Origin of the sequence: Methylobacterium sp. 22177, from assembly GCF_052045615.1 — a bacterium.
Lineage (GTDB): Bacteria > Pseudomonadota > Alphaproteobacteria > Rhizobiales > Beijerinckiaceae > Methylobacterium > Methylobacterium radiotolerans.
The window spans coordinates 1-53,275 of record NZ_JBQEPK010000039.1 but is presented as its reverse complement, the minus strand read 5'-3'; the positions used below and the strand labels follow the sequence as shown (position 1 = coordinate 53,275).

Below are 53,275 nucleotides of genomic sequence, written 5' to 3'. Positions count from 1 at the left end.
TCATGCACCGGCACAGGGTGATCGCCAGATGCGCGAAGTCCCGGCACACGCCGACGCGCTGCGTGTAGCCGTCGAAGGCGGTCCGGGTCGCGTCGGCCTGCTGGTAGTCGAAGCGCAGGCGGGTATGGGCGAAATCGACGATCGCCTGGACCCGTGCCCAGCCCTCCGGGGTGCCGCCGAACAGGGACCACGCGGTCTGCGAGAGCTTGTCGGTGTCGCAGTAGCGCGAGCCGAGCAGGTACGGCATGACGTCGTCGGGCAGATCCTGCACCGCCATCTGGCGGGCGCCGGGGGCCTGATCGTCCGGCAGGCCGCTGTCGGCGATCGTGAAATCGGCCGCCATGGTGATCCGGCCGCCCGGCGCGACGATGCGCGTGCAGACGTTGCCGAAGGCGTCGATGTGCTGCGCCGCCGCGACCGGCGGATCGAAGGTGATCACCTCCGGCGTCAGGAGGTCACCCCGGCGCTCCGGGCGCACGTTCAGGAGCAGGATCATCGGCGTGGGGCCGAACGTGTCGAAGGCGATCGAGAAGCCGGTGCGGATGTGCATCGTCGGAGACCGTGAGGATGGTCGCTGTCCGGCCTAGCCGGCAGACGGGTCGTTACAGTACAGGGCCCTACAAACCGCGAGCCGAGGTCAGGTTCCGTCAGCGAGGTCAGTTCAAGACAGTTTGATCTGCCTGAATATTTGGCAAGGGCCGAGCGGCGGTCGCCTCGGGGCCTCGGGGGCAGCCATGCGGCAGGCCGAGGGCGGGGCTGCGGTCAAGCGGGGCCGTCCGTCACTGCGCCATGTTGCAACGCACACGGCGCCCTCTTATCCCAGGCCGCTCGATTCCAGGGTCGGCCCGTTCCGCCGGGCACGGCCTGCTGCCAGACGATCGACGCCCATGACGCCCGACAAGCTTTCCCTGCCGAAGGACAAGATCCGAGTCCTGCTGCTCGAGGGCATCAACGACAGCGCCGTCGCGCTGATGCGGGCGGCCGGCTACACCAACCTGACGCGGCTGCCGAAGGCGCTGGACCGGGAGGCCCTGCACGAGGCGCTCCAGGGCGTTCACATGGTGGGCATCCGCTCGCGCACGCAGCTCGACGCGGCCGCCTTCGAGGCGGCGGACCGGCTCCTGGCCGTGGGCTGCTTCTCGGTCGGCACCAACCAGGTCGATCTGGAAGCGGCGCGTCACCGGGGCATCCCGGTCTTCAACGCCCCCTTCTCGAACACCCGGTCGGTGGCGGAGCTGACGATCGGCGAGATCGTGATGCTGCTGCGCCGGATCGTTCCGCGCTCGGTGGGGGCCCACGCGGGCCGCTGGGACAAGTCGGCGGCGGGCTCGCTGGAGGTGCGCGGCAAGACGCTGGGCATCGTCGGCTACGGCAATATCGGCACGCAGCTCTCGACCCTGGCCGAGGCCATGGGCATGCGGGTGCTGTTCTACGATCACACCGACAAGCTGCGCCACGGCAACACCGAGCCGGTCGAGACGCTGCACGACCTGCTGGCCCAGAGCGACGTCGTCTCGCTGCACGTGCCGGAGACCGACGCCACCGCCAACATGATCGGCGCGGCCGAGATCCGGGCGATGAAGGCCGGCGCCTTCCTGATCAACAACGCCCGGGGCACCGTGGTCGATCTCGAGGCGCTGGCCGCGGCCCTGCGCGACGGCCATCTCAAGGGCGCGGCCGTCGACGTCTTCCCGGTGGAGCCCGGCTCGAACGCCGAACCCTTCGTGAGCCCGCTCCAGGGGCTCGAGAACGTGATCCTCACCCCGCATATCGGCGGGTCCACCGAGGAGGCGCAGGAGCGGATCGGCTCCGAGGTGGCGCGTAAGCTCGTGGACTACTCCGATATCGGCTCGACCGTCGGCGCCGTGAACTTCCCGCAGGTGCAGCTCCCGGCCCGCCCGACCGGGACGCGGTTCATCCACGTCCAGCGCAACCTGCCCGGCATGCTCGGGCGGCTCAACGACGTGTTCTCCCGCGGCCACGTCAACATCGCCGCGCAGTTCTACCAGACCGACGGCGAGGTCGGTTACGTGGTGCTCGAGACCGACGCCACCGACGCGGATGCCGAGGCGCTGCTCACCGAGATCCGCGCCATCCCGGGCACGATCCGCGCCCGCCTCCTGTACGAGCGCCGCTGACCGCGAGGCGCGCGCGGGAATTTCCGCGCCGCGCGTGAACGCGGCGGGTCTTGCCGCGTTCGTCTTGCGCGGCCAAGCTGGCCGCTGTTCAAGTCATGCACGGCACATCGACGGCCTCGACCGATCGAGCGCCCGGCCGGCGGAGGAATTGCGGTGACGAAGCGTGTAGCGTGCGCATGGGCCGGCCTCTTGCTCGGCATCGCCGGGTCGGTCTCGGCCGTCTCCGGCGCGTCGGCGGATTGCCTGCGCCGGGTCTACAACCGGTCGAACCTCGTCCTCGTCGCCCGTCAGGACGGCGGGCCGCCCGCTACCCTGCTGCCCGGCCAGTCGCTCCCGGTGCGGCTCGCGCGGCCGGGCCAGATCGATATCGCGGCCTATTGCGGTGTGCCGGCCGCGGGCGGGACCCCGGTCACCCAGCGGACCTTCGATTACGAGGCGGTGCTCGACCGCTGCTTCGTCCGGTTCGGGGGCGACCTGTTCGTGCCGCAGCTCGGGCGCGGCTTCATCGGCCTCCAGGAGACGGCGCCCTTCACGGTGAACAACCCGCGCCAGGGCGACATCATCCTCGGGCCCGCGGCCGGAGCGTCGTGCCCGCTGCCGGCCGCGGCTCCCGTGCTGAGCCGCCGGGGTTGAGTCTCAGAGATAGTGCCGGAAGACGACGCCGCCGTCGTCGGAGGCGCCCGGTTGCGGGGGCGAGACCGGCCCGATGAACGGGCTCGCGAGGCGCAGGGCGACGAGGCCGAGGGCCGCGAGCGCCGGGGCGATCAGGCGGAACGGGCGAGCGAGCATGGACGCCTCCGTCGCGCCGCCGATCCCGCCTGCGTCGTGCAGAGAGACAGGGTGCGCATGTGAAGCATCGCACCTTACGGCCGAGCTGAACGTGCCGAAGCGCACACGGGTAACGTTAAGGTCCCTCCCGGCCGGCCGGTTCGCGGGCCCTGCCGGGGACGACGTGACGGTCGGGCGCTTGCGTCCACCGCCTCGCTGGCAAGTCCGCCGATGCCCTCCTATGCTGCCCTTGTCGGGGGCTGCCTGGGGTCGCGCTGCACGGGCCGCGATGGCGCTTCCCGGGTAGGACCGACTGCGTGAACGAGGACGCGCGTATGCTGACCCAGACAGGCAACTCGATTCTCCGAGGCGATCTCGGCGTCGAGGAGACCACCGAGTCCGACAACATCGTCCGCTGGGACGGCGAGCGGCTCTACGTGGAGCAGGACGTCTACCACAACGGGCAACTGGTTCACCGCAAGTACCGTCGAACCGTCACCGAGCCTGTCGCCCGCGCGCTCTGGGCGATCATCAACCGCGCCAAGCAGTGAGGCGCCGGGCGGGCGCGTCACGCACGCGCCCGCCCGATCCGACGTTCCGCCCTACCGGGCCGCGCCGGCGAGGAGCGTCGTGGACCTGTCCGGCCGGGTGACGCGACTCGGAGACGTGAGCTGCGCGGCGGCGGGCGCCGCCTGTATCGGGCGCGTGGTAGCGCGTTCAGTCCCGGAAGCCGGACCTCGCGTCCCGAATGCCGTCCGTCCTCGACGAAGCCGGAGCGGCGCGGTCTTGCTGAGCTTGACCGGGATCGGTGAGCCCGCGTCGCGCCCGAAATCTGCGTCCATGCGCGTTCAGACTGCCCTCCGGTCCATGCTGGCAAAACTACTCCTCGATCGCTGGTCGATCGTCGTGTTCAACGCGCTGATCGCGCTGCCGCTGACGCTGGCTCTCGTCGAGGTCGCGTCGCTGCTCTGGGGCACGGGCTTCCGGACCCACGCGACGATCCACGAGGCCGGCCACCTGATCGAGGGGATGGGGGTCATCCTGATCGGCTGGGGCGTGGTGCTGGAGGAGCGCCACGGCGTGAGCCACCTCCTCGGCGGCCTGCCGAGCGAGGATCCGGAGCACGAGGCGGCGATCGACGCCCTCTGCCACCACGGCGGCCTCGCCCTGCTGGTCCTGGGGCTGGTCGCCGAGATCCTCGTGCAATGCGTCGAGGTGCCGGACCACATCATCAACACCGACCGGATCGAGCGGGTGGTCCTGACCGGCGGGGCCGTCTTCCTCGCCTTCGGCCTCGCGACGCTGGTGCGGCTCTCGGCCGGTCTCGCGACGTTCCGCGGGCCCGCGCCCGCGAGCGCCGGCGCGTCCCTGCCCGAGGCGCACCCGCGCTGAGGCCCGGTCCGCGCCGCGCGTTCCCGGCAGAGGCCGACCCGTGCGCGCCTAGGCGGCGACGGCCGCGGTCGGCGCGACGAGGGTGAGGTGGGCCGGCCGAAGCACCTCGAGACGGTCATGGGCGTTGTCGAACGCGGCCCGGATCGTCGTGCCCGCGTCCTCGACGGCGACCAGCACCGCCAGCTTCTGGGCGGTGGCCCGATCGGCGAGGCCGCGCGCGGCCGAGACGAGCGACTGCTCCAGATTCAGGAATTCCGTCTCCGCATCCTTGCCCGCCTCCCGCGCGACGGACGCGAGGCGGTCCAGCACGGCTTCCAGGGCGTGGCGCAGGACAAGTGTCCGCACGCGCTCCTGCAGGAGCGCCCTCTCGTCGATCTTCATCGGAATCGGTCCGGGTTCGGGAACACGGCCAAGCTCTCATACTTCGCGGCCGTGTGCAGCCACCTTTTTGCAACAGCGCAATACTGTCTCGCGACCGTGGCGCTCTGCCCGTTCACCGTCTCGCCGCCGCGATCCGGCTCAGTTGTTCTACAATCACGTGCCGAGTATTTGGGCGTTTCGAGAATCGAATGCGCTATCTCGACAGATTCAGGGCACAGAAAACCCCCGCGTGGAGGCCAGCATCGCCGCCCGAATACCTCTGATTCGCCGGGGACGATGCTGGCGGCCGCACGGCCTCGCGGTCACCGCCCGGCACGAGTCGGCGCCAGCCGGGAGGCGCTCCGCGGGTCAGTACGGCGTGCCGCGCCGGCGCCGGTCCCGCAGGGCCTCGGCGTGCCATTCCAGCTCGTCGAGGAAGCGGCCGGCCGCCGCCGCGAGCCAGGGCTCGGCGGGGACGCCCTGCGCGTCGACGACCTTCTGGAGCCGGGGAATCGGCAGGAGCGAGGGGATACTCGACATGCCCATCTCGGCGAGCATGGCCCGCAGCGGCATCGCGGCCCGGACGCCGCCGAACTGGCCGGCCGAGTAGCAGCAGATGGCCGAGGGCCGCCAGAAATACTCCTCGAGGAAGTGATCGAGGGTGTTGGACAGCGCCGGCGGCACACCGTGGTTGTACTCGGCCGTGACGACCAGGAAGGCGTCGGCGCGGCGGAAGAGGTCGGCGCAGCGCTGCAGGGGTTCCGGGGCCGTCCCGGCCGGGTATTCCTTGAACATCCGGTCGAGGAGCGGGAGCGCCAGTTCGGCCGGATCGACCAGCGGGGCGGCGTGGCCGCGCGCCGCGAGCTGCGCGATCAGGAAGCGCGCGGCGCGGATGCCGATGCGGTCGGCCCGGACGCTGCCGAGGATCACGGGGATGGTCAGGGCCATGGCGCTCTCCGGTTGTCCCGATCATGCCAGAGCCGGCCGCGCCGCTCCAGACGCGGGTCGAACCCGGGGGCGTCAGGCCTTGGTGCTGCTGGTGAGCGCGGCCGCGATGCCGAGCGGTCCGCCGGCCGCGTAGGCGGTGACCGCCTTCGTCAGCTGCTGCAGGAAGGATTGCAGGTCGCTGCCGCTGTCCGTCGCCGTGGCCGTCGCGGGATCGGCGGACGCGGTCGTGGACGTGCTCGCGGAGGTGCTCGCGGAGGTGCTCGCGAAGGTGCTTGCGGACGAGGCCGCGGACGCGTCCGCGGCGCCGCCGCTCTGGGCGGCCGCCCCGCCCTGCTCGGCATCCGACACCGAGCGATGGCCGTGGTGGCCGCGATGGTGCTGGACGGGGCGCGCGCCGGCCGCGGCCTGGCCGGCCTCGGTGCCGGTGGTCGACGCGTCGTCGGCGTTGGCCGCGGCTTCCGCGGGCGCGGTGACGCCGTTCTGCAGCCCCATCTGGCTGAAGTCGGATTGCAGCTGGAGGAGCGACGCCATCAGGTCGTTCGACAGGGTCGGCGTCGATGCCGTCCCGGTCGACGGGGCGGCGCTGTCCGCGGTCGCCGCCTGCGTGCCGGTCCCCTGGCCCGCCGTCGCGGCGGTCCCGGCGTCGAGGCGGGCCGCGTTCGCCGCGCGCGCCTGCCTCAGGGCGCCGACGAGATCCCGCTGGAGTGAACTGCCCGAAACCGTATTCACCGACATGGTACGTCTCCGCGACCGCCCTCACTGCGGGCAGGCACGGGCCGTTCCAGAATTTCCCCAATGTTTTCAGCGGCGCGTCCGGGCCACTGGCCGGCAGGATCGGCCGGGCGGCAGAATCTGCCGCTCCTAGCCGGCCGACACGGACCGCATCAGCACGAGCCCGGTCGCGTGCCCGTTGCCGAAGGCCGCGAGGAGCGCGACCACGGCCAGCAACGCGCTCAGGAGGAACAGGGCTCCCAGCCCCTCCGCCACGGCCTCGGTGCGGGTCCCGGCCTTCTGGATGACGATCCAGCCGAGGGTGAACAGGGACGCCATCGCGAGCGGAAAGCCGAGACCGGACGGCATCACCGATCGCGTCCCGACAGGGGCCGGGCGCCCACCGCGTCGCAGGAGAGAGGGGTCCGCATCGACGGGGCGGGGACGAGGCCGCCCTCGTAGCGCGTCCGCACCGTGTAGGCCGCGTGCCAGACCGGCCCGATCCGCATGATCCTCCGAGCCGCGGACCCCCGCCCCGGCCGCCGCGACAGCGCGGCGATCAGGGCGGGGACGGCGTAGTCGGTGACGGCGTGCACGTGGATCGGGATCATGTCCGGCACGGCCTCGGCAGCGGGTCAGGCGGATCTCGGCCCGGTGCTCGCGTCGCCGAGATGGCGCAGGTTCTCGGGCGGCGTCTCGGCCTCCGTCGCCTCCACGGAGTCGACGCTGCCGCCGCTCACCGCGTCGACGCGGTGCTGACCCGACGCGGTGCGGACGACCTCGGCCTGCCAGCCCGGATCGGACTGGCGCTCGTGCATGAGTTCCGCCGGGCGCGCCAGATCCCGGGCCTCGTCCTGACCCAGATCCTGGCCGTTCCGGTCGGCCGTCGCGCTGAAGCTGCGCAGGCTCGCGCGGTCGGACGGGTTCGCATCGGTCGGGTTGCGGGCCATGGCGGTTCTCCTGAGCTGTGACGGGATGGGTCAGAGGATCGGCTTGCCGCCGGTCACCGCCACGGTGGCGCCGGAGACGTAGCTCGACTCCGGTCCGGCCAGCATGACGTAGACGGGGGCGAGCTCGCAGGGCTGGCCGGGGCGCTTCATCGGCACCTGCGACCCGAAGGAGCGGACCTTCTCCTCCGGCATGGTGGAGGGGATGAGCGGCGTCCAGACCGGCCCCGGGGCCACGCAGTTCACCCGGATGTCGCGCTCCGCCAGCATCTGGGCGAGGCCGCCGGTGAAGTTCTGGATCGCGCCCTTGGTGGTGGCGTAGGCGAGCAGTTGCGGGCTGGGCGCGTCGGCGTTCACCGAGGTGGTGTTGATGATCGAGCTGCCGCTCCTCATGTGCGGGAGAGCGGCCTTCACCAGGTAGAACATGGCGTGGATGTTGGTCGCGAAGGTGACCTCCCACTCCTCGTCGGAGATCTCCTCCGGGTTCGCGAAGGTCTTCTGGTGCGCGGCGTTGTTGACGAGCACGTCGACCTGCCCGAACGCGGCCACCGCCTTGTCGACGATGGCGCGGCAATGCTTCGGGTCCTTGATGTCCCCCGGCACCGCCACGGCCGTGCGGCCCGCCGATTCCACGAGGCGGCAGGTCTCCCGGGCGTCGTCGTGCTCGTCGTAGTAGCTGACCAGCACGTCCGCCCCCTCGCGGGCGAAGGCGAGCGCCACCGCCCGGCCGATGCCGCTGTCCGCGCCGGTGATGATCGCCTTGCGGCCGGACAGCCGCCCCGAGCCGCGATAGTGCGACTCGCCGTAATCCGGTCGCGGATCCATGTCGGCGTCGCGGGCCGGCGGGGTGAGCTGGCGCTGCCGGTCGAAGGGCGGCTTCGGGAAGTCGGTCATGTGGCGCTCCTTGGGCGGCGGCTGAGGTGGTCGCGCTGCGGGGATTCCCAGGCGGGGCGTCGAACGGGAGCTGCGCCTCGGCGCCCGGATCGACCGCGGACATGTCTGCGCCCGGCCGCCGGATGCCGCGGAGGTCGAGCGTGGCCGGGACCGGGGTCTCGGCAGGAATTGTCCCCCGTGTCGACAACCCGACCCGGCCGGCATTGTTTCGCGGGATTCGCGAGCCGCCGCGCAGTGTCGAGGTCGTTGCGCGCACGGTCACAGTAATGGCGCCGATCATGGCGCTCGCTCGCCTCCGTGATCGGGGCGGATGAATGTATAGTTTCGCTCGAACGGTGCCGCGTTCGCGGATCAGCTACCAAGCGTGACCGGGAAAGCCTGGTCCGGAACGATGCGGACCTTGTCGGGTTGGCCCCGTATTCGGCCAACACGGGGTTACCATGACGACCAAGCCACCGCCTGTTCCGCCGGCCAACCGGTCCGACAAGGGGCCCGGCAGCGCCACCGAAGCGCCGCTCACCCAGGGCCGTGCCGGATCCCAGACCAAGGATCCGGACAAGGTCGGCCAAGCCGGAAATTCCAAGGTGAACACCACCAACCAGGGCTACCAGCAGGACCGCTGACGGTCCGAGCCGCGCGGGCGCCGCGAGCCGCCGTGCCCGACGAGAGTGTTGATCTGCACCGGAGGATGATCATGGCGAATGCCAGTCGGCACAAGGTCGGCCCAGGCGCCCAGGGCAAGGGAAGCGGAACCGGGGCCATGTCGGAGCTGCCCGAAGGCGTGCTGCCGGAGAACATGGTGCTCAGCAACCGCGACAAGTCCCGGCACAGCGACGAGCGAGGCCTGGACAGCAAGAACGTCCAGACCGAGCAGTACCAGGATCACGCCGGCAATCGGCAGGTGGTCGCCGAGCTGGACGCCGACGCCGACGGCAACACGAGCGGCCTGGCGAACCCGAAGACGGACGAGTCCGGGGCGCAGAGCAGCCTGAAGCGTCAGCAGCACTCGTAGGCGCCCAGTCCACGATCGGGGAGGCGCGGCGCGAGATCCGCGTCTCCCGAGGCCGCACCGCGCGGAACCCCCGCGCGCCCATACCGGCGCGCCGCGTCCGACGTTCGCGCGGGCAGCATTCGACCTGCGGCGCCGGCCACCCCATCCCGGAAAGGCGCGATGTCGCGAGTGAGAGGTCTGGCCACAGCGCTGCTCGGTTTGGCCGCCGGTCGCGCTCAGGCGCAGGCCGTGAATCCGACGCCGGGAACCGAGGCGGCGCAATCCAACGGGCTGCTCGGGATGCCGGCCCTGCTGCTGATCGGCGTCATCATCGCCTTCGCGGTTCTGTACGCGCTGCGCGCCCGCCGGCGCTGAGTGACGGAGCGCCGCCTCGCGGGATTGTGGGACCGTGCGCGCCGCCTCCAGCTCACCCGCGGACACCGCACCGGAGCCGAATGCGGTTCACGGGGCCTTGCCGTCGGCCGACCTGAGCGTGCTCGCGGTACAGCGACGCCGCGCGACGAGGTGACGGTCGCCGAAGTGGCGGCCTCTCTGAACTGTCGCAGGACAAAAGGAAGCGGGATTGGCCGTCTCCTGCGCGACGTTCATTCGGATAGATACGACACAGCCTGAGTAGCGACCATGACCACAACAGTCACAGCGGTGGCATCGGCAATCCTTGCCGGCGCCCTTCTCGGGATGCCGACCGGAGCCAGCGCGCAGGCGGGCAGCTTCGCCAATCACGGATTCGGCAACCACAATTTCGGAGCCGCGGCCGTCGCGGGCGGCAGTGGTTTCAGCAATCACAGCTTCGGCAATCGCGGCTTCGGAGCCGGTCCCACAGGCGGCGGCTTCGCCAACCGGGGTTTCGGCAATCACGCGCTCGGGTCGGGAGCGGCTGCCGCCGGCTTCGCCAATCACGGCTTCGGCAACCACAATTTCGGTCGGCCCTCTGTCGGCGGCGGGCTCTCCAACCCGGGCTTCGGGCACGGGCTCGGGGCCCATCGCGGCTACGGTCATCATCGCCATGACGGCTACAACCGCGGCTTCTACGGGAGGCCCTACGGCTACGGCTACGGCTACGGCTACGGCCGGCGCGGGTATGGCCTCGGCGGTTTGGGCCTGGGGCTCGCTGTGGGCGGTCTGTACGGCGGCTACGGCTATCCGGGATACGGCTACGACGCCGGGTACTACGGCGGCTACGCGCCCGTCACTTACGGCTACGCCGACACCGAGACCGACCGCGCCGTCGACGATGACCGCGCCTGCGCGCGCCGGTTCCGGTCCTACGACCCGCAGAGCGGGACCTATCTCGGCCGGGACGGGCGCCGCCATCGCTGCCGGTAAGGCTCGGCCGTCCTGAGGCGACTGAATCGGCCATGGAACAGTCCCGTCACGCTGCGGCGTCGGCGGGACTGGAGGTGGCCTCGGCGCGATCGGCCGGATCAGACACGCGGCACGACGTAGCGCCGGCGCTACGACATCGTCTCGGCCTCGTCGTCGCCGCCGGTCGCCCCGACCGTGGGCCCCGGCCGATACGCGTCGAGGGTCGCGTAGGCATCCGTGCCGGTGATCCCCAGCCGTTCCATGTCGGTCAGGAGCGCCAGGATGTCGGCGTCGACCGGCTCGCCGGCTTCCTTGCGCTCGATCAGGGTGTTGACCAGCTCCTGGTCGCTGATCGACGTCGCGCTGGGTTCGTTCGGATCGGTGAAGGCCATGACCGGTCTCTCGCAGGGTGGATCCGGGATCTAGGTCGCGCCCGGCGCCCGGCCACACGCGTCTGAGGGTGGGGCTGCGGGGCGGCGGCGCCGCCGATGTCTGTGCGGCCGAACGCGCTGGCAAGGAGATGCCGCACCCGTCACATCGTCGGACGCGACGCCGGGCTTGGCTCACGGTGCAAGACCTCGTGCTGCCAAGTGGGGTGGCGCGCGTCCAATCCGACGTGCTGGCCGACATACAGGGTCGCCAGCAATCCGAGCAGCAGAAGCAGGCCGATGGTCACGGCGTCCGGATGCCTGCGCGCGCCGTGGATGCTGAGGCAGCCCAGCGTGAAGACGGCCGCGAGGACCATGGGTCCGAGCATGTCGCCCGACATCGGGATCACCGTCGTGGCTGTCGTCGTCGCTCAGCGCGCCGCCGCCTCCGAGCGGCGAGGCTGCCCGACAGAGACGTTCGAGCGGGCCCGAAGCATCCCGAACTCCATCGATACCATCGCGCGTCGGAGCCGGCGGCGACGGGCGAGGAACGATCCGCGACGCCGCCTCGACGGGCGCCGTCCTGCGGCCGCCGCAATCGGCCCGGCCGCCGGCCTCTCTGCCTCGCGCCAGTCGAGCACAGCGCGCCGCGCGTATTGCCGAATGCCGGAACGGCAACGCTGTTCCCGGCCTCAGAGCCCGCCGCGGGCCGGGATGCCGAAAACTGAGTCAGATCAAGATGTTGGTAAGTGGATGGCTCCCCGAGCAGGACTCGAACCTGCGACAAGGCGATTAACAGTCGCCTGCTCTACCAACTGAGCTATCGGGGATCACGAGGGGGTCTCTACACACCGGGATCGCGGGGCGCAAGGGCCTCGTTGCAGGATCCGCGTTCAAACCGACGCGCGGCGCCCTGCGCCACGGGGCAGACGCCCTCCCCGGGGCGTTCGCGAGGCCCCGACTGTGACTGATCGGCAACATTCGGGTCAACCCCATGCGTCGCTCCCGCCCGAGTCCGGCTGCGATCGCCTCGTTCGCGGGCGACGGAAGTCATCCGTCTGTCGTGACACGCTCCTACGCGAGCCACCTCGCCGGCGCGCCGGTGTGAAGACCCTGACACCCATGCTGACCCATCGCTGCCTCGACCCGCAGGACCCCTACGCCGAGCGCGAGGTGCGCGTCGCCTTCGAGTGGGCCGCCGATCATCCCTGCCTGATCGCGGCCCTGGACGAGCACGAGGCCGATATCCTGCCCGACCTCGTCGAGGCGCAGCGCGACGATCTCCGTCGCGAGATCGCCGCCGCCTTTCTGCTGCCGGAGCCGCGCATCCCCGGCCGGGCCGAGATCCGGTTGCCCTGATCGCCGAGCGGATGCGTCGCCGACGCTCGGGGCGCGGCGCTCCGGTGCGGTCCGGGCGAATTCAACCTCGCGCCCGTCCCAGAGCCGACTGTTGGCGCGCGCGAGACCGCACTGACAGTCCCGCGCGGCACGAGATCTGGATCGGCGCTGCGTATTGGTCCCGTATATCGTCCGAATAGTCCGGTATTTTGTCGGCCATCTATGCGCGTTCGCGCAGTGTAAAAGGGTCGAATTTGCCGGCTATATTCATTTTTCCGAAAAGATTGGCTCGGATATAGCTGCGGCAGCGCGATCCTCCGGTCACAGCGGCCCTCCTGCCATGCGTATCTCACTCGGCCTGAAGCTCTCTGCGGTGATCGGGCTGCTCGCCCTTGTGGCGAGCGGCATCGCGGCCTTCGCGATTCGCCAATCGAACTGGGAGCAGGAGCGCGCGGCCGCCACGGACCGGATCTGGAACGCCGGCCTGCAGGCCGGCGCTCTGGGCCAGGCGATCGAGCACGCGGTGGTGCAGGCCACGGCCCTCTACACCGCGGACGACACGACCGAGGCGCGCACCCGCCTGTCGGCGCTCCACGACGCCCTCGCCACGGTGGAGCAGGTGCGGGGGCCTTTCCTGGAGGCCATGGAGGATCAACTTCCCGCCGACCGTCGGCGCCGGTTCGACCTCTTCGTCAAGGAATTCATCGCCTACCAGACCGATACCGCCGAACTCGGCCTCACGGTCTCGCCGAAGGCCGCCCTGATCCAGGCGACCGACGAGGCGACCGTGAAGAACCGCGAGCGCATGGTGGCCGAGATCGGCATTCTCGGGCGGGAGGTGCTGAGCCGCCTGAACGCCCGTCGCGCCGCGGACGCGGCCGACCGCCGCCGGTCGCGGATCACCCTGGTGGTCGTGCCGGCCGTCGCGCTGGCGCTCGGCCTGCTCGCGGCGATCTGGATCATCCTGACTCAGGTGCGGCGGCCGCTGCATCGGCTCAAGGACGGCATGACGGCGCTCGCCGCCAACGATCTCGACCGCGCGATCCCGTTCACGCATCGCCGCGACGAGATCGGCGAGATGGCCGCCGCCATCGCGGCGTTCCGCACGGCGCTGATCGAGAAGCGCGACCTCGACGCGGAGGCGCAGGCGCGCCGCGACCGCGACCGCAGCCGGGCCGAGGCCCTGGCCGCGGCGACGCGCGCCTTCGAGGCCGAGACGCATCGCGCCGTCACCGATCTCGCCGACTCGGCCGAGGCGATGCAGGCGGCGGCCGACACCCTCTCGGGCAATGCGGGCGCGATGGCCGCCGAGGCGGCCGTCGTGGCCGGAGCGTCGGAACAGAGCGCGGGCCTCGTCGACAGCATCGCCAGCGCCGCCGAGGAACTCTCGGCCTCGGCGCGGGAGATCGAGGCGCGGGTCCGGCACACGAGCGCGATCGCCACCTCCGCACTCTCCGACACGCAGGGGCTCAAGGAGACGGTGATGAGTCTCTCGCAGGCGGCCGAGGAGATCGGCGCCGTGGTCACGCTGATTCGCGAGGTCGCCGAGCAGACGAACCTTCTCGCGCTCAACGCGACGATCGAGGCGGCCCGCGCGGGGGCTGCCGGGCGGGGCTTCGCGGTGGTCGCCGCGGAGGTGAAGGCGCTGGCCGGCCAGACGGCGCTCGCCACGGACCGCATCACCGGGCAGGTCGGGTCGATCCAGGGGGCCGCCGGGCGCACGGTCGGCGCCATCGGCACGATCGGCGAGACGATCGCCCGGATGAGCCTGATCGCGTCCGAGGTGGCCGACGCCACCGACCAGCAGGGCCGCGCCAGCCAGGAGATCGCCCGGGCGATCTCCGGCGCGGCCGCGGAGGCCCGGCATGTCTCGGAGAGCGTGGCCGGCGTTCAGGCCGCGGCCGCGTCCAACGAGGCGCAGGCCGGCCAGGTGCGCGGCAGTGCCGCCCGGGTCAATGCCGGGACGCACAGCCTGCAGCGGGCGATCGAGACCTTCATGGTGGAGGTCCACGGCGCCTGAGGGGCGCCGCATCGGCGCGGCGCGGCCGGTTCAGTCTGTCGGGGAAGGATGGAGGCCTCGCCCGGAATCGAACCGGGGTGCAAGGATTTGCAGTCCTCTGCGTAACCACTCCGCCACGAGGCCTTCCCGAACGGCGCTGCCGTCCCGTCCGGAGCTTGGCGGACAGCTCCGGGTGCGCGTCTCTAGCAGAGGTCGGCGGTCGCAGGCAACGGCTCCGAGGCCCCGATTGTGCGGACCGCGTCAGCTCTGCCAGACCCGGGGCATCGGCAGGGCCCGGTAGCCCGCGAGGAAGCGGGCGACGAGCCCGCGCAGGGGTCCGACCGCGTCCCCCAGCGCGCGGACCGCCAGATGGCCGTTCCAGGCGCTCGCCGCCGCCGTCGTTCCGGGCGAGGCGGCCTCGGCCAGACGGGCCCGCGCCTCCTCGAGGCGCGCCTCCGCGCCGGGCGAGACGTCGAGGATCGTCGCGCAGGCGCGGGCGCCGCCGCCGATGGCCGGGCGGGCGAGGTGGTCGCTGATCGGCCCCTCCAGCAGGACGCTGTCGGCGTAGGCGAGCCGCCCACCTCGGCGGATCCGCCAGGAATCCGCGAACAGACCGTCGACGATCCGCTCGCCCCGGGCGGCGCGGCCGAACGCGACGACCTCCGCGGCGATCAGCGCGGCGCCGTCGGCGAGGTCGGCCTCGAAGCGCCGCCGCACCCGGGCCCGATCGAACAGGATCGTCTCCTGCGGCAGCCAGGCGAGGCCGGCCCCCTCCCCGAGGGTCAGGGTGTTGGCGATGCGGCTCACGGGGCCGTCCGAGCGGTAGATCTTCTCGGCCGCCGTGGTGGTCAGCACCAGGTCGGCCCCCGGTTCCAGGGCGAGGTCGATGGCGAAGCTGTCGCCGCAGGCCACGCCGCCCGCCGTGTTGACGAGGACCGCCTCCAGCGCGCCGGTCCCCCGCGGGAAGCGCAGACGCAACGGCCCGGCTTCCGCGAGATCCAGGATGCGCGTCCCGCCGCCCGGACGGGCCGGCCCGACGCGCAGCCGGACGCGCCCGTCGGAGCGCTGGCGCGCGGGCGCGGCCCCGAGCCTCTCGGGCGAGGGGGCGGGAGCGAGGGGGCCGTGCATCAGGCGCGTCCGGCCGGCTCTGGGGCCACGGCCTCGATCGGCCCGGTCGGCCGGTCGAGGATGCGCCGGCCGAACAGGCTCGCCACCAGCTCGACCAAGACCCGGGCGCTGCGGCCGCGCTCGTCCAGGAAGGGGTTGAGTTCCACCACGTCGAGGGAGCGGACCAGCCCGGAATCGTGGAGCATCTCCATGATCAGGTGCGCCTCCCGGAAGGTCGCGCCGCCCGGAACGGTGGTGCCCACGGCCGGGGCGATCGACGGATCGAGGAAGTCGATGTCGAGGCTGACATGGAGATGCGCCCCCTGCGCGGCGACGCGGTCGAGCACCCGCCGCAGGGGCGCCACGACTCCGAACTCGTCGATCGTGCGCATGTCGGTGACGCCGACCCGGCGCGCCGTCACGAGGGCGCGCTCGCCGGCGTCGATCGACCGGAGGCCGAACAGGTGGACATGGGCGGGCGGCAGGGGCGCCGGTGCCGGCTCGGCGAACAGGGACGGGAATCCCGGCTCCCCGCACAGGGCGGCGAGCGGCATGCCGTGGACGTTGCCGGAGGGGGAGGTCGCCGGCGTGTTGAAGTCGGCGTGGGCGTCGAGCCAGAGCACGAAGACGGGCTGGCCGCGCCGCGCGCAGTGCCGCATCACCCCGTCGACGGAGCCCAGGGACAGGCTGTGATCGCCGCCGGCGGTCAGCGGGAGCGCCCCCGCGTCGAGGGCGTCCCCCACGGCCCTGGACACGGCCCGCGTCCAGGCGGCGACACCCTCGAGCCCGCGCGTCCCGGCGGGCCCGTCCGGGACCACGTCGCCGCGATCCGCGATCGCGTGGCCGAGTTCGGCGAGCGCCCGGACGAGACCGGCCGTGCGCAGGGCCGCCGGTCCCATGAGGGCGCCGGGCTCGCTGGTGCCGACCTCGATCGGCGCTCCGATCAGCGCGATGCTGCGCGCCGCGTCCGGCTGGGCTTCGCCGCTCATCACACCTCCATCGCCGTCCCGGAGCACCGGTGCTCCGCGGCCGCTCTACCATCCGGACTCATAACCGTCCGATGACGGTGACCGCGAGACCGGATCGGCCAGCAAGATCCGTGACGGAGCGCCCGGGCCGGGATCTGGGTCGCGAGACGATGCGCGCTCCAGGGGCGCGCCGGATGCCGGGCCTCCGCGCCACGCGCAAGGTTCCGGCGACGATCCGACCGGCAGAACCTTGCCGGGACGGACGATTGACCACTCATAACTTGGGTTTGTGGCGCTAGGATTGTCTCGTAAGTTGTATGTTTCGAGTCTGCTGAAGTTTCGAGCGGCGTATTGGTGTTTACGAGATTTTTATAAGGATTGGGCGATTGGTAAGCCTCAAGCAATTTCTCAAAAATTCAGGGGCATCATGATCACGCTATCGCGGCTGAGCACGCGCCTTCCCGCGACAACCGTCGGCCTCGCGCTCCTGAGCGCCACCGCCATGGGCGGTTTCAGCTGGTACTCGGCGCGGGCGGGCCTGATGACCGCGGCCCACGAGCGCCTCGAGCTCGCCGCGGCGGCGCGCCGGGACGCGATCGAGCTGGTGGCGGACCGGGCGCAGGCCGACTTCCTGGCGGTGGCGGCGCACCCGCAGATCGTCTCGAACTTCCCCGACCTGCTCGAGAACCTCGATCCGGCGAAGCCCGACACCGCGAGCGTCATCGAGGCCTTCCGCGCGCCGCAGACCGCCGAGGCGCGAGTCGCCCTCGACGGCAGCGGCATGTCGTCGATGTATGCCCGCCGGCACGTCAAGGTCCAGGAAGTGGCGCGCAAGCTCGTCGCGCAGCCGGGCTACGCCGACCTGCTGTTCCTCGACGACAACGGCCGGATCGACTACACCACGACGAAGGGCGCCGATTTCGGCAAGTCGGTCACGGACGACGGCTTGGCGGGGACGGCGCTCGCGCGCCTCGTCGAGCGCCTGAAGTCCGCCGACCCGGGCGCGGTCCTCTACGAGGATTTCGCCGCCTACCCGGTGGACGGGGTCCCGGCCGCGTTCATCGGCCGCGCCATGACCAAGCGGGCCAACGTCGCCATGGGCACGGCGCAGGCCGCCGAGCGGATCGGCTTCATCGTCATGCGGGTCACGCCGACCCTGTTCGACCAGACGCTGTCGAAGCGGACGGGCCTCGGCGACACGGGTCAGATCCTGGCGGTCGGCGCGGACGGCCTCCTGCGCAGCAACCCGCCGTTGAACCCCGCCGTGCACGCCGGCGCGGGCCTCGCCGGGATCGGCCTGGCCGCCGACCGGATCAAGGCCGGCGGTCCCGTCGACTTCGCGGCGGAGAACGGCGCCCACATGGCGGCCGCCTCCGCGGTGACCGTCCTGGGCGCGCCCTGGACGGTGGTGGCGGAGCAGACCCAGGCCGAGGCGATCGACGCGGTCCAGGCCCTGTCGCGCACGCTGATCCTGACCGGCCTGTTCGTCCTGGCCGGAACCGCCCTGCTCGGCCTCCTGCTCGCCCGCTCGATCGTGGCGCCGCTCGGCGCCCTCACCCGCGCGCTCAAGGCCCTCGCCGATCGCCAGGCCCTCACCGACGTGCCGGGCAGCAAGCGGCGGGACGAGATCGGTGACATCGCCCGGGCCGTGGTCACGATCCGCGACATGTCGCTGGAGGAGGCCGCCCAGCAGCTCCAGACCACGGAGGCCGCGCGCCTGCGCGAGGAGCAGAGCCGGCGCGCCATGCTCAAGCAGCTGGCCGACGGCTTCGAGCACTCGGTCGGCGGCATCGTCGAGGGCCTGACCGGCGCCGTCACGGAGCTTCAGGGGGCCTCGGACACCATGCGGGCCGCGGTCTCCAGCACCTCCGAGCGCTCGACCAGCGTCGCCGGGGCGGCGCAGCAGACCTCCGACAACGTCAACACCGTGGCGGCCGCGGCCGAGGAGCTCGGCGCCACCGTCCAGGAGATCGGCCGTCAGGTCGAGCAGGCGGCCGGGATGTCCGCCACCGCGGTCGGCGAGGCCCGCCGGGCCGAGCAGACCATGACCGACCTCGCCGCGGCGGCGACGCGCATCGGCGACGTGGTCGGCATGGTCTCGACGATCGCCGGGCAGACGAACCTGCTGGCACTCAACGCCACGATCGAGGCCGCCCGCGCCGGCGAGGCCGGTCGCGGCTTCGCGGTGGTCGCCGCCGAGGTCAAGGAACTCGCCGCCCAGACCACCCGCGCCACCGAGGAGATCAGCCGTCAGGTCGCCTCGATCCAGAATGTCACGGGCGACGCGGCCGGGGCGATCCAGGGCATCACGGCCCAGATCGAGGCGATGAACCAGGTGTCGACCAGCATCGCCGCCGCGGTGGACCAGCAGGGCGTCACCACGCAGGACATCGTCCGCAGCATGGGGCAGGCTTCGGCCGGCACCGGCACGATGACCCTGGAGATCGCCGAGGTTGCCCGGGTCGCCGGCGATGCCGGCGAGGCCGCGGACTCGGTCGCGCTGGCGTCCGACGCCCTGGCCACGCGCTCGGAGCAGCTCCGCGCCGAGGTGGCGCAGTTCCTCCGCAACGTGCGGGCGGCGTAGGCCGGACGCGACCCCCGGGGCGGCCTCAGGCCGCCTCGGCCGGGAGCGGCGCGGGCTTCTGCGCCGCGCGACCCGCGAAGGCCTGGGCGGCCAGGGGCAGCTCGATCGCCGCGCAGAGCCCGCCCTCGGGGCGGTTCTCCAGCCGCAGGCGCCCGTTATGGGCCTCGACGATGGCCTGCACGATCGAGAGGCCGAGGCCGAAGCCGCTCGCCTCGTTGAGATTGCGCGCCCGGTCGCCGCGCACGAAGGGCTGGAGCATCGCCTCGCGCTCCGCCTCGGGGATCCCCGGGCCGTTATCCAGGATGCAGACCCGGACACCGCGCTCGGAGGCCTCCATCTGCACGTCGGCCCGCCCGCCGTACTTCACGGCGTTGTCCACGAGGTTGGTCACCGCCCGCTGGAGCTCCTCGGGCCGGCCCTGGACCAGGACGTGCCGGCTGCGGCTGACGCTGACCGGGGCGCCGAAATCCGAGAAGTCGTCGCAGACCGTCTGCACCACCGAGGCGAGATCCACGAGGCTGTGGCTGTTCGCGTCCCGGATCTGGCCGTCGCGCACGAAGGAGAGCGCCGCCTCGACGAGGCCGTTCATCTGGTCGAGGTCGCGCAGGGTCGAGGCCCGGGCATTCTCGTCCTCGATGAACTCGGCGCGCAGGCGGAGCCGGGTGATCGGCGTGCGCAGGTCGTGGCTGATCGCTGCCAGCATCTGGGTCCGATCGTCGATCAGGCGGCGGACGCGCGACCGCATCCGGTCCAGCGCCCGGGACACGGCGAGGACCTCGCGCGGGCCCGCCTCCGGCAGCGCCACGTGGTCGTCGCGGGCGCCGAACGCCTCGGCGGCGCCCGCGAGCCGCTTCAGCGGCGCCGTGAGGGCGCGGGTGGCCCAGACGCAGAGCAGCGCCAGCGTCAGCGCCAGGAAGACCACGGTGAAGATCAGCGCCCCCTGGCGGGGACCCCGGAGGGGATCGTTCGGCAGCGTCGCCTGGAGCCGCGCCCCCGTCGGCGTGACGACGCCGATATGGAGACGCGCGTCCGACCGGCCGCGCTCGGGATCGGCCGCCGAGAGGTCGGTGATCGTCACGGGCCGACCGGCGCCGTTGCGCAGCTTCCGGATCACCGGCAGGTCGGGCGGCGACGTCGCCCCCGACGGCACCGTCCCGTCCCAGGGCTCCACGTGGATCAGCGGCAGGCTGCGACCGCTCGCCAGGAGGGCCGGTCGCGCCGCCGGGTCAGCGGCGTCCATGAGCCTCACCAGGACCCCGAGGCGGCTCGCGGCCACGCCCGGCAGCGTGTCGGGATTCTGCGACTCGTGCAGGATCAGGAAGGCCGCGGTGGCGACCACGTGGGCGACCGCGATGCCGGCGACCACGAGCAGCGCGATCTGGCCCGCGATGGTCTTCGGGCGCAGCCGCGCGCGGAGCCGCCCCAGGCCGCTCATGACCGCGTGACCTCGGGCGTGAACAGGTAGCCGCCGGACCGGATCGTGCGGATGAACTCGGGGTTGCGGGTGTCGCGCTCGATCTTCTGGCGGATCCGCGAGATCAGCACGTCGATGCTCCGCTCGAACGGGCCCGCGGCCCGGCCCTGGGTGAGGTCGAGGAGCTGGTCCCGCGACAGCACCCGCCCCGGCCGGAGACACAGGGCGTGGAGCAGGTCGAACTCCGCCCCGGTGATCGAGATGCGGGCGCCCTCGGGGGAGAGCACCTGTCGCAGGGAGACGTCGAGGGTCCAGCCGGAGAAGTGCAGCCGCCGCCGCTCGTCCGCGTCCGGCGCCTCGGCGGCGACCCGGCGCAGGATCGCGCGGATCCGGGCGAGCAGTTCCCGCGGGTTGAACGGCTTGGCGAGGTAGTCGTCGGCGCCGAGTTCGAGGCCGAGGATCCGGTCCACGTCCTCGGACTTCGCGGTCAGGATCAGGATCGGGATCTGCGAGGTGCCGCGCAGGCGCTTGCACAGGCTCAGACCGTCCTCGCCGGGAAGCATCAGGTCGAGCACGATGAGGTCGATGCGCGCCTCCGCCAGGACCCGGTCCATGTCGGTGCCGTCCCCGGCCAGCGTGACGCGGCAATCGTTGCCGCGCAGGTAGCGCGCGATCAGCGCCGAGATCTCCCGATCGTCCTCGACGACGAGGATGTGGGGTGTTGCGGGTGCGCTCATCGCAAAGGAGTCGGTCTGCGGGTCGGCCTGCATCATCAGGCTATTATGACGCCATCCGCCGATTATTCGAAGGTGGGGCACGGAACCATTTTGTAAGCGCGTGTTTCCCGCACGGACCTGAACTGAGTTGCCGAACGGCGTCACATCGCAGGGGGGAACGATGACCGGAACCGAGGATCGGAAGGACCTGATCGCGCCGCGGCCGCCGGAACTCGCCTCGCCCTGGCGGACCGAGGCTCGGGCGGCGCTGCAGGCCGAGGCCCGCGCCTTCGCCCGCGACACGGTGCTGCCGCTCGCCGACGAGCTCGACCGCCACAAGGCCGAGATGCCGCGCGCGCTCATCGACGCCATGGCCGAGAAAGGCTGGTTCGGCATCACGATCCCGGCGGAGCACGGCGGCCTCGGCCTCGGCGTGTTCGAGTACTGCCTGGTCTCGGAGGAACTGGCCCGGGCCTGGCTGTCCGTGGGCAGCATCCTGGCCCGCGGCCAGGGCCTCGGCACCCAGACCCTCGACCCGGATCGCCGGGCGGAGCTGCTCCGGCGCTCGGCGCGGGGGCAGTGGATCGGCTCGATCTCCCTGTCGGAACCCGATGCCGGCTCCGACCTCGCCGGCGTGCAGACCCGGGCGGTGCGCGACGGCGACCGGTGGCGATTGACCGGCACCAAGCGCTGGGCGGGCTTCGCCAAGGGGGCCGACTTCATCGAGGTCCTGGCCCGGACCCGCGACCCGGAGCCGGGGGAACCGCGCTCCGCCGGCCTGGAGCCGTTCCTGGTCCTCAAGGAGCGCGACAGCTTCCCGCCCGGGGTGACCGGCCGGGTGATCGACAAGATCGGGTATCACGGCTTCCAGACCTTCGAGCTGAGGCTGGAGGACGTGTGCGTGCCCGAGAGCGACCGGCTCACCGGGCTCTACGGCGACCAGGGGGCGGACGCGGATTCCGGCGGGTTCGCCGCCGTCCAGCGCGGCCTCAACATCGCCCGGGTCCACACGGCGGCCCGGGCCGTCGGCGTCGCCCGCGCGGCGGTCGAGGATTGCCAGAGCTACCTCCAGGAGCGGGTCCAGTTCGGCCACCCGATCGGCGACTTCCAGGCGCTGCGCTTCGCGCTGGCCGACATGGCCGCCGACGTCGCGCAGGCGCGGGCCTTCTGGCACCAGGTCGCCCACCTTCTCGACCAGGGGGAGCCCGCCGAGAGCGAGTCGGCGATGGTGAAGCTTCTGGCCACCGAGATGGCGGTGCGGGTCACCAACCAGGCGATGCAGCTCCACGGCGGCAACGGCTACACCACCGAGCGGCGGGTCGAGCGCTACTGGCGCGACGCGCGGCTGACGACGATCTTCGAGGGCACGAGCGAGATCCAGCGGCGGATCATCAGCGACCGGATGCTGCCGCGGCCCGGGGCCTGATCGCCCGCGCGCGCCCGTGCGGCGAATCGTCGAGCGGGACTCCCCGCCCGGCGTCGCCCGGCTACCTCACGACTCTGTCCTGCCCGGCGGACCGGGTGCCGCCATCCGGAAGCTCCGTGTCGAAGCCCATCAGCGATTACGCCCTCATCGGCGACACACATTCCTGCGCGCTGATCGCCCGCGACGGCTCGATCGACTGGCTGTGCTGGCCGCGTCACGACTCGCCGGCGCTGTTCGTGAAGCTCCTCGACGACGTGAGGGGCGGTGCCTGCACCGTCGCCTTCGACGGACCGGCCGGGAGCGCGCGCCGCTACCTGCCCGACACCAACATCCTGGAGACGACCTTCACCACCGAGACCGGCCGGGCGCGCCTCGTCGACCTGATGCCGGTCAACCCGCCGAGTCCGGAACCCGACGAGGGACCGGACGGCGAGAGCGAGAGCCGCCTGATCCGGCTGCTGACCTGCGAGCAGGGCCGGGTCTCGGGCGTGTTCCGGGTGCGGCCGACCTTCGACTACGCCCGCCGCCCCTGCACGCCGCTGGTCGAGGGCGGTTCGGTCCTGTTCGAGGCCGGGGACTGGCGCGTGCGCGTCAACGCGCAGGCGTGCCCGACCCTCGCGGGCGACGCGGCCGAGATCCGGTTCGACCTCGCGGAGGGCGAGACCGCCTACCTGGTCCTGACGCACGGCGAGGATCAGGACGAGGCCTGCATCGAGGACTTCGCCGGCGCCCGGCGGCGCCTGGAGACGACCGCCGATTACTGGCGCCGCTGGAGCGCCCGCAGCACCTATCGCGGCGCCTACCGGGACGCGGTGATGCGGTCCGCCCTGTGCCTGAAGCTGCTGACCTACTCGCCCTCGGGCGGCATCGTGGCGGCGGCCACCGCCGGCCTGCCCGAGGCGGTCCCGGGCAACCGCAACTACGATTACCGCTTCACGTGGATGCGGGACGCCTCCTTCACGGTCACCGCCTTCGTGATGCTGGGCTACGTCAGGGAAGCGTCCGAGTTCCTGCGCTTCCTGCGCGAGCGCGACGGCACGTTCGGACGGGAGACGCGGCTGATGTACGGCATCGCCGGCGACATGCCGCCGGAGGAGGAGCTGAGCCACCTCGCCGGCTGGAACGGCGTGGGGCCGGTGGTGATCGGCAACCTCGCCGAGCACCAGGACCAGCACGACATCTACGGCGAGCTGCTGCGGGCGCTGTGCATCTTCCTCGAGGCGGTGGATTACGACCCGCCGGAGAAGGTCAACGACCGGCTGCCGGAGGTGCTGGACAACCTCACCGCCCGGGCCATCCGCCACCGCCACGACGCGGATCACGGCATCTGGGAGCTGCGCACCGGGCCGCGCCAGCAGGTCCACACCAAGGCGATGATCTGGGTCGCGCTGCGGGACGCGGCCCGGATCGCCCGCAACATCGCGGGCGTGCCGGAGGCGAAGATCGCCGAGTGGGAGCTGGTCGCCGCGGAGATCCGGTCGGAATATCTGGAGAAGGGCTGGAGCGCCGAGAAGCAGGCCTATGTCGGCGCCTACGACTCGCATCACCTCGACGCCGCGGTCCTGCGCGTGGCCCTGTTCGGGGCCCTCGACCCGCGGGAGCCGCGGATGCGCGCGACCCTGGCGGCGATCGAGCACGAGCTGGGCGTCGGCGACCTGATCTACCGCTACCGCATGGAGGACGGGCTGGAGGGCGACGAGGGCACGTTCACGGCCTGCGCCTTCTGGCGGGTCGGCTGCCTCGCCCTCGACGGGCGGACCGGCGAGGCCAAGGCGGCTTTCGAGCGGCTGATCTCCCGGTGCAACGATGTCGGGCTGCTCGCGGAGGAGATCGACCCGGCCAGCGGCGCGCAGCGCGGGAACACGCCGCAGGGCTTCTCCCACATGGCCCTGATCAACGCCGCGCTGCGTCTGGAGGACAGCATCGCGCGCTTCGGCGCGGACGAAAGGCCGGAGAGCGCGGCCCGGTCGGCCGCCGAGTAGCGCCGCTCCAGCTCCCGGCGCAGGCCGGTCCGCGCCACGTCGCGGTTGACCAAGCGAGTGTCGCTGGCGTGGCAGCGGGCGGTCGGTCCGGCGGCGATAGTTTCGGGGCCTGAATGGCTCCGGAGGTCCCATGCTCGACGTGACGCCGACCCCTCTGCAGCGTCTCCTGCGGGAGCGCCGTCGCGGCTACAGCCTGCCGGCCGAGTTCTACCTGAGCCCCGAAATCTTCGACGCCGACATGGCGGTGATCTTCGGCCGCCACTGGATCTACGTCGGCGTCGAGCCCGACGTGCCGGAGGCCGGCGACGTCATGGTCGTCGACATCGGCACGACTTCGGTGGCGATCGTCCGCGACGACGACGGCGCGGTCCGGGCCTTCCACAACGTCTGCCGCCACCGCGGCGCCCGGCTCGTCCACGAGGAGAAGTCGACCGTCGGCAACCTCGTCTGCCGCTACCATTCCTGGACCTACGACCTCACCGGCGCCCTCATCCACGCCGACCACATGGGGCCGGATTTCAGGCGCGGCTGCCACGGGCTGAAGCCCGTCCACATCCGCTCGCTGGAAGGCCTGCTCTTCGTCTGCCTCTCCGACGACCCGCCCGCCGATTTCGACGCCATGGCGGCCCGGCTCGGCCCCTACATCGCGCCCCACAACATCCGCGACACCAAGGTCGCCTTCCAGAAGGACATCGTCGAGCCGGGCAACTGGAAGCTCACGATGGAGAACAACCGCGAGTGCTACCATTGCGGCGCGAACCATCCCGAGCTGACCGTGCCGCTCTTCGCCTACGGCTTCGGCTTCGCGCCCGAGGAGATGGACGAGCACGACCGCGCCCAGGCCGAGCGCTACGGCAGCCTGCTCCGGACGCGCCACGGCGAGTGGGAGGCGGAGGGGCTGCCGTCGAAGGAGATCGACGAGCTCGACACCATGATCACGGGCTTCCGCACGGAGCGGCTGCCGCTCGACGGCGAGGGTGAATCCCACACGATCGACACCAAGGCCGCCTGCCGGAAGCTCCTCGGCAGCCTGACCAACGCCAAGCTCGGCGGCCTCTCGGTCTGGACCCAGCCCAATTCCTGGCACCACTTCCTCGGCGACCACATCGTCACCTTCTCGGTGCTCCCACTCGACGCCGAGCGCTCGCTCCTGCGCACCAAGTGGCTCGTCCACAAGGACGCGGTCGAGGGCGTCGACTACGATCTCGCCAACCTGACCGGCGTCTGGGAGGCCACCAACGACCAGGACAGCGAGCTCGTCGGCATCTGCCAGCAGGGCGTGCGCAGCCCGGCCTACGAGCCCGGCCCGTACTCGCCCCACACCGAGATGCTCGTGGAGAAGTTCTGCACCTGGTACGTCGGCCGCATGGCCGCGCATCTGGGGCGCTGATCGTGGCCCCGGCCTCCGCCAGAAGTCCCGGATCGGCAGAGCCGGCCGCCGCGTCGCTCGCGGCCAGCGCGCTCTGGGATGCCGAGACGGACGACGTCCTCACCTGCGTCGCGGTGCGGGCCGAGACGCACGACGTGAAGACCTTCGTGCTCGCCGCCCGCGAGCCGCGGACGTTCCGCTACCGGCCGGGCCAGTTCCTCACCTTCGCCTTCGAGATCGGCGGGGAGACGCTCCACCGCTGCTACACGATCTCCTCGGCCCCGACCCGGCCCCACACCCTGGCGATCACCGTCAAGCGCGTGGCCGGCGGGCCGGTCTCGAACTGGCTGCACGACCATCTGGCGCCTGGCGACAGCGTTCGGGCGCTCGGTCCGATGGGCGACTTCTCGTGCTTCACCCATCCCGGGGCGAAGTACCTGCTCCTGTCGGGCGGCAGCGGCGTCACGCCCATGATGGCGATGGCGCGCACCTTCCACGACCTCGGGGCGGGCCGCGACCTGGCCTTCGTGCACTCGGCGCGCAGCCCGGCCGACATCGTCTTCCGGGACGAGCTCGCCCTGATGGCCCGCCGCGACCCGGCGCTCAGCGTCCACGCGATCTGCGAGGCCGACGCCCCGGGCGAGGCCTGGACGGGCCCGCGGGGCCGGCTGACCCCGGCGCTCCTGCGCGAGACGGTGCCCGACTTCCTCGAGCGCACGGTCTTCGTCTGCGGCCCGAAACCCTACATGGACGCGGTGCGGGCGATGCTGGCCGAGGCCGGCTTCGACATGGCCCGGTACCACGCGGAGAGCTTCGACTTCGGCGCCCTGCCGGAGGCCGAGCAGGACGCCGCCCGCGAGGCGGAGCAGGCCCTCGACGACGCGCCGGCCGCGGGCGTGCGCAGCTTCCGGGTGGAGTTCGCCAAGACCCGCCGGGTGCTCGACTGCCCGGAGGACACGACGGTGCTGGACGCGGCCCGCAAGGCCGGGATCCGCCTGCCCTCCTCCTGCGCCAAGGGCCTGTGCGGCACCTGCAAGTCGAAGGTGACCTCCGGCACCGTGGCGATGACCCACGCGGGCGGCATCCGCCAGCGCGAGATCGATGCCGGCATGGCCCTGCTGTGCTGCTCCAGGCCGACGAGCGACCTCGTCATCGAGCGGTGAGGCCCGGGCCGCGCCCGGCCCCTCCCCGCATCGCACACCCCCTCGCCTTCGGGAGTGCTCCCGTGATCGCCAACGCCGACGCGCTGCTGAAACCCCTGACCATCAAGGGGCTGACGATCCGCAACCGGGTGATGTCCACCAGTCACGCGCCGGGCTACGGCCGCGACGGCAAGCCCCAGGAGCGCTACCAGCTCTACCACGCCGAGAAGGCCAGGGGCGGGATCGGGCTGACCATGTTCGGCGGCTCCTCGTCGGTCGCCCCTGACAGCCCGGCCGCCCCCTGGAACCAGATCTCGGTCGCCGACGACGCGGTGATCCCGTTCTTCCGGCAGTTCGCCGACCGGGTCCACGCCCACGGCGGCAAGCTGATGATCCAGCTCACCCATATGGGCCGCCGCACCAAGTGGGACACCGAGCACTGGCTGCCGACGCTCGCGCCCTCGCCGCGCCGGGAACCCGCCTCCCGCACGATCCCGAAGGAGATGGAGGCGGAGGACATCGCCCGCGTGGTGCGGAGCTTCGCCGCGGCCGCGCGCCGCTGCCGCGAGGGCGGACTCGACGGCTGCGAGGTCTCGGCGGCCCACGGCCACCTGATCGACCAGTTCTGGTCGCCCGCGGTCAACCGGCGCACCGACCGGTACGGCGGCAGCCTGGAGAACCGGATGCGCTTCGGCATCGAGGTCCTGGAGGCGATGCGCGCCGAGGTCGGCGACGCCTACGTCATCGGCATCCGCATGTCCGGCGACGAGATGATCGCCGACGGTCTCTCGCAGGAGGATTGCCTCGCGATCGCCTCGGAATATGCCAGGCGCGGCCTCGTGGACTTCCTCAACATCCTGGGCGGGCAGGCGCGGGACCACATCGCCCACGCGATCTCCCTGCCCAACATGTCCTTCCCGGTGGCGCCGTTCCTGTTCCTGCCGAGCGCGATCAAGCGCGAGGTCGACGTGCCGGTCTTCCACGCCCAGCGCGTCACCGACCTCGCGACCGCGGCCCGGGCAGTGGCTGAGGGCCACGTCGACATGGTGGCGATGACCCGGGCGCACATCGCCGACCCGCACTTGGTGCGCAAGCTGTCCGAGGGCCGGGCCGACGACATCCGCCAGTGCGTCGGCGCGGGCTACTGCATCGACCGCATCTACGTCGGCGGCGACGCCCTGTGCATCCAGAACGCCGCCACCGGCCGCGAGGCCACGATGCCCCACGAGATCCGAAAGGCGGAGGTCCGCCGCCGCGTCGTGGTCGTCGGCGCCGGGCCGGCCGGGCTCGAGGCGGCCCGCGTCTGCGCCGAGCGCGGCCACGCGGTCGTGCTGTTCGAGAAGGGCGCCCAGCCCGGCGGACAGATCACCCTGGCGGCGAAGGCCGGCTGGCGCGAGGCGATGTCGGGCATCACCCGGTGGCTCGTCGCCCAGGTCACCAAGCTCGGCGTCGACCTGCGCCTGAACACGGCCGCCACCGAAGAGGCGGTCCGCGCCGAGAAGCCCGACGTGGTGATCGTCGCCACCGGCGGCAGCCCGTCCCGCGGCCACGCCAAGGGGGCCGAGGCGCACGCCGTGACCACGGCCGAGGTGCTCTCCGGCGCGGTCGAGCCGACCGGCTCGGTCCTGCTCTACGACGAGATGGGCCAGCACAACGCCGCCTCGGTCGCCGAACTCCTGGCCAAGCGCGGCTGCCTCGTGGAGATCGCCACCCACGACCGGATGGTGGCCGAGGAGGTCGGCACCACCAACCAGCCGATCCACCTGCGCGAACTCTACAGGCTCGGCGTGGTGATGACGCCGAACATGGAGCTGATCGAGATCTACCCCGAGGGCAACCGCTTCGTGGCGGCCCTGCGCAACACCATGACCGACGCCGAGGAGGAGCGCCTCGTCGACCGCATCGTGGTGGATCACGGCACCCTCCCGGTGGACGGGCTCTATCACGGCCTGAAGGCCGGCTCGGTGAATCGCGGCCGGACCGACCAGGGCGCCCTGCTCCGCGGCGAGCCGCAGCCCTTCGACCTGTCCGGCGGCTACACCCTCCACCGGATCGGCGACGCCGTGGCCGGCCGCAACATCCACGCGGCGCTCTACGACGCCCTGCGGCTGTGCAAGGACATCTGAGCTGAGCCATGGCCGGTCCCGTCTCCCTGGCCACCGTCTTCCCCGGCCTCGTCTGGGCGATGGCGGCGCTGGCCCTCGTTCAGGTCGCGCGCCGGGCGATCCTCTGGCGGGCCGGCGCGACCGCCCCGGTGGCGTGGCTCGAGGGCCTCGCCAAGCTGCCCCGGCGCTACCTCGTGGACGTGCACAACGTCGTGGCGCGGGACGCCTACGCGTCGCGGATGCACGCGGTGGTGGCGGGCGGCCTGCTCGTGGCCTCGGTCCTGACGGCCCTGGCGATCCTGCCGCCGCTGGGCGGGTTCGCGCCCTACTGGATCCTCGTCGCCCTCGCCTTCGCCGTCACGGCCGCCGGCGCGCTGCTCGTCGGCGCCCGCCGCTACCCGCGCCGGACGCCGCGCCTCTCGGCCGGGCGTTTCCAGATCCTGCCCGTCCTGCTCGTCGCCTACGCCCTCGGCGGCGCGGTAACGGCCCTGGCGCTGGCCACCGGCGGCGGCCTCCTCGCCCCCGTCGCCCTGGCGCTCGCGGCGGCCGGCGGCCTCGGCCTCGCCTTCGAGGTGCGCCACGGCCCGATGCGTCACGCCGCGGCGGGCGCCCTCCACCTCGTCGCCCATCCGCGGCCCGGCCGCTTCGCGGGGCGGCCGGACACCGCGCTCCAGCCCCTCGACCTCGAAGCGCCGCGGCTCGGCGTCGCGACGCCGGCGGACTTCACCTGGAACCGGCTGCTCTCCTACGACGCCTGCGTCAGCTGCGGGCGCTGCGAGACGGCCTGCCCGGCCTTCGCGGCCGGCCAGCCGCTCAACCCGAAGCGGCTCATCCAGGACCTCGTCGCCGGCCTGTCGCCGGCGGAGCCCGCCTACGCCGGCGCGCCCTATCCGGGCGGCCGCGAGGCCGCGGGCGGGCGGGGTCCCCTCGCCCGCCTGATCGGGCCCGACGCCCGGATCCATCCCGACACGCTCTGGTCCTGCACGACCTGCCGCGCCTGCGTCGAGGAATGCCCGATGATGATCGAGCACGTCGACGCGGTGGTGGCCCTGCGCCGCCACGAGACCCTGGAGCGCGGCGCCCTGCCCGAGAAGGCGGTCGCCCCGGTGACGGAGCTGCGCCAGGCCGGCGATCCCGGCGGCCGGCCGCTCCGGGCCCGCACCGACTTCGCCGCCGGCCTCGACCTCCCGCTGATCTCCGGCCGGGAGAGCACCGACGTGCTGCTCTGGCTCGGCGAGGGCGCCTACGACCTCCGCTACGGCCGCACGCTCCGGGCCCTCGTGCGGCTCCTGCGGGAGGCGGGCGTGGACTTCGCCGTCCTCGGCCCGGAGGAGCGCGACACCGGCGACCTCGCCCGGCGGCTCGGGGACGAGGCGACCTTCCAGGACCTCGCCCGGACGAACGCCGCGACGCTCGCCCGCCACCGCTTCCGGCGCATCGTCACCGCGGATCCGCACGCCCTGCACGCCCTGCGCAACGAGTACCCGGACTTCGGCGCCCGCTACCCGGTGGTGCACCACTCCGCGTTCCTCCTGGAACTGGTCCGGGACGGGCGCCTGAATCCGGGGCGCCTGCCGGACCGGGCCGTGACCTATCACGACCCCTGCTACCTCGCCCGCTACAACGGGGAGACGGAGGCACCCCGCGCTCTGCTCGACGCGATCGGGCTGACCCGCGTCGAGATGGCCCGCTCCGGACGCCGCGCCATGTGCTGCGGCGGCGGGGGCGGTGCCCCGGTGAGCGACATCCCCGGCGAGCGGCGCATCCCCGACCTGCGGATGGCCCAGGCGGCCGAGACCGGTGCCGGAACTGTCGCGGTCGCCTGCCCGTCCTGCACGGCGATGCTGGAGGGCGTGACCGACCGCGAGGCCGAGATCCGCGACATCGCGGAGCTGCTCCTCGAGGCCGTGGAGGCGGGCCGATGACCCGCTTGCGCCGCGACCCCCGCGCCGAGCGGGCCGCCCAGCGCGTCGCACCCCGCGACACGGGAGACCGGCCGCGCTTCGACCGCGCGGCGCGGGCCGCCGGCGGCCGCCCGCGCCGCGACCCGCGCGCCGAGCGCGAGGGCCGGCGCGTCGCCGGCCCCGCCCGCCCGCGCTTCGACGTAAGCCAGCAGGACCGCCCCGCGGTGCCGGTATCGGTCCAGGCGGCCCGCCCGGCCCAGGCGGCGCCAGTCGTCGTGACGGTGGACGACCCGGCCTTCCTCGTCGTCGCGGTGCCCGACTGTGCCGGCGGCCGGCTCTCGACCCACGACCGGCAGCTCCTCGGCGCCGCGCGGGTCCTCGCGGGCCGCGACGGCGCGGTCGTGCTGCTCGCCGCCGGCGACTGCGCCGGATGCGGCGCGGCGGGCGCGGACCGTCTCCTCGCGCACGGCGACGGTGACCGCGCCTACGATCCCGCCGGCCGGGCCGCCCGGATCGCCGCCGCCCTGACCGCACTCGGTCCGCGGCACGTCCTGTTCCCGGAATCCCTCGACGGCGGCGACGTCGCCCGCCGGGTCGCGGTCCGGCTCGGCGCGCCGCTGTTCACCCAGGCCGAGGGCGTCTCCGCCTCCGGGCTGATCCGCCCGGCGCGGGGCCGCAGCGTCGAGCAGCGGGCGGCGCCGGGGCTGCTCGCCACCGTCGCCTCCGACGCGGTGGCCGAGTACGCCGGCCCGCCCCGGGAGGCGCGGCCGCTGGCGGTCGCGATGGCGGAGCCCGCGCCGGCCGGGACGGCGATCCGCTCGGCGCAGCGCCTCCCGGCCGACCCGGCCACGGTGCCGCTCGCGCTCGCCGAGTTCGTCACCGCCGCGGGCAACGGCGTCACCGACCTCGACACGTTCCGGCAGCTCGTCGCGGCGCTCCGCGCGACCCCGGGCGCGAGCCGGGTCCTGTGCGATTCCGGGCTGATGCCGCGCCGGACCCAGGTCGGCGCCTCCGGCACCGTCCTGGCGGCGACCTGCTACTTCGCCCTCGGCATCTCGGGCGCGCCGCAGCACCTGCAGGGCGTCGTGGACTGCGAGCACGTCGTGGCGGTCAACACCGACCTGCACGCGGCGATGATCGAGCGGGCGGGCCTCGCCATCGTGCAGGACGCGCAGGCCGTCATGCCCGCCCTGCTGCGGCTGCTGGCCGAGGAGGCCGCGCGCCCGGAGGGCAGCCCATGATCAGCGTCGTGCTCCTCTCCGCCGGGCGGCATCCGGTCTCGGGCGCGACGGTCCTGCCGCGGCTGGAGGCCCAGGCGATCCGCCTCGCGACGGGCCTCGGCGAGGCCGTCGGCCTCCACGCCGGGCCGGACGCGGCCGCCGTCGCGGACGCCCTGGGCCACGGCCTGTCCCGGATCGTGCACGTCCCCCTGCCGGCTGAAGTCGATCCGGTGCCGGCGCTCTCCGCCCGCCTGGCGGCGATGGCGCCCGCCCTGATCCTCGCGGGCCGTCGCGGCCAGGGGGGCGACGAGACCGGGATGGTTCCCTACGCGCTCGCGCAGGCCCTCGACTGCCTCCTGATCCCCGACGTCGTCGCCCTCGCGGTCGGCGACGCGGGCGACCTGTCCCTCGACCAGACCCTCGGCCGCGGCGCCCGCCGCCGCGTGACCCTGCGCGGGCCGGTCCTGGCCACGCTCCATCCCGACGCGCCCGCGCCGCTCCCGTTCGCCTACGGGCAGGCGCGGCGCGGCGCCATCGAGACCGTCGCGGGCGACCCGGACCCGTCGGCCGCCCCCGTCCCGGCCCTCGAGGAACGCCCCTATCGCCGCCGGCCGAAACTCGTGAAAGGTGCGCCGTCCGGCGGCTCGGCGGCGGAGCGGCTCAGGGCGGCGACCGGCGAGGCCGCGTCCGGCGGCGGGCGCCTCCTCGTCCGGCCCGAGCCCGACGAGGCCGCCCGGGAAATCCTGGCGCACCTGCGCCGGATCGGCGTCCTCGCGCCACCAACCCGCGAACCCCGATGAGGAGCCCGATGCCTTTGACCTCCGACGATCTCCTGGCCCGTCTGCGCGAGCGCGGGGTCGCCTACAAGCTCTACGAGCACGCGGCGGTCCTGACCGTCGAGGCGATGATGGCGGCCTGCGGCGACATCGTCGGGGCGCACACCAAGAACCTGTTCCTGCGCGACGGGAAGAGGACGTATTTCCTCGTCACGCTCCATCACGACGCCCAGGTGGACCTGAAGGCGTTCCGGACAGTCCTCGGCGCGCGGGGCGGCCTGTCCTTCGCGAGCGCCGAGGCGCTCGGCGAGCAGCTCGGCGTCGCGAGCGGCGCGGTCTCGCCGCTCGCCGCCCTCAACGCCGCGCCGGGCCGCGTGAGGATCTTCATCCAGGACAGCCTGCTCACGGCGGCGCGGATCAACGTCCATCCCCTCGTGAGCACGCGCACCCTCAATCTCACGCCGGACGACCTGCTGGCCGCGCTCCGCGCGGAGGGGCACATGCCGGAACCGTTCGCGCTGCCCGAGGCGGCGCAGGCGGCCTGACGCCGCCCTGGCGGGATCGGCGGCCCCGCGCTCCAGGGCGCGCGGCCGGCGCGGGAGGTCGCGCTCAGCAGGCGGCGACGTTGACCGCGAGACCGCCCAGGGAGGTTTCCTTGTACTTGGCCTGCATGTCGTGCCCGGTCTGGCGCATCGTCTCGATGACCTGGTCGAGGCTCACGAAGTGCACCCCGTCGCCGTGGAGGGCGAGGGAGGCGGCCGCCACCGCCTTGTTGGCGCCGAAGGCGTTGCGCTCGATGCAGGGGATCTGGACGAGCCCGCCGATCGGGTCGCAGGTCATGCCCAGATGGTGCTCCATGGCGATCTCGGCGGCGTTGGCGACCTGCCGCGCGTCGCCCCCGAGGACGGACGCGAGCCCGGCGGCCGCCATGGCGGCCGCGGAGCCGACCTCGCCCTGGCAGCCGACCTCGGCGCCCGAGATCGAGGCCCGGCGCTTGATCAGACCGCCGATCGCGGCGGCGGCCAGGAGGTAGTCCCGGCCGCGGGTCTCGGTCCAGCCGGGGCAGAAGTCGACGATGTAGCGCAGCACCGCCGGCACGATCCCGGCCGCGCCGTTGGTCGGCGCCGTGACGATCCGGCCGCCGGACGCGTTCTCCTCGTTCACCGCCAGGGCGAACAGGCTGATCCAGTCCATGATCTCGTGGGCCGGCCGGCTGTTCGTCAGGCGGTTCGCGTCGAGTGTCTCGTGCAGGCGCTTCGCGCGCCGCCGGACCTTGAGGCCGCCGGGCAGCTCGCCGTCCATGCGCAGGCCTCGGGCGATGCAGGCCAGCATGGCGTCGCGGACGGCGTCGAGCCCGGCCTCGATCTCGGCCTCGGTGCGCAGGGCGCGCTCGTTGGCCATCTGGACCTGCGGGATGGTCAGGCCGGTCTCGGCGCAGATCCGCAGCAGGTCGGCGCCGCTCTCGAACGGGTGGGGCACCGCGACGGCGTCGAGCCCGGCGGTCTCCGCCGCGCCCTCCTCCTCGACGAAGCCGCCGCCGATAGAGTAGCAGACCACCTCGTCCAGCACGGCGCCGCCGGCGTCGTGGGCGCGGAAGCGCATGCCGTTGGTGTGGCCGGGCAGGACCTCGGTGAAGTTGAACAGCAGGTCCTTCGTCGTGTCGAAGGCGACGCCCGGCAGGCCGATGGCGCCGGTCTCGGCGAGGGCCCGCGTGTAGCCCGCCACGGCGTCCGGATCGACGGTCGCGGGCTCGTGGCCGAGCAGGCCGAGGAAGATCGCCACGTCGGTGCCGTGGCCGCGCCCGGTCCAGGCGAGGGAGCCGAAGATCTCCGCGCTCACCCGCGCGAGCCCGGGCCGGCCGGCGACGCGGTCGCGGAAGCGGCGCGCGGCCACCATGGGTCCGATCGTGTGGGAACTCGACGGGCCGATGCCGATCTTGAACAGATCGAAGGCGCTGATCATCGCGCGGCGGCTCTCTCCAGCGGGCCGGCCCCGAAGGCGGCCTCCTGCAGCAAGCCATACACGTAGGTCGCGAAGGACCGCCAGCACTCAACCCGGTATGTCGGGACCGGGCCGGGGCGACGGATCAGCACGATCTCGGCCTTGCCGAGGAGCGTGCGGGTGGCGCTGCCCGCCGGGAAGGCGGCGTCGCCGAGGTCGAGGGGGCAGCCGGCATTGAGGGCGATCGCGGCCGCGACCCCGCGGACGTCGATCCCGACATTGCGGTGCGACACGTCCACGAGGGCGTGCGCCCGGCCGGCGAGTTCGGCGGTCACGGCGGCGGCCAGGATGTCGGCATCGGGTTCGGGCGCGCCGATCAGCCATTCGTCGGGACCGAGGCGGGCGATCCAGCGGGTCGCGTCGACCGACAGGGTGTTGATCGGGCGGTCGAGGGGGAGGCCGGCCGCCGATCCGAGGGGACCGCGCAGGCGCAGGGCGAAGCGCGCCTCGGCCGCGGCCGGCCGGATCAGGAGACCGGCGCCGACCGGCGCCGGAGCGTCGGCGCGGCCGAGCGGGTGCGCCCGGGCGGTGCGGTAGCGGGCCTCAAGCATGGATGCGCTCCCCCTTGGGATCGAAGAACACCGGCTCGGCCACGGTGGCGGTGGTGAAGCCGTCCGGGGTCGTGACGTGGAGGGTCCGGCCGAGCAGGTCGCGCCCGCCCGCCACGAGGGCCAGCGCGATGGAGCGCTCGCAATTCGCACTCCAGTAGCTCGACGTGACGTGGCCGAGCATCCGCATCGGGATCGGCTGGTTCGGGTCGGCGACGATCTGGGCGCCCTCGTCGAGGACACATCTCGGGTCGTCGGTGACGAGCCCGACGAGCTGCTTGCGGCCGGAGGCGACCACGTCGGGCCGGGCGAGTGAGCGCTTGCCGACGAAGTCCCTCTTCGCCTTGGCGATCATGCCGGACAGGCCGACATCGTCCGGGGTGACCGTTCCGTCCGTCTCCTGGCCGACGATGATGTAGCCCTTCTCGGCCCGGAGCACGTGCATCGTCTCGGTCCCGTAGGGAGTGATCCCGTGGGGCCGCCCCGCGTCCATGAGCGCCTCCCAGACCGCCAGCGCGTGGTCCGACGGGACGTTGATCTCGAACCCGAGCTCGCCGGTGAACGAGACCCGGAACAGGCGGGTCGGCACGCCGCAGATCGTGCCGGAGCGCATCGCCATGTGCGGGAACGCCTCCGGCGACAGGTCGATGCCCTCGACGAGCGGCGCGATCACCTCCCGCGCCTTCGGGCCCTGGAGGGCGATCACCGCCCACTGCTCCGTGGTCGAGGTCAGGAACACCTGGAGGTCCGGCCACTCGGTCTGGAGGTAATCCTCCATGTGGGCCAGCACCCGGGCGGCGCCGCCCGTGGTGGTCGTGACGTGGAAGCACTCCGGCGACACGCGCGCCACGACGCCGTCGTCGAGGATGTACCCGTCCTCCTTGAGCATCAGGCCGTAGCGGCAGCGGCCCGGCTCGAGCTTCGCCCAGGGGTTGATGTAGAGGCGGTTCATGAACTCGGCCGCGTCCGGGCCGACAATCTCGATCTTGCCGAGCGTCGAGGCGTCGAAGAGGCCGACGCCCTCGCGCACGGCCCTGCACTCGCGGGCGACCGCCGCGTGCAGGTCCTCGCCCGGCTGCGGGAAGTACCAGGCGCGCCGCCACAGGGCGACGTTCTCGAACAGGGCGCCGTGGGCCTCCGCCCAGCCGTGGATCGGCGTGGTGCGGATCGGGTCGAACAGGGCGTGGCGCGCCGGGCCGACGAGGGTCCCGAAGGTGACCGGGGTGTAGGGCGGCCGGAAGGTCGTGGTCCCGACCCCTGGGAGCGCCTTGTCGAGCTGCCCGGCGACGATGCCCAGGGCGTTCATGTTCGACGTCTTGCCCTGATCGGTCGCCATGCCGGTCGTGGTGTACCGCTTCACGTGCTCGATCGAATGGAAGCCTTCGCGCACCGCGAGCTTGATGTCCTTCGCGGTGACGTCGTTCTGGAAGTCCACGAAGGCGCGGAGCTTCGTGGGGTCGGCGTCGGTCGGCATGATCCGCACCGGCTGGAAACCGGTCGGCGTCGGCGTCGCCGTGAAGGCGCGCCGCTCCGTCGCGCCGGCCGCCGCCGCGCCCGCCGCGTCGCCCTCGGCGAGGCAGGCCGCGAGGTCGTAGGTGCCCCTGGCCGCCCCGGCCGAGCGCTCGGCCTGGGCCGAGGTCGCGGGCAGGAAGGCGTCGCGGGCGGGATCGTAGGCGAGCTTGCCGCGGGACTGCGAGAACAGGTGGACGGCGGGCGTCCAGCCGCCCGACATGCCCACGCAGTCGCAGGCGAGGCGGCGGCGGGCGCCGACCCGCCCGTCGCTCCCGATCGGCGCCACGAGCAGTCCCGTGACGCGCGCCCGGCCCCTGGACCCGACCACCGTGTGGCCGGTCAGGACGGTGATCCCGGCCGCCCGCAGGCGTGCCGGGTCGGGCCCGCAATCGGCCTCGAGGCGCAGGTCGACCACGGTCACGTCGGCCCCCGCCCGCTTGGCGTCGAGGGCCGCGACGTAGGCCGAGGCGCCGCTGGTCGCGAAGACGATGCGCCGTCCCGGCAGGACGCCGTAGCGGTTGATGAAGACCCGCACGCTCTCGGCGAGCAGGATGCCCGGCCGGTCGTTGTCGGCGAAGACCAGCGGCCGCTCGTGCGAGCCGCCGGCGAGCACGACCTCGCCGGCGCGGACCTGCCAGAGCCGCTCGCGCGGCGCCGTCGCGGACCCGGCGGGCAGGTGGTCGGTGACCCGCTCGGCCAGCGCGACGTGGTTGTGGTTGTAGTAGCCGAACGCCGTCGTGCGCGGCAGCAGGATGACGTTCTCCCGCCCGTCGAGGTCGGCGAGGGCGGCCTTCAGCCACTCCGCGGCCGGGCGGCCGTCGATCTCGGAGGTCACGTCGTGCAGGAGGCTGCCGCCGGGCTCCGCGCCCTCGTCGGCGAGGATCACCCGCTTGCCGGTCCTCGCCGCCGCCGTGGCGGCCGCGAGGCCGGCCGGCCCGGCGCCGACGATCAGGACGTCGCAATGGGCGTGGCGGTTGGCGTAGCGGTCCGGGTCGGCCTCGGCCGGGGCCCTGCCGAGACCGGCGGCGGCACGGATGAACGGCTCGTAGACCCGGTCCCAGAACTTCCGGGGCCACATGAAGGTCTTGTAGTAGAACCCGGCGACGAAGACCGGCGAGAGCAGGTCGTTCACCGCGCCGACATCGTAGCGCAGGGACGGCCAGTGGTTCTGCGACCGGGTCCTGAGGCCCTCGCGCAGCTCGACCACCGAGGCGCGGTTGTTCGGGTCGACCCGGCCGGGGCCGCGATCCACCGACAGCAGGGCGCTGGGCTCGTCGGGGCCGTGGCTCAGGATGCCGCGGGGCCGGTGGTACTTGAACGAGCGTCCGACGAGGTGGATGCCGCTGGCGAGCAGGGCCGAGGCGACGGTGTCGCCCTGGTAGCCCTCGACCGTGCGCCCGTTGAAGCTGAATCGGACCGGCCGCGCGCGGTCGATGCGGCCGCCCCGGGCCAGTCTGTACGGCTGTGCCATCACGCCCTCGCCTCGGTGTCGGTGGAACGGGAGGGCGCTGCGCCCGCGGGGTAGGTCTCGAGGAAGCGGTCGCTCACGGTGTCGCGCAGGGCGTTGAACCAGCGCCCGCAGCCGTGGGCGTGGTTCCACCGCTCGGCGTGGATGCCGCGCGGGTTCGCCCGCACGAACAGGTGCTCGGCCCAGGCCGCGTCGTCGAGGGCGGCGGGATCGGCCGGCCGGGCGACATGCGCCTGGCCGCCGCAGCGGAACTCGGTCTCGGGTCGGTTCCCGCAATACGGACAGGCGATCAGCAGCATCGGGCGTCTCCTCGCTGGGACGGGTGGTCGCCGGTCAGTGCGCGACGGCCGCGGCGGCGGCCTCGTCGATGAGCCGCCCGGTGCGGAAGCGGTCGAGGGTGAAGGGCGCGTTGATCGCGTGGGGCGCGCCGGTCGCGAGGGTGTGGGCGAAGACGTGGCCCGAGCCCGGCGTGGCCTTGAAGCCGCCCGTGCCCCACCCGCAATTGACGAACAGGTTCCGCACCGGCGTCTTCCCGATGATCGGCGAGCGGTCGGGCGTGACGTCGACGATGCCGCCCCAGGAGCGCAGCATCCGCATCCGGGTGAATTGCGGGAAGAGCTCGCAGATGGCGTCGAGGGTGTGGGTGGTGATGTGGAGCCCGCCCTGCTGACTGTAGGAGGTGTACTGGTCCGTCCCGGCCCCGATGACGAGCTCGCCCTTGTCGGACTGCGAGATGTACGCGTGGACCGCGTTCGACATCACCACGCAGGGGAAGACCGGCTTGACCGGCTCCGAGACCAGGGCCTGGAGCGGGTAGCTCTCCAGGGGCATCCGCACGTCGGCCATCGCCATGACCGTCGAGGTGTGGCCGGCGGCGACGACGCCGATCCGGCCGGCGCCGATGAAGCCGCGGGTCGTCTCGACACCGATCGCCGCCCCCGAGGCGTCCCGGCGGATGCCCTTCACCTCGCAGTTCTGGATGATGTCGACGCCGCGGGCGTCGGCGCCGCGGGCGTAGCCCCAGGCGACCGCGTCGTGCCGGGCGGTGCCGGCCCGGCGCTGCAGGGCGCCGCCGAGCACCGGGTAGCGGAGGTGGCCGCCGATCTCGAGGGGCGGGCAGAAGTCCTTGCACGCTTCCTTGGACAGCCACGCGTTGTCGATGCCGTTGAGCCGGTTGGCGTAGACGTGCCGCTTGAAGCTCTGAACGTCGTGGATGTTGTGCGCGAGCATCAGCACGCCGCGCTGCGAGAACATCACGTTGTAGTTCAGTTCCTGCGCCAAGCCCTCCCAGAGCTTGAGGGCGTGCTCGTAGAGGGCCGCGCTCTCGTCGTAGAGGTAGTTGGAGCGGATGATCGTGGTGTTGCGGCCGGTATTGCCGCCTCCGATCCAGCCCTTCTCCAGCACGGCGACGTTGGTGATGCCGTGGACGGCCGCGAGGTAGTAGGCCGTCGCCAGGCCGTGGCCGCCGCCGCCGACGATGACGACGTCGTAGGCCGCTTTCGGCTGCGGATCCCGCCACTGACGGCCCCAGCCCTGGTGGCCCCGGAGCGATTCCGAGAGCAGCGATGTGAGGGAGAAGCGGCGCATCGGTGAGCCCCCTTGGATGATCGATCATCGGCGCGACGACCGGGGCCGGCTTTCTCGACGGCGACCGCGAGTTTGAGATTTGCGACGCCGAGCCCGGCCGCTCTTCCGCTCCCGGATTCAGAGGGTGTTTCGCGCCTCAGCCGGTTGTGATCGGCGCGGACTTACCTTTGAATGGTTCTCGGCTAATCTGTCCCCGGGGGACGTCGATGAACCAGATCAGCGCGGCATGTCGGGCGTCGGAGACGACATCGGTCGGCTTCATGCTCGTCGCCCAGTTCTCGATGATCGCCTTCTCGTCGGCCATCGAGCCCCTGCGCCTCGCCAACCGGGCCGCGGGCCGGGAGCTCTACCGCTACTCTCTCTGGTCGGAGCGCGGGGACGGTTGCACCGCCTCGAACGGCGTCGAGGTCAAGGTGTCCGGCGCGTTCGGTGAGGCGCAGAGCCTCGACATGCTCATCGTCTGCGGCGGCATCGACATCCACCGGCACGACCACCGGGCGCTGAACGCGAGCCTGCGCCGCAGCGGCACCCGCGGCGCGGCGATCGGGGCCGTCTGCACCGGGACCTACGTGCTGGCGAAGGCCGGGCTCCTCGACGGGTACCGGGCGACGATCCACTGGGAGAATCTCGCGAGCCTCGCCTCGGAGCACGATGCCCTGGAGATCGGCTCGGACCTGTTCGAGATCGACCGCAACCGCTTCACCTGCGCGGGCGGCACGGCGGCGGCCGACATGATGCTCTCGCTGATCATGTGCGAGCACGGGCCGGACCTGGCCTCGAACGTCGCCGAGCAGCTGATCCATCACCGCATCCGCGAGGCCGGCGAGCGGCAGCGGATGGACCTGCGCATGCGCCTCGGCGTGGCGCATCCCAAGCTCCTGCACGTGGTCGGGCTGATGGAGGAGACCTTCGCCGAGCCCCTCGGCAGCCAGGAGCTGGCGGATTCGGTGCGCCTGTCGAAGCGCCAGCTCGAGCGGCTGTTCCTGAAGTATCTCGGTCGCTCGCCCGCGAAGCACTACCTGCGCATCCGCCTCGAGCACGCCCGCCACCTGATCCGCCAGACGGCGATGCCGCTGCTCAGCATCGCCATCGAGTGCGGCTTCGCCTCGGCATCGCACTTCTCGAAGGCCTATGTCGACCATTTCGGGCGCCCGCCGAGCGCGGAGCGCAAGCTCGTCGGCGGCGCGGTCGGGCGCGGGCCGGGCGCGGCGCAGGTCGTGCTCGCGAAGGCGGGAGCCTGAGCCAGGCAGGCGCGTCCGGCAGTCACTGCGCCCCGGACGCGCCTCGGGGCGGCGATGCGGGGTATCCTGTCCGCGGAGACTGTGCGGCGTCAGGTTGTTCCGTCGAGGACCGTGCCGCAGCCTGTGTGTGACCTTGTCCTGGTTCCCGAGGAGCCAGGCGATCGAAGGCTCGTTCCTGCTGTCGCCGGCAGGGACGGACGCGCCCGGAACGGGCGCGCCCAGTTCGGTCAGAAATAGTAGCCGATGCTCATGATGAAGCGGGACTTCCAGCGGTTGTCGCCGCCCAGGGCGAGGCCGCTGTTGAACTGGCCGGCGCCGACGTAGGGGTCGTTCCGACCGAACACCCCCTCCGTGTAGATCACGAGGTTGGGGTCGGCGGTCAGGGTCCAGGCGCTGCCGAGGATGAAGCGCTCGCTCGTCCTGAAGCTCGCCTTGTCCTTGTAATAGGCGCTGTAGCCGAAGTACGGGACCGCCGTGAACGGGCCGATCGGGTCCGCGATCTTGTAGGTCACCTCGGCCGAGACGAAGTTGCCGTGCGTCGCCATATTGTACGAGAAGTCGAAGCCGCCGACGGTGATCTGGTCGCTGCGGGTCGGGTTCTTCGGGTTGATGTCCTGGCGGACGTAGATCGCCTTGAAGCCCCAGGGCCCGGAGGTGCCGAGCACGTGCACGCCTTCGAGCTGCTTCGATCCGGTCGACCGCGTGTCGAAATTGTAGACGTCGGAGTGCCAGAGCGAGCCGCCGATCGCGAACGAGGTGACGTCGTTCTTGACGAGAAAGTACTCGGCGCGACCGATGACCATGTTCTCTTCGGCGTTGCGGCTGCCGCCCAGCACGTAGCTGTCGGCCTTGACGATGTTGGTCGAGTAGCGGGCGCTGTCGACGCTGGCGCCGACCGCGTTGGGATTGGCGCCCGGATAATAGGCGAGCTGATAGTTGAATTCCGGCTCGACGTGCGCGTATTTCACGCCGAGGTTGTAGACCTCCTCGAGTCCCATCGTGAAACCGAGGGTCTCGATGAAGCTGGCGCCGAAATACGGCACGAGGCCGAACGGCACTTGGTTCATGCCCGCCGTGACGCTGTCTTCCCTGGTGAATTTGTAGCCGAGATAGGCGTAGAGCGGGAAGCTGACTTCGCCCGGAAAGCCGCGGTAGCCGTTGCGCGGTCCGTAGATCGAGCTGCCGCCGTAGAAACGGTACTGGGCGGCGCCGAAGATCGTCTCGGAATCGTAGGCCGCCTTCAGAGCCAGGGTGTCGAAGTCGAGATGTTCCGAGGCCTTCGGCGCCCCGGCCCGGTCGACGTCGTCGAACCGCCAGTCGTAGCGGGCGCGGATCGCCCCACCGAAGGTGAACTTCTCGGACGGGCTCGTGGCCAGGACCGGTGTCGGATCGGGCACCGCCACCGGCTGCTCCCGGTTGAGCCGCGTCGGCTCAGCGTCGATCTCCTGTGCGCCCTGCGGCTGCCCGCTCTGTGCCTGCCCGTTCTGCCCCCGAGCGCGGGGCGCCGTACCGCACAGCATCGTGGCAGCCGTACAGGCAGCCAGGATCGCGCTGAATCCTTTCATCATCGTCGTGCCCCCGGATTTTAGGTCGTCGTAGATCCCCTGGCGGGCATTTTTTGGTATTTTTTTATCGGTTTCAGGCTGGATTTTACTTCAGCCAGCTGTCGACGGTGGCCCGATGCCCGGCGATCCACTTCGCGGCGGTCTCGTCCGGCTTGGCGCCGCGCTCCTCGTTCTGCGCCATCATGGCTTCCTCGTCCTTGATGCCGAGCTTGAACTTCCTGAGGATGGCGTAGACCTCGGGGAGGTCGTCCTTCAGGCCCTTGCGGACGATGGTGTTGACGCTCTCGTCCTCGCCGAAGACCTTCTTGGGGTCGGTGAGGTATTTCAGCTCGTAGCGGGCGAACATCCAGTGCGGCGTCCAGCCGGTGACGACGACGTCCTTCCTCTGCCGGATCGCGTTCTTGAGGGCGCTGGTCATCGTGGCGTCACTGCCGTCCACGAGCCGAACCGGCAGGCCGTAGGCCTTGATCGCGGCCTCCGAGCTCTTCATCACCCCGGCTCCCGGGTCGATGCCGATCACCTTGCCGTCCACCTCGGCGGCCCGGGTCTTGAGATCCTCGATGGAAGTGAGCGGCGAGAAGGCGGGGACCACCCAGCCGATCTTCGCCCCGGTCACGTTCGGTCCGAGCAGTTCCAGGCGGTCCTTGAGCTTGTCGTGGTAGGCGGCCTGGGTCACCGGGAGCCACGCGGCGACGCTGGCATCGGCGTCGCCCGTGGCCACCGCCTGCCACATCGCGGCGGCCGCGAGCGGGACGGTCTTCACCGTGTAGCCCTTCTCCTCCAGCACCTGCTTGAGGATCGTCGTCGCGGCGACGGCGTCGGCCCATTCCACGTAGGCGAGGCGGACCTGCTTGCCGGCAGCTTCGGCGGGGCTCAGGGTGAGCGCGAAGCAGAGGAGAGCGCTGAGGGTTCGAACGCGCATCACTGGACCTTTCAGGGCGGGACGGAGCTTCGAGAATCGGCGCGCGACAGGGTGGCGCCCGGCGGTACCGGGCGCCGCGAGCAGCCGGGGCGGCGGCTTCGGCGGCGGCGCGGCGTCCGTCAGGCCGAGCCGTGCGGGCGGGCGCGCGCGGCGAGGGCCTGGGTGAAGCGGTCGAGGATGACGGCGAGGATCACGATGCCGAGCCCGGCCTCGAAGCCGGCGCCCGCCTCGAGGCGCTGGATCGACTGCCACACCTCGCGCCCGAGGCCTCCGGCCCCGATCATCGCGGCGATGACGACCATGGACAGGGCGAGCATCATCGTCTGGTTGACGCCGGCCATGATGGTCGGCAGCGCGAGCGGCAACTGCACCTTGAGGAGCTTCTGCGTCGCCGAACCGCCGAAGGCGTCGGACGCCTCGATCAGTTCCGTCGGCACGTTGCGGATGCCGAGCGTCGTGAGACGGATCACGGGCGGCACGGAGAAGATGATGGTCGCGAAGCAGGCCGAGACCGCGCCGAGGCCGAAGAAGGGCAGCGCCGGGATGAGATAGACGAAGCTCGGCAGCGTCTGCATCATGTCCAGCACCGGCGAGAACACCTTCCAGGCCCACCGGCTGAGGGCGAACCAGATGCCCACCGGGATCCCGATCAGGAGCGCCATCACGGTCGCGAGGCTCACGAGGACCAGGGTCTCGACCGTGGACTGCCAGAGCCGGAGATCCCACAGGAACAGCAGGCCGGCGAGCGTCAGGAGCCCGACCTTGCGCCCCCCGACCTTGTAGGTCGCCAGGGCCGCCACCGCGATGACCGCCCAGGGCGGCACCGAGACGAGGGCCGCGGTCAGCGTGTCGATCCCGTTCGAGACCGAGCGGCTGACGGCGCGGGTCAGCCAAGCGCCATGGTCGGTGAGCCAATCGAGCCCGTCGTCGCTGAGCGTGTCGAGGGGAAATTTCGGGACGTTCCAGTCCATCCTTCCGCTCCTGTGGGCTTTTGAAGGGGGGCGGCGCTGAGGGTCGGCCGACCGTGCGTGCCCGGGCGCGCCGCCAGGGCGCGGACGATGTCCCGGCTCGTGAGCGTGCCGATCAGGCGCCCGTCCTCGGCGACGACCGCCACGGCGCCTTCGTCGGCGACCCGGCTCATCACCGCGTCGAGACAGGTTCCCGCCGGCACGGTGACCGGATCGCGATCGAGGAGGCCCGACACGGTCTCGCCGGTACGGGCGGCGGCGAGCCTGTCGCGCCGGACGCGGCCGACGAAGCGGCCCTCCGGATCGGCCACGCACCACGACTCGGCGTCATCCGCCGCGACCGTCGCGCGCGCCTCGGCCACGGTGAGCGTCGGCGCCAGGACGACGGCGGCCCGGTTCGCCACGTGCTCGGTCCGCATGACCGCGGACAGGTCGATATGCTCCACGAAGCGCTCGACGTAGTCCGTCGCGGGCCGCGCCACGATCTCCTCGGGCTGGCCGATCTGCACCACCTCGCCGTCCTTCATCAGGACGATGCGCCCGCCGAGCGCGACGGCCTCGTCGAGGTCGTGGGAGACGAAGACGATCGTCTTCCTGAGCGTGCGCTGGAGGTCCTTCAGCTCGGCCTGCATGTCGCGGCGGATCAGCGGGTCGAGGGCGCTGAAGGCCTCGTCCATCAGCAGGATGTCGGCATCGGCCGCGAGGGCGCGGGCGAGGCCTGCCCGCTGCTGCATCCCGCCGGAGAGCTCGTGCGGATACTTGTGCTCCCAGCCCTTCAGGCCGACGAGGGCGATGGCCTCCATCGCGCGGTCGTTGCGCTGCTGGAGGGGGAGTCTCTTGATCTCCAGACCGAACGCGACGTTCGACAGGATGGTGCGGTTCGGCAGCAGGGCGAAGTGCTGGAAGACCATGCCGAAGGTCTTCTGCCGGAACGCCAGCAGATCCTTCCGGCCGAGGCGCGTGACGTCGACGTCGTCGACCAGGATGCGTCCGCAGGTCGGTTCCACGAGCCGGTTCATGCAGCGCAGCAGGGTCGATTTCCCCGACCCGGACAGTCCCATGAGGACCAGGATCTCGCCCTCGACCACGTCGAAAGAGATGTCGCAGAGTCCGACGACCGCGCCACATGTCCGGGCAATGTCGGCCTTCCGTTTCCCTTCGGAGATCAGCGCGATGGCCTCGGCATGATTGGCGCCGAAGATCTTGCTCACTCCCGCTAAGGTAATACGACCCATGTGGTTACGACCTCTACGATCTATTGCATTTTCTCTGTCGGCGCTTGTTGCCCTGGGCTGGACGAGCCTTTTATCAATGACAATGAAAAGCTAGCGGCGGGCCTCTCACGGGCTTGCCTTCCTGCGACGCTTTCTGGCTCGAAGACGACACGTCCGGAATTTTACCGTCATGAATTCACAATGCACTGCAGCATTGGCACCGATTTAGACAGACCTGAGAACTTATTGTGCAGGAACAGCCGCGTTCCTTCGCAGGTCCACCGCCCGCGGCGCGGTCTCTCCACGTGCGCGGTCCGGCGGGCATCGACTCGGTCGCGAAGGCGGCGCGGTCCGCGCCCGGTCGCGGCGTCGTCGGACCCGCGGCAATCAGAGACGCCGCCGATGCGCGCTGCGACGCTGGCACGCCGTATCCGGCGCGCACCGGTCGTCGAGGTCTGACGCCCACCGTCCCGGCGATCCGAGCGGGCCGTCGCCGATCGGGCGCCCTCGTGGGTGACGCCGCCGCGTCGGTCGGGTGTCCGCCCGCGCGCGGTGCCGGTATCGGGGCCGCTCCCGCGCGTCCGCACCGGAGATCGCCGTGCGCCTGACTCGGCGGCCGCGATGGGCTACGAGGCGTCCGGCCGAAGCAATGGGCGCTTGGATGCGGTTAGAGATCGAGCGAAAGTTCCTCGTGGCAGGCGATGGCTGGCGCGCGGCGGCCACATCCATTCGGCCGCTGAAGGACGGCTTGGTCGGTCATTTCGCGCGGGGGAAGGTCCGCGTGCGCCTCGACGGTGAGCGGGCCTGGCTCACGGTCAAGGGCGCCCGCGACGGCATCGCCCGCGCCGAGTTCGAGTACGAGATCCCGCATGCCGACGGTGCCGCCATGGTCGATCAGGTGTGCACCGGCAACGTGATCGAGAAGATCCGGTACTGCGTGCCGCACGACGGGCTGACCTGGGAGGTCGACGTCTTCCAGGGCTCGCTGGCCGGGATGGTCCTGGCCGAAGTCGAGCTTGCGCGGGCCGATCAGTCCTTCGCCAAGCCCGCCTGGCTCGGCGAGGAGGTGACCGGCGACCTGCGGTTCCGCCAGTCGACCCTGCTGCATCTCTGCTGCGAGGCCGGCCGGCCGATCACGATGGACGACGTCTTGCGGCTGCCGGTCGCCGCGTAGCGGTCGGGCAGGCGTCCGGTCGCGCCGCGCGGGTGACCCTGGCCGTACTTGACCTGAGTCCGTGAGCCCAACGCCTCGACCAGGTGAGGATCACCGTCCGCCGCCGCGCGCGGACGAGATCCGTGACTCGACCGAGTCCGGCGGCGATTCGCCGACGCTTCGCCGCGCGGGCAGCGCGGCCAAACACTCAACGTCCTCGGCGAGCCGGCGGCGACCCGGGCGGCACCGTCGTGGTCGCGGGCCGGCCCGAGATCGCCGCCGCGGCTGCGGCCAGCCGCACGGCGCCGCATCTGCTTGAGGACCTCGCGATCGGCGGCGATGCGGCTCGGCCGGTGGCCCGTCGAATCTGGTCCGCAGCCCGCACGGGGCACGCCGAACCGGCGGATGCGCGCCGCCGCGGCTGGCACGCGTCCCGCGCCGCACCGCGCAGATCCGTCGTTCTCCCAGGCCGATACGGCGGTGTTCTGCGTGGCGAAGCTCGAAGGCCGCGTTGCGGTGCAGTATCGATTGGTGCGGCGCTAATGGGATCAGTACTGAGCGGTCGGAGTTTCAACTGTTACTGTTGAACTCTCCGAGGAATCGTCATGGGCCTCACCGCCTTCGCCGTGTTCGTCATTCCGTGGGTGCTGCTCGCGGTGTTTCTGACACGGTCCCCGTCAGTGCTTCGCCTGGGGACTGCGCCGGCGCCCTGGCGGTACATCCCGACCCACAAGGAGATGGCCCGCGCCGACCGTCGCGCGATGCACCCGCATGACAGGCGCAGCCCGCAGCCCGGTGGGGTCCCGAACCGGGACCAGCACGGCCGGACCGAGGCGGCCGCGGGCGGCGCGCTGGGCCCGAGCGTGGAGCCCACCGAGCCCGACGACAAGCTGAGCTAGAGCTGTTCCCGATCGGGCTGAGACGGGGACGCTCGCCGAGTCCGAGTCCGAGTCCGAGTCCGAGTCCGAGTCGAGCCCGAGCCCGAGCCCCGACTTCGGTCCGGGGGCGGGCTCGAGGCGCGGCTGTCTCGGCCGCGGGCGCCTCCTTCCGACTTGGGACACCGGAAGGGGCCATGACCCTGGCGGGACTCGCCGAGAGCCGCGCCGCTACGGGCCCCGGCACCCCGCCGCATCCGGAACAGGAGCGATCACGCGTCGATCGTCGCGCGCGGCTTGCAGTAGCTGTCGCGCACCGCGGGAATGTCGTCGTAGCCGTCGACGGTGCAGAAGTACGTGCAGACCAGCCAGGCGGCCAGGGCGAGGCACAGAGCGCCGTTGTAGAGCCACAGGCCGATCACGCGCCGGCTCGGCAGGTTCGGCAATCCGACGACGGAGCCGGGCACCCAGTCGACCGCGAAGACGATCGTGCAGAAGGCACCCAGCACGCCGGCCATCATGACGGCGAGAGCCGTGGACGTCATTCCGCTTCCCCACCGCTGTGCCCGCGAGAGGGCCGGGGTGCCGCGCCCGCGCGATCGACGCGGGGACCACACCCAGCGACGGGCACGCGCAGCCGAAGTCCCGTCATGGCGCCCTCCTGCCCCGACGATCCACGCCCCGGCAGCTAACCGGGACGGCTCCGACAAGTCGAGATCGCGTTTCGCGCGCCGCCGCTGTCCGACGTGCCGGCTGCGTAGAAGACCCGAGGGGTTTGATGCCGCGAGGCTCGGCAACGTGCCTGGAAGGCTTGGTGGGCGCACTAGGGTTCGAACCTAGGACCCGCTGATCAAGAGGACTAGGCTCCGGGCACCAGGACACGCATGTCGTGCTTACCGGCGCCGTCGACAGCGTGATCGCGCTCTCGAAATTCGATGTACCCTCTGATTGTCGAACGTCGGGCACCGCTGAAATCGCTCCGCCTACTTACCGGGTGCTTACCGGAATGCGCCTCACCAATCAGACCGCCGCCGCCGCGCAGTTCCCGGCCGGAGAGGATCGCCTCGTCGTGTTCGACGACGATCTCACGGCTTCGGTCTGCGAGTGAGCGCAGGCGGATCGCGACAGTGGATCGTCCAATACCGCAATGCCATCGGTCTGACCAAGCGGGAGACCCTCGGTCGCGTCGGACTGCTCGCGGCTACCGATGTACGGCGGGCGGCGAGCGAACGATTGGCGCGGGCGAAGCTGGGCGAGGACCCGCACGCCGAGAAGCAACCCGCGAAGGACCGCGCCTTGGTGGCCCTCGGAAATCTGGACATCTGCGAGACCACCTGAACCGCCCGGCTCCGGCCGCGGCGGTTTTTCGTGCCCAATGAACCCGTTAGGTTGTGCGCAACCCAACTACAACGTGTCTTCGGCACAACACCTCACAACCGATGAGCCCCGCTGGCCGCTGCCACGCGGGGTTTTCCCGTTCACGGCCTTGCGATTGAATCTTTAAGTTGCAACGCTGAATCCGCGTCAACCGCTAGGTACAAAACTGAACATTCGCTCGTGGCCGCGGCGTTTTCGGCGCTGTTCCATGGGCAATGGCCGAGCATTCCCTCGGTTAGTGGAAAACCTGTGCGTATCGAAATGCACAATCGGAACGATGTTCTATGCGCTTCGAGCGGATTGTAAGCCTGGGTGCGCTCTGCCAAGTCACGCACCAGATCAACCGATGCTTCCCGGGTCAGCCTAAAAGTCTATTCGACTGGCTGGTTACGCCTTTCTCCGCCGTTCGCTCTATCTTCGAAACGCAGGGCAAGCACCTGTGCAGCGATGTCGCCGTGAATAAATTTGAGATTATTTGCCAAAATTACGGCGTTTCTTATCACCACGAGTTCCCGCGTGACGCGAACGTCATCCCCTATATTACTCAAGAAGCATTAGAGACAGGAAAGAGCAAGCTCGCACACAAGTTCAACAAGATGGTATCCATGTTGAGCGAGCCGACGCCAACGCTTTTTGTCCGCTTTCTCGGTCACCACGGGGAGGCGCGAGCATGGCCCTACATGAATGACCCTGAGGTCATGAAGATCTCCGAGATCAACGACCTCTGCACCTATCTGGCGAGCCGCTTTCCGGCGCTGCCGTTCGAGATGGCCTTCGTCTACCTGCCGCAGTTCACGCAGCTCGAAGCGGACGCAGCGGCCGATCCGCGCGTGCATCTCATCCCGCTGGACAGGACGGCCAACACCTGGGCCGGGAACGACTCGGATTGGGACGAGATCTTCGCCCGCTTCGATCTGGCGATCCCGCCGGTGCTGGCGCAGGTCGCCGAGGCCGCCTGAGATCGCCAAGCCGCCGACAAGGCGCGCCGAGCGGGCAGCGAAGCCCGCAACGTCCTCGCCGGTCCCCTCGGGCGCATTGGCCTCCGCCGATGCGCCCTTCATCGTTTCAGGCTGTTCGGCCAAGTGGAGCGAGGCGATGCGTCATGAGGGTCGGTTTACTACAAGCGCCCAGCCCCAGAGGATATCAAGAAGCTGGACCTGAACGCCGATCAGCTCGAAGTTGCTCGACCTTCGCCAACATGGCGCTTCATAATATCAGGCAGCCAGATGCATTCGTGTCCAAGGTCGACGCCGGCGAGAAGCTCCTGCGGTGCTTATCCAGGGGATTGAAGGAGTTCGGCCCGGATCAGATCGGAGCTCTCGTCGAGGTGGTGTCTATGCTGAAGATGACCCCGTCGATCCTCCAGCCCGAGAAGGTCCCGGCCGCCGCGGAAGTCGTGCGGGTGGTCGAGGAGGCGCAAAGGGCTGCTGCGAATTAAGATAGCGCCATCGAAGCCCCGCCGGCCCGGCCGCGCGGGGCTCTTTCGAGCCTGCCTTGGCTTCGTGCTATCGAACCAACTCTCAAGCGAGCGCGTTTGTCAGCCTTCAACTCGAAGGAAGGGTCTCATGCGCCATCGCGTTCTCGCAGCCGCCGCCGTCTTCAGCCTCCTCGCAGGCGGGGCCTCTGCACAGGCTCCCGCGGCGACTCCCGCTACACCCTCCGCTCCTGGCGCGCCGGGCGTAGTCGCGCCGCAGAACAGCACGACCGGTAGCAATGGCGCCGTGACGGCTTCACCAACCGGGCAGCCGGCCGACACGATTTCTAACAGCTCGTCGTCCGCCGGGAATGCCAACCAGCCTGAGCGCGCTGTTCCTCAGGGCGGCGGCGGTGGCGGCAGCAGCAAGTAGCCGCTGAGCGCCATCATCTGCGTGCGCCTCCTCCAGCCCCGCCGGCACCGCCGCGCGGGGCTTCCATCGCTGACGAACGCGTTATCATTACCCAGATTGGGCCCCACATCCCCCGAGGCTTGAATCTAGAAAGGCCCGCCCGACCCCGGCGCGGGCTTCTTCGTGCGCTTCACTCAGAAATGTCTGATAGCGCTCCATCGCATTTTCACCGCGAACAATTGCCCCAAATAGCCGTTGGGCAGCTATGTCGGAGCCAAAAAGAACTACCGATATCCGGGCCGATCGCCTCCGTCGCCGAATTGCGCTGACAATTGCGCTGGACGAACAGGTGATTGAAGCCCTCGCTATAACAGCGGCGACCCTCCGTAATGGGAGCGATCCTGGCGCGAGCGACGTAGATCAAGCCATCCGCACATATCGCATCAGCATCGTGAAGCAGCGCGCGATATTAGGCGCTGCTGGGATTGATGTATGATGAACGCACGCCTCGTCTATGAAGCCCGTAGCATGCGGGCTGATGGCAGCGTGACCTGTCAATGCCCGACTGCACACTGGGCGCTTGAGAAGCTGCGAGATTTTTTGGCCACGGGGTACAGTGACATCACTGTGCGCGATCCGGACGGACGCCAAGTCTCTGAAGCCGATCTAATCAACACCAAGAGGGATCCGGTGCAGCGCCCGCGGAAGACGCGCTTCCCGCCGTCTCACAGATCAGCCGCCAACCCGCTCTGACGTAGGATCAGGCATGATTACCTAGATCGGAAGTGCGGGCCCTTCGTAGTCAATCGCGCGTCTTCAAATGCAGATTGTCGGGCCAGTGGCCACGACCACCTCAGGCCGCAGGCAGGGCATGGATCCGAGTCCAACAGATCGTCGGCCCTACGCCCTCGTTGTCGACGATGACGTGCTGGTCCGCATGACCGCGCTCGACATCTTGGAGGATGCGGGATTTCGGACCTTCGAGGCCGAGAACGCCGAGGAAGCCCTAGCGGTGCTACACGGGCACCATGTCTCGATCGTCGTCCTCTTCACCGACGTGAATATGCCGGGAGCGATGGATGGCTTCGGGCTGGCACGCGAGACTGCCCAACACTGGCCTCACGTGAGCATTCTGGTAGCCTCGGGGCGTCATAAGCCTGGTCCCGGCGAGATGCCGGAGGGGGCGCATTTCGTCGGCAAGCCCTTCAACGCGGAAGTGGTGCGCGACAGGCTCAAGCAGATGCTTCCAGACGGTCAGAAACCTGATCCTTTGAAGGACTGGTTGGCCTGACCCCGGAGACGTACCGGGCGAAGTGGGGCCTCCTTACGACTACCCGATGGTGGCTCCCGGCTATTCGGAGAGACGATCTGCCATCGCTACAAGCTTGCAGAGCCGTCACGTCAACCGCTCGGCCGCTCGAACCGCAGGAAAAGCGTAGATCCAGAAGCGCCAAACCTCGTCGAGGGTTATCTCGCCTGACTAGAGCAGCGTCGACGCGTGGCGCGCCGCCGCCGCGGAGCGCCACCGGGTGACGTTCCGGGGCAGCTCGCTGACCACTGAGCCATCAGTCTGCCTGCACTGCAAGATGCGGTCGACGTGACCCCGTCTGTCGATGATCGGCGAGGGGCTCCACTCGGCTCTGTTTGACCTTGGTCAGATTCAAGATCTGAAGAGTGGTCGTTGGGAGCGGCGACAGTAGCAGTGGCGCGGATCGGCGCTGAATCAGGGTCGATCATTTATGATCAAAATTGCAACCAGTGGTAAAATCCATCGGCTTCTGATTTATCGTAAGTGGCTAAGATGTTGGCTCGCGCCTGTCAGTCCTGTTTCAGCCGACAAAACTTTGCTGAAATGTGTCTGTGATTAACCCAGGGTAAACCCGCGGCTCTGGTTAATGCTTTCACCGCGAATCGGTGGAACCAGCCAGGAAGTAAACAGTTCATGTCCTCCATCACCCTGTCGGCCGCCACGCGCCAGAACCTGCTCTCGCTGCAGGACACCGCCCAGCTGATGGCGACCACGCAGAACCGCCTCGCCACCGGCAAGACGGTCAACTCCGCCCTCGACAACCCGACCAACTTCTTCACCTCTCAGGCCCTCGACGGCCGCTCCTCGAGCCTGAAC

53 protein-coding genes, 2 tRNA genes and 2 pseudogenes are annotated in these 53,275 nt (G+C 71.2%); 30 read left to right on the top strand and 27 right to left on the bottom strand.

All coding sequences use genetic code 11. The features are described from left to right. On the bottom strand, positions 1-550 hold a 550-nt coding region (locus ACTJK8_RS25780), incomplete at its 3' end, for a transglutaminase-like domain-containing protein (RefSeq protein WP_440762736.1). Between the two features lie 337 nt (positions 551-887). On the opposite strand from ACTJK8_RS25780, the gene serA reads away from it, so the two are divergent. Together serA and ACTJK8_RS25770 are read left to right on the top strand one after the other, a co-directional pair. After that, positions 888-2,138 carry a phosphoglycerate dehydrogenase gene (gene serA / locus ACTJK8_RS25775; protein WP_012319417.1) on the top strand — a complete coding sequence of 417 codons (1,251 nt, stop codon included), beginning with the start codon at positions 888-890 and terminating at the stop codon, positions 2,136-2,138. A 153-nt stretch (positions 2,139-2,291) separates the two neighbouring features. Then, on the top strand, positions 2,292-2,771 hold the full coding sequence (locus ACTJK8_RS25770) for a hypothetical protein (protein ID WP_012319418.1): 480 nt from the start codon (positions 2,292-2,294) through the stop codon (positions 2,769-2,771). Between the two features lie 3 nt (positions 2,772-2,774). On the opposite strand, the gene ACTJK8_RS25765 is transcribed toward ACTJK8_RS25770, so the two are convergent. After that, positions 2,775-2,927 carry a hypothetical protein gene (locus ACTJK8_RS25765; RefSeq protein WP_012319419.1) on the bottom strand — a complete coding sequence of 51 codons (153 nt, stop codon included), beginning with the start codon at positions 2,925-2,927 and terminating at the stop codon, positions 2,775-2,777. A 314-nt stretch (positions 2,928-3,241) separates the two neighbouring features. Between ACTJK8_RS25765 and ACTJK8_RS25760 the strand changes: the two genes are divergently transcribed. Together ACTJK8_RS25760 and ACTJK8_RS25755 are read left to right on the top strand one after the other, a co-directional pair. After that, the gene (locus ACTJK8_RS25760) at positions 3,242-3,457 is read left to right on the top strand and encodes a hypothetical protein (protein ID WP_012319420.1); all 216 of its coding nucleotides are present in this window, start codon (positions 3,242-3,244) and stop codon (positions 3,455-3,457) included. A 289-nt stretch (positions 3,458-3,746) separates the two neighbouring features. Beyond that, complete coding sequence (locus tag ACTJK8_RS25755) at positions 3,747-4,298, top strand: hypothetical protein (RefSeq protein ID WP_043073764.1); 552 nt, start codon at positions 3,747-3,749, stop codon at positions 4,296-4,298. 48 nt (positions 4,299-4,346) lie between these two features. On the opposite strand, the gene ACTJK8_RS25750 is transcribed toward ACTJK8_RS25755, so the two are convergent. From ACTJK8_RS25750 to ACTJK8_RS25720, 7 genes are all read right to left on the bottom strand, one after another. Further along, positions 4,347-4,679, bottom strand: a complete 333-nt coding sequence (locus ACTJK8_RS25750) for a hypothetical protein (protein WP_012319422.1) — start codon at positions 4,677-4,679, stop codon at positions 4,347-4,349. A gap of 348 nt (positions 4,680-5,027) precedes the next feature. Then, positions 5,028-5,606 carry an NADPH-dependent FMN reductase gene (locus tag ACTJK8_RS25745; RefSeq protein WP_012319423.1) on the bottom strand — a complete coding sequence of 193 codons (579 nt, stop codon included), beginning with the start codon at positions 5,604-5,606 and terminating at the stop codon, positions 5,028-5,030. A 72-nt stretch (positions 5,607-5,678) separates the two neighbouring features. Beyond that, positions 5,679-6,341, bottom strand: coding sequence for a hypothetical protein (locus ACTJK8_RS25740; RefSeq protein WP_063110460.1), 663 nt, complete (start codon positions 6,339-6,341; stop codon positions 5,679-5,681). Positions 6,342-6,467: 126 nt separating this feature from the next. Beyond that, entirely contained in the window at positions 6,468-6,686 is a 219-nt protein-coding gene (locus ACTJK8_RS25735; RefSeq protein ID WP_012319425.1) for a hypothetical protein, read from the bottom strand. Then, the gene (locus tag ACTJK8_RS25730) at positions 6,686-6,928 is read right to left on the bottom strand and encodes a hypothetical protein (RefSeq protein ID WP_440762735.1); all 243 of its coding nucleotides are present in this window, start codon (positions 6,926-6,928) and stop codon (positions 6,686-6,688) included. Before ACTJK8_RS25730 ends, ACTJK8_RS25735 begins: the two co-directional genes overlap by 1 nt. A 24-nt stretch (positions 6,929-6,952) precedes the next feature. Further along, positions 6,953-7,267, bottom strand: coding sequence for a hypothetical protein (locus ACTJK8_RS25725; protein ID WP_012319427.1), 315 nt, complete (start codon positions 7,265-7,267; stop codon positions 6,953-6,955). A 30-nt stretch (positions 7,268-7,297) separates the two neighbouring features. Continuing rightward, a complete protein-coding gene (locus tag ACTJK8_RS25720) occupies positions 7,298-8,158 on the bottom strand; it encodes a glucose 1-dehydrogenase (RefSeq protein WP_012319428.1) in 861 nt (286 codons plus the stop codon). 440 nt (positions 8,159-8,598) lie between these two features. On the opposite strand from ACTJK8_RS25720, the gene ACTJK8_RS25715 reads away from it, so the two are divergent. The 4 genes from ACTJK8_RS25715 (at position 8,599) to ACTJK8_RS25700 (ending at position 10,496) form a co-directional block, all read left to right on the top strand. Continuing rightward, a complete protein-coding gene (locus ACTJK8_RS25715; RefSeq protein WP_012319429.1) occupies positions 8,599-8,781 on the top strand; it encodes a hypothetical protein in 183 nt (60 codons plus the stop codon). 71 nt (positions 8,782-8,852) lie between these two features. Further along, the gene (locus tag ACTJK8_RS25710; RefSeq protein ID WP_012319430.1) at positions 8,853-9,170 is read left to right on the top strand and encodes a hypothetical protein; all 318 of its coding nucleotides are present in this window, start codon (positions 8,853-8,855) and stop codon (positions 9,168-9,170) included. A gap of 159 nt (positions 9,171-9,329) precedes the next feature. After that, on the top strand, positions 9,330-9,524 hold the full coding sequence (locus ACTJK8_RS25705) for a hypothetical protein (RefSeq protein ID WP_012319431.1): 195 nt from the start codon (positions 9,330-9,332) through the stop codon (positions 9,522-9,524). A gap of 324 nt (positions 9,525-9,848) precedes the next feature. Beyond that, complete coding sequence (locus ACTJK8_RS25700) at positions 9,849-10,496, top strand: BA14K family protein (protein WP_440762734.1); 648 nt, start codon at positions 9,849-9,851, stop codon at positions 10,494-10,496. Between the two features lie 128 nt (positions 10,497-10,624). Here ACTJK8_RS25700 and ACTJK8_RS25695 read toward each other — a convergent pair whose 3' ends face one another. The 3 genes from ACTJK8_RS25695 to ACTJK8_RS25685 all read right to left on the bottom strand — a co-directional run bounded on the left by ACTJK8_RS25695 (position 10,625) and on the right by ACTJK8_RS25685 (position 11,673). Next, positions 10,625-10,867 carry a hypothetical protein gene (locus ACTJK8_RS25695; protein WP_058607021.1) on the bottom strand — a complete coding sequence of 81 codons (243 nt, stop codon included), beginning with the start codon at positions 10,865-10,867 and terminating at the stop codon, positions 10,625-10,627. Between the two features lie 140 nt (positions 10,868-11,007). Next, positions 11,008-11,244: a hypothetical protein gene (locus ACTJK8_RS25690; protein ID WP_058607020.1), complete on the bottom strand. Its 237-nt coding sequence runs from the start codon at positions 11,242-11,244 to the stop codon at positions 11,008-11,010. A 353-nt stretch (positions 11,245-11,597) separates the two neighbouring features. Continuing rightward, positions 11,598-11,673, bottom strand: a tRNA-Asn gene (locus ACTJK8_RS25685). Positions 11,674-11,947: 274 nt separating this feature from the next. On the opposite strand from ACTJK8_RS25685, the gene ACTJK8_RS25680 reads away from it, so the two are divergent. Then, positions 11,948-12,202 (top strand): hypothetical protein, encoded by a 255-nt coding sequence (locus tag ACTJK8_RS25680; protein WP_244633280.1) that lies wholly within the window; start codon positions 11,948-11,950, stop codon positions 12,200-12,202. A 319-nt stretch (positions 12,203-12,521) separates the two neighbouring features. Then, positions 12,522-14,201: a methyl-accepting chemotaxis protein gene (locus tag ACTJK8_RS25675; RefSeq protein WP_012319436.1), complete on the top strand. Its 1,680-nt coding sequence runs from the start codon at positions 12,522-12,524 to the stop codon at positions 14,199-14,201. Between the two features lie 49 nt (positions 14,202-14,250). On the opposite strand, the gene ACTJK8_RS25670 is transcribed toward ACTJK8_RS25675, so the two are convergent. The 3 genes from ACTJK8_RS25670 to rocF form a co-directional block, all read right to left on the bottom strand. Beyond that, positions 14,251-14,324 (bottom strand) — tRNA-Cys (locus tag ACTJK8_RS25670). A 117-nt stretch (positions 14,325-14,441) separates the two neighbouring features. After that, complete coding sequence (locus ACTJK8_RS25665; RefSeq protein ID WP_440762733.1) at positions 14,442-15,308, bottom strand: urease accessory protein UreD; 867 nt, start codon at positions 15,306-15,308, stop codon at positions 14,442-14,444. Beyond that, positions 15,308-16,276: an arginase gene (gene rocF / locus ACTJK8_RS25660; RefSeq protein WP_029358865.1), complete on the bottom strand. Its 969-nt coding sequence runs from the start codon at positions 16,274-16,276 to the stop codon at positions 15,308-15,310. The genes ACTJK8_RS25665 and rocF overlap by 1 nt, the downstream gene beginning before the upstream one ends. A 406-nt stretch (positions 16,277-16,682) precedes the next feature. Here rocF and ACTJK8_RS25655 point away from each other — a divergent pair, with 406 nt between their 5' ends. After that, positions 16,683-18,839 (top strand): methyl-accepting chemotaxis protein, encoded by a 2,157-nt coding sequence (locus ACTJK8_RS25655; RefSeq protein WP_012319439.1) that lies wholly within the window; start codon positions 16,683-16,685, stop codon positions 18,837-18,839. A 25-nt stretch (positions 18,840-18,864) separates the two neighbouring features. Here ACTJK8_RS25655 and ACTJK8_RS25650 read toward each other — a convergent pair whose 3' ends face one another. Then, positions 18,865-20,274, bottom strand: coding sequence for an ATP-binding protein (locus tag ACTJK8_RS25650; RefSeq protein WP_024829790.1), 1,410 nt, complete (start codon positions 20,272-20,274; stop codon positions 18,865-18,867). Further along, entirely contained in the window at positions 20,271-21,026 is a 756-nt protein-coding gene (locus tag ACTJK8_RS25645; protein ID WP_012319441.1) for a response regulator, read from the bottom strand. The genes ACTJK8_RS25650 and ACTJK8_RS25645 overlap by 4 nt, the downstream gene beginning before the upstream one ends. Before the next feature lie 124 nt (positions 21,027-21,150). Here ACTJK8_RS25645 and ACTJK8_RS25640 point away from each other — a divergent pair, with 124 nt between their 5' ends. The 9 genes from ACTJK8_RS25640 (at position 21,151) to ACTJK8_RS25600 (ending at position 33,438) form a co-directional block, all read left to right on the top strand. Next, positions 21,151-22,395 carry an acyl-CoA dehydrogenase family protein gene (locus ACTJK8_RS25640; protein ID WP_043073768.1) on the top strand — a complete coding sequence of 415 codons (1,245 nt, stop codon included), beginning with the start codon at positions 21,151-21,153 and terminating at the stop codon, positions 22,393-22,395. A 116-nt stretch (positions 22,396-22,511) separates the two neighbouring features. Beyond that, on the top strand, positions 22,512-24,377 hold the full coding sequence (locus tag ACTJK8_RS25635; protein WP_440762732.1) for a glycoside hydrolase family 15 protein: 1,866 nt from the start codon (positions 22,512-22,514) through the stop codon (positions 24,375-24,377). Positions 24,378-24,507: 130 nt separating this feature from the next. After that, positions 24,508-25,767, top strand: coding sequence for an aromatic ring-hydroxylating oxygenase subunit alpha (locus tag ACTJK8_RS25630; protein WP_024829786.1), 1,260 nt, complete (start codon positions 24,508-24,510; stop codon positions 25,765-25,767). Positions 25,768-25,769: 2 nt separating this feature from the next. Then, positions 25,770-26,909 carry a 2Fe-2S iron-sulfur cluster-binding protein gene (locus ACTJK8_RS25625; protein ID WP_440762731.1) on the top strand — a complete coding sequence of 380 codons (1,140 nt, stop codon included), beginning with the start codon at positions 25,770-25,772 and terminating at the stop codon, positions 26,907-26,909. Between the two features lie 62 nt (positions 26,910-26,971). After that, positions 26,972-29,014: an NADH:flavin oxidoreductase gene (locus ACTJK8_RS25620; RefSeq protein ID WP_070999566.1), complete on the top strand. Its 2,043-nt coding sequence runs from the start codon at positions 26,972-26,974 to the stop codon at positions 29,012-29,014. An 8-nt stretch (positions 29,015-29,022) separates the two neighbouring features. Continuing rightward, a complete protein-coding gene (locus ACTJK8_RS25615) occupies positions 29,023-30,918 on the top strand; it encodes a DUF3483 domain-containing protein (protein WP_440762730.1) in 1,896 nt (631 codons plus the stop codon). Further along, the gene (locus tag ACTJK8_RS25610) at positions 30,915-32,138 is read left to right on the top strand and encodes an electron transfer flavoprotein subunit alpha/FixB family protein (RefSeq protein ID WP_440762729.1); all 1,224 of its coding nucleotides are present in this window, start codon (positions 30,915-30,917) and stop codon (positions 32,136-32,138) included. Before ACTJK8_RS25615 ends, ACTJK8_RS25610 begins: the two co-directional genes overlap by 4 nt. Continuing rightward, on the top strand, positions 32,135-32,917 hold the full coding sequence (locus ACTJK8_RS25605; protein WP_070999569.1) for an electron transfer flavoprotein subunit beta: 783 nt from the start codon (positions 32,135-32,137) through the stop codon (positions 32,915-32,917). Before ACTJK8_RS25610 ends, ACTJK8_RS25605 begins: the two co-directional genes overlap by 4 nt. An 8-nt stretch (positions 32,918-32,925) precedes the next feature. After that, the gene (locus ACTJK8_RS25600; RefSeq protein WP_024829781.1) at positions 32,926-33,438 is read left to right on the top strand and encodes a prolyl-tRNA synthetase associated domain-containing protein; all 513 of its coding nucleotides are present in this window, start codon (positions 32,926-32,928) and stop codon (positions 33,436-33,438) included. Between the two features lie 64 nt (positions 33,439-33,502). On the opposite strand, the gene ACTJK8_RS25595 is transcribed toward ACTJK8_RS25600, so the two are convergent. The 5 genes from ACTJK8_RS25595 to ACTJK8_RS25575 are packed head-to-tail and all read right to left on the bottom strand — an operon-like array spanning position 33,503 to position 40,009. Then, a complete protein-coding gene (locus ACTJK8_RS25595) occupies positions 33,503-34,855 on the bottom strand; it encodes an L-serine ammonia-lyase (protein ID WP_440762728.1) in 1,353 nt (450 codons plus the stop codon). Continuing rightward, positions 34,852-35,445: a sarcosine oxidase subunit gamma gene (locus ACTJK8_RS25590; protein WP_024829779.1), complete on the bottom strand. Its 594-nt coding sequence runs from the start codon at positions 35,443-35,445 to the stop codon at positions 34,852-34,854. Before ACTJK8_RS25590 ends, ACTJK8_RS25595 begins: the two co-directional genes overlap by 4 nt. Beyond that, positions 35,438-38,425 (bottom strand): sarcosine oxidase subunit alpha family protein, encoded by a 2,988-nt coding sequence (locus ACTJK8_RS25585; protein WP_440762727.1) that lies wholly within the window; start codon positions 38,423-38,425, stop codon positions 35,438-35,440. Before ACTJK8_RS25585 ends, ACTJK8_RS25590 begins: the two co-directional genes overlap by 8 nt. Continuing rightward, positions 38,425-38,721, bottom strand: coding sequence for a sarcosine oxidase subunit delta (locus ACTJK8_RS25580; RefSeq protein WP_012319454.1), 297 nt, complete (start codon positions 38,719-38,721; stop codon positions 38,425-38,427). The genes ACTJK8_RS25585 and ACTJK8_RS25580 overlap by 1 nt, the downstream gene beginning before the upstream one ends. Positions 38,722-38,755: 34 nt before the next feature. Next, positions 38,756-40,009 (bottom strand): sarcosine oxidase subunit beta family protein, encoded by a 1,254-nt coding sequence (locus tag ACTJK8_RS25575; protein WP_012319455.1) that lies wholly within the window; start codon positions 40,007-40,009, stop codon positions 38,756-38,758. Positions 40,010-40,215: 206 nt separating this feature from the next. Here ACTJK8_RS25575 and ACTJK8_RS25570 point away from each other — a divergent pair, with 206 nt between their 5' ends. Beyond that, positions 40,216-41,250 (top strand): GlxA family transcriptional regulator, encoded by a 1,035-nt coding sequence (locus tag ACTJK8_RS25570; RefSeq protein ID WP_440762726.1) that lies wholly within the window; start codon positions 40,216-40,218, stop codon positions 41,248-41,250. Positions 41,251-41,477: 227 nt separating this feature from the next. Here the strand turns inward: ACTJK8_RS25570 and ACTJK8_RS25565 are convergent, their stop codons facing one another. From ACTJK8_RS25565 to ACTJK8_RS25550, 4 genes are all read right to left on the bottom strand, one after another. Continuing rightward, positions 41,478-42,818 (bottom strand): hypothetical protein, encoded by a 1,341-nt coding sequence (locus ACTJK8_RS25565; RefSeq protein WP_440762725.1) that lies wholly within the window; start codon positions 42,816-42,818, stop codon positions 41,478-41,480. A gap of 82 nt (positions 42,819-42,900) precedes the next feature. After that, on the bottom strand, positions 42,901-43,737 hold the full coding sequence (locus tag ACTJK8_RS25560) for a glycine betaine ABC transporter substrate-binding protein (protein WP_029360967.1): 837 nt from the start codon (positions 43,735-43,737) through the stop codon (positions 42,901-42,903). 119 nt (positions 43,738-43,856) lie between these two features. Next, entirely contained in the window at positions 43,857-44,708 is an 852-nt protein-coding gene (locus ACTJK8_RS25555; RefSeq protein ID WP_024829775.1) for an ABC transporter permease, read from the bottom strand. Then, on the bottom strand, positions 44,624-45,940 hold the full coding sequence (locus ACTJK8_RS25550) for a quaternary amine ABC transporter ATP-binding protein (RefSeq protein ID WP_076729531.1): 1,317 nt from the start codon (positions 45,938-45,940) through the stop codon (positions 44,624-44,626). Before ACTJK8_RS25550 ends, ACTJK8_RS25555 begins: the two co-directional genes overlap by 85 nt. Positions 45,941-46,580: 640 nt before the next feature. On the opposite strand from ACTJK8_RS25550, the gene ACTJK8_RS25545 reads away from it, so the two are divergent. Beyond that, positions 46,581-47,093 carry a CYTH domain-containing protein gene (locus ACTJK8_RS25545; protein ID WP_012319461.1) on the top strand — a complete coding sequence of 171 codons (513 nt, stop codon included), beginning with the start codon at positions 46,581-46,583 and terminating at the stop codon, positions 47,091-47,093. Positions 47,094-47,677: 584 nt separating this feature from the next. Next, positions 47,678-47,971 carry a hypothetical protein gene (locus ACTJK8_RS25540; RefSeq protein ID WP_182179961.1) on the top strand — a complete coding sequence of 98 codons (294 nt, stop codon included), beginning with the start codon at positions 47,678-47,680 and terminating at the stop codon, positions 47,969-47,971. A gap of 248 nt (positions 47,972-48,219) precedes the next feature. Here ACTJK8_RS25540 and ACTJK8_RS25535 read toward each other — a convergent pair whose 3' ends face one another. Then, positions 48,220-48,492, bottom strand: a complete 273-nt coding sequence (locus ACTJK8_RS25535) for a hypothetical protein (RefSeq protein WP_043073783.1) — start codon at positions 48,490-48,492, stop codon at positions 48,220-48,222. 344 nt (positions 48,493-48,836) lie between these two features. Here ACTJK8_RS25535 and ACTJK8_RS25530 point away from each other — a divergent pair, with 344 nt between their 5' ends. The 7 genes and pseudogenes from ACTJK8_RS25530 to ACTJK8_RS25500 form a co-directional block, all read left to right on the top strand. Beyond that, positions 48,837-49,055: a hypothetical protein gene (locus ACTJK8_RS25530; RefSeq protein WP_440762724.1), complete on the top strand. Its 219-nt coding sequence runs from the start codon at positions 48,837-48,839 to the stop codon at positions 49,053-49,055. Then, complete coding sequence (locus ACTJK8_RS25525) at positions 49,052-49,285, top strand: integrase arm-type DNA-binding domain-containing protein (protein WP_234742057.1); 234 nt, start codon at positions 49,052-49,054, stop codon at positions 49,283-49,285. The genes ACTJK8_RS25530 and ACTJK8_RS25525 overlap by 4 nt, the downstream gene beginning before the upstream one ends. A gap of 323 nt (positions 49,286-49,608) precedes the next feature. Further along, positions 49,609-50,283 carry a hypothetical protein gene (locus tag ACTJK8_RS25520; RefSeq protein WP_127991022.1) on the top strand — a complete coding sequence of 225 codons (675 nt, stop codon included), beginning with the start codon at positions 49,609-49,611 and terminating at the stop codon, positions 50,281-50,283. Between the two features lie 275 nt (positions 50,284-50,558). Next, complete coding sequence (locus tag ACTJK8_RS25515; RefSeq protein WP_053621627.1) at positions 50,559-50,762, top strand: hypothetical protein; 204 nt, start codon at positions 50,559-50,561, stop codon at positions 50,760-50,762. A gap of 1,208 nt (positions 50,763-51,970) precedes the next feature. Further along, entirely contained in the window at positions 51,971-52,441 is a 471-nt protein-coding gene (locus ACTJK8_RS25510) for a response regulator (RefSeq protein ID WP_440762723.1), read from the top strand. Further along, positions 52,435-52,589 (top strand): annotated as a pseudogene (locus tag ACTJK8_RS25505) (MucR family transcriptional regulator); the annotation flags it as partial. The gene ACTJK8_RS25510 and the pseudogene ACTJK8_RS25505, both read left to right, overlap by 7 nt. A gap of 503 nt (positions 52,590-53,092) precedes the next feature. Next, a pseudogene (locus ACTJK8_RS25500) lies at positions 53,093-53,275 on the top strand (flagellin); the annotation flags it as partial.

What these genes read in the sequence shown, in the direction of transcription:
- serA (WP_012319417.1), top strand. Translation starts at nt 888, where the DNA reads ATGACGCCCGACAAGCTTTCCCTGCCGAAGGACAAGATCCGAGTCCTG.
- ACTJK8_RS25765 (WP_012319419.1), bottom strand. Translation starts at nt 2,927, where the DNA reads ATGCTCGCTCGCCCGTTCCGCCTGATCGCCCCGGCGCTCGCGGCCCTC.
- ACTJK8_RS25760 (WP_012319420.1), top strand. Translation starts at nt 3,242, where the DNA reads ATGCTGACCCAGACAGGCAACTCGATTCTCCGAGGCGATCTCGGCGTC.
- ACTJK8_RS25755 (WP_043073764.1), top strand. Translation starts at nt 3,747, where the DNA reads ATGCGCGTTCAGACTGCCCTCCGGTCCATGCTGGCAAAACTACTCCTC.
- ACTJK8_RS25750 (WP_012319422.1), bottom strand. Translation starts at nt 4,679, where the DNA reads ATGAAGATCGACGAGAGGGCGCTCCTGCAGGAGCGCGTGCGGACACTT.
- ACTJK8_RS25745 (WP_012319423.1), bottom strand. Translation starts at nt 5,606, where the DNA reads ATGGCCCTGACCATCCCCGTGATCCTCGGCAGCGTCCGGGCCGACCGC.
- ACTJK8_RS25740 (WP_063110460.1), bottom strand. Translation starts at nt 6,341, where the DNA reads ATGTCGGTGAATACGGTTTCGGGCAGTTCACTCCAGCGGGATCTCGTC.
- ACTJK8_RS25735 (WP_012319425.1), bottom strand. Translation starts at nt 6,686, where the DNA reads ATGCCGTCCGGTCTCGGCTTTCCGCTCGCGATGGCGTCCCTGTTCACC.
- ACTJK8_RS25730 (WP_440762735.1), bottom strand. Translation starts at nt 6,928, where the DNA reads ATGATCCCGATCCACGTGCACGCCGTCACCGACTACGCCGTCCCCGCC.
- ACTJK8_RS25725 (WP_012319427.1), bottom strand. Translation starts at nt 7,267, where the DNA reads ATGGCCCGCAACCCGACCGATGCGAACCCGTCCGACCGCGCGAGCCTG.
- ACTJK8_RS25720 (WP_012319428.1), bottom strand. Translation starts at nt 8,158, where the DNA reads ATGACCGACTTCCCGAAGCCGCCCTTCGACCGGCAGCGCCAGCTCACC.
- ACTJK8_RS25715 (WP_012319429.1), top strand. Translation starts at nt 8,599, where the DNA reads ATGACGACCAAGCCACCGCCTGTTCCGCCGGCCAACCGGTCCGACAAG.
- ACTJK8_RS25710 (WP_012319430.1), top strand. Translation starts at nt 8,853, where the DNA reads ATGGCGAATGCCAGTCGGCACAAGGTCGGCCCAGGCGCCCAGGGCAAG.
- ACTJK8_RS25705 (WP_012319431.1), top strand. Translation starts at nt 9,330, where the DNA reads ATGTCGCGAGTGAGAGGTCTGGCCACAGCGCTGCTCGGTTTGGCCGCC.
- ACTJK8_RS25700 (WP_440762734.1), top strand. Translation starts at nt 9,849, where the DNA reads ATGCCGACCGGAGCCAGCGCGCAGGCGGGCAGCTTCGCCAATCACGGA.
- ACTJK8_RS25695 (WP_058607021.1), bottom strand. Translation starts at nt 10,867, where the DNA reads ATGGCCTTCACCGATCCGAACGAACCCAGCGCGACGTCGATCAGCGAC.
- ACTJK8_RS25690 (WP_058607020.1), bottom strand. Translation starts at nt 11,244, where the DNA reads ATGTCGGGCGACATGCTCGGACCCATGGTCCTCGCGGCCGTCTTCACG.
- ACTJK8_RS25675 (WP_012319436.1), top strand. Translation starts at nt 12,522, where the DNA reads ATGCGTATCTCACTCGGCCTGAAGCTCTCTGCGGTGATCGGGCTGCTC.
- ACTJK8_RS25665 (WP_440762733.1), bottom strand. Translation starts at nt 15,308, where the DNA reads ATGCACGGCCCCCTCGCTCCCGCCCCCTCGCCCGAGAGGCTCGGGGCC.
- rocF (WP_029358865.1), bottom strand. Translation starts at nt 16,276, where the DNA reads ATGAGCGGCGAAGCCCAGCCGGACGCGGCGCGCAGCATCGCGCTGATC.
- ACTJK8_RS25655 (WP_012319439.1), top strand. Translation starts at nt 16,683, where the DNA reads ATGATCACGCTATCGCGGCTGAGCACGCGCCTTCCCGCGACAACCGTC.
- ACTJK8_RS25650 (WP_024829790.1), bottom strand. Translation starts at nt 20,274, where the DNA reads ATGAGCGGCCTGGGGCGGCTCCGCGCGCGGCTGCGCCCGAAGACCATC.
- ACTJK8_RS25645 (WP_012319441.1), bottom strand. Translation starts at nt 21,026, where the DNA reads ATGATGCAGGCCGACCCGCAGACCGACTCCTTTGCGATGAGCGCACCC.
- ACTJK8_RS25640 (WP_043073768.1), top strand. Translation starts at nt 21,151, where the DNA reads ATGACCGGAACCGAGGATCGGAAGGACCTGATCGCGCCGCGGCCGCCG.
- ACTJK8_RS25630 (WP_024829786.1), top strand. Translation starts at nt 24,508, where the DNA reads ATGCTCGACGTGACGCCGACCCCTCTGCAGCGTCTCCTGCGGGAGCGC.
- ACTJK8_RS25615 (WP_440762730.1), top strand. Translation starts at nt 29,023, where the DNA reads ATGGCCGGTCCCGTCTCCCTGGCCACCGTCTTCCCCGGCCTCGTCTGG.
- ACTJK8_RS25610 (WP_440762729.1), top strand. Translation starts at nt 30,915, where the DNA reads ATGACCCGCTTGCGCCGCGACCCCCGCGCCGAGCGGGCCGCCCAGCGC.
- ACTJK8_RS25605 (WP_070999569.1), top strand. Translation starts at nt 32,135, where the DNA reads ATGATCAGCGTCGTGCTCCTCTCCGCCGGGCGGCATCCGGTCTCGGGC.
- ACTJK8_RS25600 (WP_024829781.1), top strand. Translation starts at nt 32,926, where the DNA reads ATGCCTTTGACCTCCGACGATCTCCTGGCCCGTCTGCGCGAGCGCGGG.
- ACTJK8_RS25595 (WP_440762728.1), bottom strand. Translation starts at nt 34,855, where the DNA reads ATGATCAGCGCCTTCGATCTGTTCAAGATCGGCATCGGCCCGTCGAGT.
- ACTJK8_RS25590 (WP_024829779.1), bottom strand. Translation starts at nt 35,445, where the DNA reads ATGCTTGAGGCCCGCTACCGCACCGCCCGGGCGCACCCGCTCGGCCGC.
- ACTJK8_RS25585 (WP_440762727.1), bottom strand. Translation starts at nt 38,425, where the DNA reads ATGGCACAGCCGTACAGACTGGCCCGGGGCGGCCGCATCGACCGCGCG.
- ACTJK8_RS25580 (WP_012319454.1), bottom strand. Translation starts at nt 38,721, where the DNA reads ATGCTGCTGATCGCCTGTCCGTATTGCGGGAACCGACCCGAGACCGAG.
- ACTJK8_RS25575 (WP_012319455.1), bottom strand. Translation starts at nt 40,009, where the DNA reads ATGCGCCGCTTCTCCCTCACATCGCTGCTCTCGGAATCGCTCCGGGGC.
- ACTJK8_RS25570 (WP_440762726.1), top strand. Translation starts at nt 40,216, where the DNA reads ATGAACCAGATCAGCGCGGCATGTCGGGCGTCGGAGACGACATCGGTC.
- ACTJK8_RS25565 (WP_440762725.1), bottom strand. Translation starts at nt 42,818, where the DNA reads ATGATGAAAGGATTCAGCGCGATCCTGGCTGCCTGTACGGCTGCCACG.
- ACTJK8_RS25560 (WP_029360967.1), bottom strand. Translation starts at nt 43,737, where the DNA reads ATGCGCGTTCGAACCCTCAGCGCTCTCCTCTGCTTCGCGCTCACCCTG.
- ACTJK8_RS25555 (WP_024829775.1), bottom strand. Translation starts at nt 44,708, where the DNA reads ATGGACTGGAACGTCCCGAAATTTCCCCTCGACACGCTCAGCGACGAC.
- ACTJK8_RS25550 (WP_076729531.1), bottom strand. Translation starts at nt 45,940, where the DNA reads ATGGGTCGTATTACCTTAGCGGGAGTGAGCAAGATCTTCGGCGCCAAT.
- ACTJK8_RS25545 (WP_012319461.1), top strand. Translation starts at nt 46,581, where the DNA reads ATGCGGTTAGAGATCGAGCGAAAGTTCCTCGTGGCAGGCGATGGCTGG.
- ACTJK8_RS25540 (WP_182179961.1), top strand. Translation starts at nt 47,678, where the DNA reads ATGGGCCTCACCGCCTTCGCCGTGTTCGTCATTCCGTGGGTGCTGCTC.
- ACTJK8_RS25535 (WP_043073783.1), bottom strand. Translation starts at nt 48,492, where the DNA reads ATGACGTCCACGGCTCTCGCCGTCATGATGGCCGGCGTGCTGGGTGCC.
- ACTJK8_RS25520 (WP_127991022.1), top strand. Translation starts at nt 49,609, where the DNA reads ATGCGCTTCGAGCGGATTGTAAGCCTGGGTGCGCTCTGCCAAGTCACG.
- ACTJK8_RS25510 (WP_440762723.1), top strand. Translation starts at nt 51,971, where the DNA reads ATGCAGATTGTCGGGCCAGTGGCCACGACCACCTCAGGCCGCAGGCAG.